We start from the raw sequence: 57,671 nt of genomic DNA, 5'->3' as shown, positions 1-57,671 counted from the left end.
ACTAAGAAAATGTGACTCTAATGATGATAAGCAGCGCCGCTTAATATGGGCTTATGATGAAGCCCAAAGTTTGGATACCTTAAAAGCACCTAAAGCCAAAGATTTTTTTGGTGATAGCTCTATGCTAATAGGTAGCTACAAAGGTGGTATTAAAAAAAGCCATATTATGAGGCGCTGCTTCCGCACGCCTAAATCAGTTTTAATGCTCGCTCAAGGTTTAAGTATGGGAGTTATGAGACAGAATGGAATGCTTTATGGGATAACAAAAAAAGAGGATTGGGAAGATATTGGTTATGAGGTCGCGGGCGATTTTAGAAAAAAAGATACTGACATTGCTCTAAGAAGACCAGATAAAAACTCCCCTAATCCTATTCATCGTCTTTATGGAAAAGATTGTATTCAATTTAAGCACTACCCTTCTCGTCAAGAAGAACTCAGGCACTTAGCGGAAAATATAAAATATAATTTAGGAGTCGAAAATATCCCACCAGAACGTGGAATTTTAGTGGTTATTCTTGGAGATAGCTATGAAGCTATAAAGCTTGAAGAATATGTTGCCTGTTTTCTGATATCATCGGGAATTGATATTTTTGTAGCCAGCAGCACTCGCTTGAATCAACCAAACCCTAAATATCCAGATAATGATCCAGATGCTTTTTGGCATAAGGGTGGTGTCACTATCTCAAGAGTTGTGCGTGCAAAAGGTAATGAAGCTGATATTGTGTATGTTGTCGGCATGGATATGGTTGCTGAAAAAGAAAGCGAAACACTCATGAGAAATCAACTACTGGTCGCCGTCACTCGATCTCGTGGTTGGGTCATGATGAGTGGGGTCGAACATGAAAATTGCTATCCCTTCTATGATGAAGTGAACGAAGCGCTTAAAAGTGCCAATAAGGGAGAATTTCGCTTCAAGTATAAAAAAGATAGAGCGATTAGTGATACGGAAGTAGATGCTGCTGATACCATACAAGAAACAGCAATAGTTTAAGGATCAAGGAAGACTCAGTTCACCTGATTAAAACAATACACCTAATCAGACTAGCTTTGAAAAAGAAGGCCAGAATCGAAATCCAGCCTTCTTTTAAAAAAACTACCACTTTATGCTTAATAGCGCACTAAAGCCGAACCCCAAGTAAAGCCACCACCAAACGCTTCCAGCAACAGCATATCACCACGCTGAATTCGCCCATCACGTATTGCTGCATCCAATGCTAAAGGAATAGAAGCTGAAGAGGTATTACCATGCTCGCCGACCGTCACCACCACACGCTCCATCGGCATATTCAGCTTTTTTGCAGTCGCTTGAATAATGCGGATATTCGCTTGATGGGGTACGAGCCAATCAATATCAGCCTTAGTCAGTTGATTGGCCTCAAGGGTTTCATCCACAATCCGGCCTAAAGTATTGACTGCCATTTTGAAGACTTCATTGCCTTTCATTTGTAAGAAAGCACCCGTTTCGCGGAGTAGGTGATGATTACGCGAGATGCCTGCAGACACATTGAGCAGATGCTCATATTTGCCATCGGAATGTAAATGGGTGGAGAGAATACCAGGTTCATCGGAAGCCTCTAGGACAAGAGCACCTGCACCATCACCAAATAGGACACAAGTGGTGCGGTCATTCCAGTCGAGAATGCGCGTCATTACTTCGCTACCGACCACTAAAGCACATTTGCTAGTGCCTGCCTTCATGAAATTATGCGCCACGCCTAGTGCATAAATAAAGCCCGAACAGGCTGCATTCACATCAAAAGCTGCACCTGTCGAAATCCCTAAGCGCCCTTGCAATAAACAAGCTGTACTTGGAAAAACCAAATCAGGGGTGGAAGTACCCATCACAATCAGATCAATATCTTCAGGACGCTTACCGGCCATTTCTAAAGCGCGTTGCGCCGCCACTTCAGCTAAATCGCAAGCTGTCTCAGTCTCCGCAACATGTCGTTGGCGTATACCAGTACGTTCAACAATCCACTCATCATTAGTATCAACGGTTGACTCCAACTCACGGTTAGTGACTACCCTTGGCGGTAAATAGCTACCGGTACCAATAATGCGTGCATAACTCATACTGTTTGTCCTTCTAGCAAGGCCGCGATTTGCTTATTAATCCGCTGCGGCACTTGCTTAATAATTTCTGTGCGAGCAATGCTAATGGCATTGGCAAACGCTAAACTGTCTGCCCCACCATGACTTTTCACAGCAATACCCTGCAAACCTAATAAACTGGCCCCATTATAACGTCGTGGGTCAATTTCTTGTCGAAAATTATTCAATACAGGCATGGAGATTAAGCCAGCCATTTTACTCAGCCAATTTCGGGTGAAACTGCCTTTGAGCTTGGAAGAAATAAGCTTAGCTAAACCTTCACTGGTTTTTAGCGCTACATTTCCTACGAAACCATCGCAGACAATCACGTCCACTTCGCCCAAATAAATATCATCACCTTCTACATAGCCAATGTAGTTCAAGGATGAATCTTCTAATAAAGAATTCGCTGCCTTAACTTGCTCATTGCCTTTAATAGCTTCTTGACCGATATTTAGCAATCCCACTCGTGGGCTAGGGATTTCATCAATCGCTTTACTCAACTCTGAACCCATTAAGGCAAATTGGTAGAGGTGCTCAGCCGAGGAATCAACATTCGCGCCTAAATCCAGCATATGTGTATGCCCATTTAAGGAAGGCATCACCGTACAAATGGCAGGGCGATCAATGCCGGGGAGCATTTTTAAGACAAAGCGCGCGGTAGCCATCAAGGCTCCGGTATTACCCGCACTCACCACCGCATCCGCCTGTTCTTCTTTTACTAGATTAATCGCAATCCGCATAGAGGAATCTTTTTTGCTTTTTAAGGCTAAGGCGGGCAAATCGTCCATCGTCACCACTTGAGATGCATGTTTAACCTGTAACCGATCTCCTTCCGTGAGAGCATGCGAACCTAAACTCGCACGGATCTGTTGCTCATCGCCCACTAAAATCAGAGCAATATCTTCGTGATTTGCTAATGCTTTTTTGGCAGCAGGAATCACGACACTAAGCCCGTGATCGCCACCCATCGCGTCTAAAGCAATGCGGTACCAAGTACCCATGCTGCTCTCTCCTACAAAAAAATCGCGGGTCAAAGCCCGCGATTTTTATTCAACAACCTTCTGATCAGGCCAAGCCTTCATCATCACGCTTGATCTTGCTCTTCGTCGTCTACTTCAACAGCAGTTTTAATGATTTGACGACCACGATAAAAACCACCAGCAGTCATATGATGACGCAGATGAGTTTCACCTGAAGTTTGGTCTACTGAAGTGGTACGAGCGGTCAATGCATCATGTGCACGACGCATGTCACGCTTAGCACGTGATTTACGAGTTTGTTGGACTGCCATAGCAATTTTACTCCGATTTCTTCCAGTCTTTTAAAGCAGCAAAAGGATTTGCTTTTTCTTCTGCAGCCGAATCTTCCAAGTCAGCGGGCGAGCCTTCAAATAGCGGCTTTACCGGTTGACAATGCTCATGCCGAGGTACTACGGGCAAGGCTAAAAGAATTTCATCTTCTATAAAATCCCGCACGAAAATACGCTCGTCGTCGACGATATACAGCTCGTAACCCTCTTCTTCAGGCTCACGATCTACTTGGGATGTGGTCAACACAACATTGATTTGCGTATCAACCTTCACTCCTACAGGTTCTAAACAACGCTGGCAGCTTAAAACTAGCTCGCCTTTTACTGATCCTGTAATCAGCGGTAAACCGCTCGCAGAATGAGTAAAAATCATTTCCACTACAAATTCACTATCCGTTGATTCTGCTGCTAACTCACGTACACGTGGTAACTGCTGCAATGGCAAACCGCCCAATAAACTACGGCGCTGCTCAATCATACGGAAAGGATTAACTTCAATAGGTAACCTGTTCGACATAAGCGCGCGATTATATGAATCCTATGGCTATAGTGTAAAGAAAAATCACAGTTTATTCCTGCAAAAGCTATTTGAGAATGGCTACTTAGCGTAAGATGCGCGATCTTTTTAGATGCTTTAGTTTATATGAGGAGCTTTCATGCAAAAACCATTGGTTCTAGCCTCAACCTCAATTTATCGTCGTGAATTATTGCAGAGACTTCAGATTCCCTTTACTACAGCAGCTCCAGATATTGAGGAAACACGCCTCGACCAAGAAGAAGCTCACATGATGGTGGCACGCTTAGCACAACAAAAAGCTGAAGCTATTGCAGCCTATCACCCGACTGCTTTAATTATTGGCTCTGATCAATGTGCTGTTTTAGGTGAACAGATTCTAGGCAAACCTCACAGCCATGAGAATGCAACACAACAATTACAAGCATCATCAGGCAGAACTGTTAAGTTTCTAACTGGACTCTGCTTATACGATAGCCAAGAGCAGAGTTTCCAATTAGAAGTTATTGCCTATGCCGTTGAATTTCGCACCTTGCAAGCTGTAGAGATTGAAAATTATCTACAACGTGAACAGCCATATAATTGTGTGGGGAGCTTTAAATCTGAAGGGCTAGGGATTAGTTTATTTAAAAAAATGCGAGGAGATGACCCAACAGCCTTGATTGGCCTTCCCCTGATTGCTTTGTGTAGTATGCTAAGAGCAAAAGGCTACGAATTACCAACTGCAATTTAAATGGGTCTAAGTGCAGCAAATACAGGTGCTGTATCTGGACGAATACCCCGCCATAACTGAAAAGCTTCGGCAGCTTGTTCAATGAGCATACCTAGACCATCAAACACTTGCCCTGCTCGCTGCTCATAAGCCCAGCGCATAAACGGTGTCGGCTCCTTGGCATACATCATATCATAGCAGACAGCCCCTTCGACTATGCAAGAAGAGGGCAAGTCAGGCATTGCCCCTTGTAAACTCGCTGCAGTCCCGTTAATGACAAGATCAAATGAACCAGAAATCGAATCAAAACCGCCTCCGTTGATTTCACCAAATGACTTAAAATCCTGCACTAACTCACTGGCAGTCAATGCCGTTCGATTCGCTAACTGAACTAGCGCCGGTTGCGCTTCGAGTAAAGGTTGAATAATGCCACGCACGGCTCCACCGGCGCCCAAAACCAAAACCTTTTTGCCTTGAATAGTGACTCGCTTATTAACTAAGAGATCACGCATCATGCCTAAGCCGTCCGTGTTATGCCCATAAATACTTTGATCGGGGCACAACATTAAAGTATTTAACGCCCCAGCAATTTGCGCATAAGAACTGCGCTCATGCGCAATAGCCCAAGCATTTTGCTTAAATGGAATGGTGACATTACACCCACGTAGACCCTGTGCAAATAACTCACCCACTCTTGACTCAAACTCACCTAGTGGCACGAGTACTGCCTGATAGTCGAGGTACTGTTGCGTTTGCTCAGCAAATAAACGGTGAATCAAGGGGGACTTACTATGTGCAATAGGGTTCCCAATGACCGCATAGCGATCAGCTTTCAAAGGCATACACATTCCTTCTCATCAGTTAATCCATCGACAATACCACTTCGGTATTACTCTTAGATTTTAACTGAAAAGCACGGCTGCGTTCTTTATTGTTTAGCACCGCGACGGCTTTATAAGCGCCGGGGCGTAAGTTTAAAGTAGCCGTATGCCGCGCAATAGTCTCTACAGGATGCCGCATATCATCGATGCGATAAACTTTCCACAAGACGTTCGTGAAGGCCGGATTGTTCTGCAAAGTTGCCACTAACTTTACGATACCATCCTCCTCCAAAACTGCAGGATCAGCCGCTACAGATAGTGTTTGCCAAGTTAATACAGCACCCACCAGTAATGTTCTACAATACATGCCCTTTTTTTCGCCTCTCATAACTCACACTCCATGACAGGTCAACAGCGCTATTTTTTCTTATTGTCTTCCTAGTCTTATGCTTAAACAGAGTCCTTTCTGCTGGGGTTTAAGACTATTTTCTAACCAAGCTAACCATAATGATAGTCAAAACGCTGAATATTTAAGCGTTTTTTTCACATACGGTAGCCACCTTAGGCACACAGACTATCGGAAAAGCCTGTGGACTTCTTTTGATCCCCTTATACTTTAGGCAAAGATTGCCATTTTAACAGAGTAAATTCATAGCAATGCAAGCGCCAACGAATTACAATACCCTTAAACAACGACACTTATTATTTGGTAGCCGTGAATTTATCATCAAAGCCCCTGAGTCTTTGCTAGTTCGGGAGCGTTCTATCGGACGCTTACACGAAACACAGATCCCCCTCAGTGTCCTTGACCCCTCACCCACTTATTCAGCATCCTTCTCAATCAAGTGGTTATTTCATAGTTTATTCATTGGTGCCTTAGCAGGGTTTGTATTTTATTGGGCAGTTCTCAAAGACATGCTAGCTCTATATATTTTGGCTGGAATTTTAGCAGCCACCACACTCGTACTAGGCTATCGCTTCTTTTTATACACTACCCGTTTAGTAATTTTTCGGCATCTTCATACACGTGAAAATTTTTTATATATTTGGCAAAACCGTCCGCAGCGCAAAAAAGTTCAAGATTTTGTGCAAACCCTCAGCTTGTTGATCCAAGAACAACAACAAGCCAAACCACATTTACCTACTCTGTTAACTGCTAATACTCCAGCATCAACTACAAACCCATCGCCCGTTTTGCCAGTTGATATTTGAGTCGTGATAAGTGATTAACAGTAGTTAAGCCTTGATTCCTTAATAGTTGCCAAGGCGCAAGTGTATTCCCAAACAATAGACTAAAACCTTCCATCGCTTTTTGCGTCAAAAGATTGTCACCACGCCGGGCACGCTCATAGCGGCGTAATAACTTCAAAGAGCCATAATCAATACTTTCGTTAGCTACAATCAGCTCGGCTAAAGCCTGAGCATCTTTAAAACCTAAATTAACACCCTGCCCTGCTAGCGGATGAATGGTATGCGCCGCATCACCTAACAAAGCAACTCGTTCACAAACATAGCTTTGCACATGTAAACCCCGTAAGGGAAAGGCAGCACGCTCGCCAATGCTGATAATCTCACCTAAGCGAAAATCTAAAGCCTGACCCAGTTCACGTTGAAAGCGTACCTCATCCCACAGCAAAGCGGCATCCGCTTGATCAGCGGGTAAAGTCCAAACAATAGAGCAAGCATATGGATCGGGTAAGGGCAAAAAGGCCACTGGCCCAGTCGTTTGGAAACGCTGCCAAGCCGTTTCTAGATGGGGCAAAGCGGTATAAACCGTACAGACCACTGCTTTTTGTGCATAGTCTGACACCTCATAAGGTAACTCGGCTAAACTCCGCACCACTGACTGAGCACCATCCGCACCGACTAAAAGTTGAGCGCTTAAACAAGACCCATCGGTTAAGTGTACTTGAATCTGCTGTTGACTCAGTTCAAAACCACTTAAACGCGCTGGACACAAAACCTCGACACTAGGGTATCTTTTTAAAGTCGTTAATAAAGCTAATTGCAACACGCGATTCTCAACAATATGCCCTAAATCGGGTTCACCAATTTCTGCTGCTTCAAAGCGAATCATTCCAGAACCCGTCGCATCCCAGACCTGCATAGCTTCATAAGGGCTTGCACGCATTTTTAAGACGTTGTCCCAAGCACCCGCTTGCTCCAGTAGACGTTGTGAAGCACGGCTCAAAGCTGACACCCGATTATCGAAAGGATCATCCACGGAGAATGCTGGTGGAACCGCTGCTTCTAACACCGCGACTTGTTTCCCTACTTGACCCAGCAAACAAGCTAAAGCCGCACCGACCATGCCACCGCCCGCGATAATAATTTCGTAATCCATGTCTGATCTCTTCTAAGTCTTAGGAGCAATATAGCAGGATTAGGCGTGAAGATTAATTTTCTAAGGCTGACAAACTCGCTATACTTGCGGCCATTTCAGCTTGACCTAGGACAGTTTCGCTATGGCACATGATGCTCACGATACCGCAAAAATTCTCGTCGAGGCCTTGCCTTATATTCAGCGCTATGCGGGTAAAACCATTGTGGTGAAATACGGCGGTAATGCGATGACTGAAGAGAAACTTCAGCTTGGCTTTGCGCGTGACATTGTGCTGTTAAAGCAAATTGGCATTAATCCGGTTGTGGTACACGGTGGCGGCCCTCAAATTGGCGAAATGCTGAATCGCTTAGGTAAAGAAAGCCGCTTCATCGAAGGCATGCGCGTCACCGATGCTGAAACTATGGATGTAGTGGAGATGGTACTTGGTGGCTTAGTCAACAAGCAGATCGTCAATATGATTAATCAAGCCGGTGGGCGAGCTGTAGGTTTAACGGGCAAAGACGGGCACACCATCATCGCGGAAAAAATGGCGATGAAAACCAAAAATGTCCAAGGCGAACTGGAAGAGGTCGATTTAGGTCATGTCGGTGAAGTCACAAAAATCAATTCACGCTTCTTGCGTCTCCTAGATGAAGATCGCTTTATTCCTGTGGTCGCACCGATTGGGGTTGGTTTAGATGGAACAACTTATAATATCAATGCTGATTTAGTTGCGGGTAAAATTGCTGAAGTTTTAGGAGCTGAACGTTTACTGCTCCTCACGAATATCCCCGGTGTATTGGATAAACAAGGTAAATTGCTCACGTCTCTATCGCAAGAAGATATTCGGCGCTTAATGGATGACGGCACGATTCACGGTGGGATGTTACCCAAACTCAACTGTGCGATTGATGCGATTCGCGGTGGGGCAAATAATGCTTGTATTATTGATGGTCGAGTTGAGCACGCATTGTTATTAGAGTTGCTGACCGATCAAGGCATGGGCACGATTATTACTCGTTAATCTAACTCCTCAAGCAAGCTGCTTGCTGCTTTGCAGAGTGAGCAGCACACTGGATCTATTATGACGGCTTACCCCAAAAGTACTCAAACCTTGCTCGATAAAGCTACAGCACTGAGCGGTGCAGGTTTCGATATTGTTTACGATTATAATTTACCTATCTCTTCCAGCGTCAAAATCGCGGGACGTGAAGGCCGTGAGCAACATGAAATTGTGCTGCGCCTACCGAGCGATGAAAATAATTATTTAATTGCGTGGCAAGCGGCTTTTGTCCTGCATCAATTTCAAATGCCAGAAACGGAACGCGCTAATCTCAAACCTGAACCTGCCGCTTTAGCCCCTGTCAAAAAAGAACTGCTGGATCTACATCCACAAATTCCCATTAACCAGCGTGAAAACTTTAGTGAGCATGTGATGGGTGGCGTATTGACTCAATTACGCTCCATGCCCGTGGGGATGCTGATTGATATTGCCTTGTATCGTGACTATGAAGAACTACACGCGACTCAGCGGCAATCCCTGATTAATCAAGTCGTTGAGCATATTGGCTGCTTACAAATGACACCGGATATGTTCCCGCGTACTTTGCTGCGTGCTAATCAGGTAATGAATGCGGCGCAAGCTTTAATGGTCGCTACTCTATTTGAAATCCCTGATATTTTCGCCCCCTATCAAACCGTGGGTATGGAAGCAGCCGCGACTTTATTGCTCGATGCCTGCATGAATCAGATTTTTGATGAGACTTTAGATCGTGAGCTGATTGATAGTTGGGGTCGAGCTTTAGGCATTGATGATTGGTATCGTTGGGCTTGAGTTAAGGCTACGGTGACTACCCTAGATAGTCACCGATTAGCTACTTTGTCTGCATACTCAAAGCCACCGCCTCGGCCACCCGAATCCCATCCACGCCAGCGGATAAAATCCCCCCCGCATACCCTGCCCCCTCACCGGCTGGATATAAGCCTTTGACATTTAAGCTTTGGAAATCGTGCCCACGGGTAATCCGTAGCGGCGAGGAAGTGCGGGTTTCCACACCGGTCAATACGGCATCATACATCGAAAAACCTTTGATCTGTTTATCAAAAGCAGGCAAGGCCTCGCGCACAGCCTCAATCGCATAAGAAGGCAAACTGGTCGCTAAATCCGTTAAATGCACACCGGGTTGATAAGAGGGTTCGACCTTGCCTAATTGTTTAGAAGGAAGACCTTTAATGAAATCACCGACTAATTGTGCGGGCGCTTGATAAGACTCGCCACCTAATTCAAAAGCGCGCGACTCCCATTTCCGCTGAAAATCTAAACCCGCCAACACGTTACCCGGGTAATCCTCAGGCACAATGCCTACCACAATTCCGGCATTGGCATTGCGCTCTGCCCGTGAATATTGGCTCATACCATTCGTGACAACACGTTTTTCCTCTGAAGTCGCAGCGACGACTTGCCCCCCCGGACACATACAAAAGCTATATACCGAACGCCCGTTTTTGGCATGATGCACCAGCTTATAATCCGCCGCGCCTAACAACTCATTACCCGCCTGTTTACCAAAACGGGCTTGGTCGATTAAGCTTTGTGGATGCTCAATGCGAAAGCCTATGGAGAAAGGTTTTGCCTCCATAAAAACTTCCTGCTCAAACAGCATTTTGAAAGTATCACGAGCACTATGTCCTAAGGCTAAAATCACATGATCACTACGTAACTCCTCACCATTTGCGAGGATCACGCCATGCATCTGCCCGTTTTCAATCAATACATCGGTCACCTGCTGCTGAAAGCGAATCTCTCCACCTAAAGCTTCGATTTGCGCACGAATATGCTCGACCATTTTCACTAAGCGGAAGGTACCAATATGCGGCTTGCTCACATATAAAATCTCCTCTGGAGCACCCGCCTTCACGAACTCTGTTAAAACTTTGCGCCCATAATGCTTCGGGTCTTTGATTTGGCTATACAGCTTACCATCGGAAAAAGTCCCTGCTCCCCCTTCGCCAAATTGCACATTCGACTCTGGATTAAGCACACCTTTACGCCATAAACCCCAAGTATCTTTAGTACGCTCCCGAACCTTTTTACCGCGCTCTAAAATAATCGGTTGGAAACCCATTTGGGCGAGTACTAGTCCAGCCATCATTCCACAGGGGCCAAAACCCACAATCAGCGGTCGATGTGGGAGTGTTTTAGGTGCTTGAGCCACAAAGTGATAACTCGTATCCGGACTGACTGAAACATGTGGGTCTTTTGCAAAACGCATTAATACCTCAGCTTCATTAACCAGCTCTATATCCAAGGTGTAAACTAAAATAATGGCATCCCGTTTGCGCGCATCGTAGCCCCGTTTGAAGATGGTGAAGCTCACTAAATCGACTGCTGAAAGCGCAAGTTTTTCTAAGATCGCAGCAGGTAAAGCTTCAGGGCTATGTTCTAAAGGTAAGCGCAGTTCAGTGATGCGTAACATGAATCAGACTTGGGTCAGAAATTAAGGTGCTTATTGTAAGCCATTTAGGAAAAAATATCCGTAGCACCCAAGTTAAGACATCGCAATACCTTAACTAAGTGATGGGTATACTTAGAACTTCAAAGACTTGTAGCCAATTTGCGGAATGGGCAGTCCTGTATAGCTAGCTTAAACTACATGTGTTAAAGAAACTTCAAAGTCGCTGTTGGTAAAAGCTGAAATAAGACCAGTTAGAATGGGCTATCTAACTGGCTCTTTTATATTTTTTAGCCTAAACCTGCAACTCCGCCAAATCCCGATACAACTCCAAAGCCTCCGGATTCGCCAAGGCATGAGTATTTTTCACGGGGCGATTATGCACCACTTCACGTACTGCTAATTCGACAATCTTGCCGGATTTAGTGCGCGGTATGGCAGTCACTTGCATAATTTTTGCCGGTACATGGCGAGGAGTGCATTGAGTACGAATCGTGTCACGGATTTTCTTTTTCAAAGCCTCGTCTAAGCTATAGCCTTCACGCAACACGACAAACAAGACTACCCGCACATCATTATCCCAATCTTGCCCAATCGCGATACTTTCGAGTACTTCTTCCAATTGTTCAACATGGCGATAAATTTCCGCCGTACCAATGCGCACGCCACCCGGATTTAAAGTCGCATCTGAGCGCCCAAAAATAATCACCCCACCGTGTTCGGTAAGCTCTACATAATCACCGTGATGCCAGACATTGGGGAAACGAGCAAAATAAGCATCATGATATTTTTGCCCGCTCTCATCCCCCCAAAAAAAGGCCGGCTGGCTAGGAAAAGTCTTCGTACAAACTAATTCGCCCTTCTCACCCACTACTGACTGGCCTTCATCATTGAAAACATCAACCGCCATCCCTAAACCACGGCACTGCGTCTCGCCACGATACACCGGCAGAATGGGGCAACCTAAGACAAAACAAGAAACAATATCCGTCCCACCTGAAATCGAAGACAAGCACACATCCTGCTTGATTGAGCGGTAGACGTAATCAAAGCTTTCAGGTGCGAGTACTGAGCCTGTGGAACATAAGGTGCGTACTGTAGATAAGTTGTGGGTTTTAATCGGTTCAAGCCCCGCTTTGTTAAGTGCTTCCAAATATTTAGCGGAAGTACCAAACAAAGTAACACCGACTTCTTGTGCATAATCCCACAACACATTGCCATTCGGATAAAAAGGTGAGCCATCGTACAGTATAACGGTGGCCTGTGAAGCCAAAGCACTTGCAAGCCAGTTCCACATCATCCAACCACAAGTGGTGAAATAGAAAACTTTATCACCCGGGCGCACATCGCTTTGGAGTTGATGCTCTTTGAGATGCTGGAGCAGCACACCACCGATTTTATGCGTAATGCATTTTGGTTTGCCGGTTGTGCCTGATGAATACAATACATACAGCGGATCATTAAAGCCGCAGCGGACAAAATTGATTTCTTCCGAAGACTTCGTTTCTAGCACGCTGTCCCAAGCCAAACCCGGTAACTCCGTGCTCGAGCCTAATAAGGGAATCACCACGGTTTGCACTAGGCTGGATAACGCTCGCTTAACCGCTTCGACTTTAGCGCGAATATCAATCCGCTTGCCATTATAGAAATAGCCATCCGTTGCAAATAGTATCTTCGGTGTAGTTTGTCCAAAGCGTTCAATCACACTATCCTCACCAAAATCGGGTGAAGTTGAAGTCCAAATTGCGCCTAAACTAGTGGCCGCGAGCATGGCAACTATTGTTTCTGGCATATTCGGCAAATAGCCTGCGACTCGATCCCCTTTCACGACCTCCTGTGAGCTTAACCAATTGGCAACCCGTGAAACTTGATCATAAAGCTGCCCATAAGTCAGACTGGAGCGTACTTGGTCTTCTGCTTTAAATTCAATGACAATGGTATCTTTACCCGTCACAGGCTCACGCAGCAGGTTTTCTGCAAAATTCAATTGGGCATCAGGAAACCATTGCGCACGCTCAATATCCTCACCATCGACTAAAATACGCGAACCTTTGTCACCAACGAGCTTGGAAAAATCCCAAACAGCCGACCAGAATATTGCGCTGTTATCAATCGACCATTGATAGAGTTCTGGATAGTTTTTTAAATGGTGTCCGCTGCGATCTTGCACGAACTGAATGAAATCTTCGATTAAAGCAGCATCCATGCGCTCAGGGCTAGGTGACCATAAAGGTGTAGTTGGCTCCATCGTATCCTCCTCCAAATTTTTATTTAGCTTGCTGGGCTGGTTGTGCAAGCACGCGGTAGCACTTGTAGGCGTAAGTTCGGATCAATCGCCTCACTCCAGAGCTTGACGGGTGTATTGCTCCCAAACGGCTCGTCATAATCCAACCATTGTACTTCACGGGGTGTTTTCTGTTCGGTGTAACGCGCATCGTAGCCTAAATAGCGGATGTATTCAGTGTGCCGCTTAGCTTTATTCAAATCTTCAAAAAAACCTAAAGAAATTGCATGTTCATAAGGCCCCGCATCAATGACTAAAGGTTCTTTTACCTCAAAGCGCTGCATATCCGCTACTACCGCTTCCGCTTCAGCACGTGTGGGCAACGGTGGGATATAGACTAAATAATTTAGAACTTCCGTAGTTTGCAAAGAGCGTAAAGCCACTGATAAGCCATAATTACGCACTTTATTCAGCACTTCACCCGCGACCCTTTGGCTTAAATAGGGGCCAATGGTGTAGCAACTACTAGGGGAATGTCCGGTAGCACTACTATACACCGCTGGCGCTGCATCTTTAACGAGCTTCAGACTTGGAATATTCGTTTCAGTCAACGGAATCGGTTCAGGTACATCCTCTGGCCCCCAGATAGTTAGTGCCAAAACCCCCAGATTCAGCAGCACCAACATCACTAGCAACGCTTGCATGCATCTTGCTCCGCCACATACTGTAAGCCCTCCATTAAAGCATCAGGACAGGCTTGATGTGCTAGGCGTAACTGTGGGCTTAAACGTGTAGTATCGCCCCCGCAGAGTAATACTTGTGCAGGCTCTGACATTTGCTCCTGCATGCGCATACAAATCCCTTCCAGCGCACCGACTAAGCTCAATAAGCAGCCACTCCCCATTCCTTGCAAGGTATTGTCATTGAAGACTTTAGGATGATCAAAAGGAGTTGCGGACATATGCGCAGCTTGCGTGCGGCGAATTAGAGCATCACTTAGCAGTTGTAAACCGGGCAGAATGACACCGCCTAAATGTTTACCATCTGCTTGTATGGCATCAATGGTGACAGCTGTACCGGCATCAATCATAATCGCTGCCTGTGCGCCTAAGAGCTTACGGGCTGCTAATAAACCCACAAACCGATCAGCTCCAAAATTTGTCGGATTGGGATAAGCCACTTCAATCCCATAAGCACCCGCACGGGATTGGACGATGGTTAAAGGCATCGCTAATTGCATGCATAAAGCCTCCAAAGCTTGCGTAAAAGCACTGCCTAGCACATGCACCAACACGATCTTTTCAGCAGCCTCTTGAGCCATAAGCGTTTGTAAATGCAGCAAAGCACCCGATGGTGGCGTGTGCTCGCCATAGGCCAAAGCCCGTTGAGAGCTACGTTGACCTTGCGAGAAGCTAGCCCATTTCAGGCGGGAATTGCCTGCATCGATCAGAAGGGTTGTCACGAAACTTGTCTCACCGAAACATCTGCTGAAGAAAAAGCTCGGCGGCTTCCATCCGCCAGTGCTACCTGCAATTGCCCTTGTTCATCTAATCCGCAAGCTCTCCCTTGCAGGATTTCTTTACCCGTATCAATGCGCACTGCTTGATCAGTAAGCCAATCCCAGCGCTGCCATTGCTGCTGAAAATCAGCCATGTTGAAGCGTGGAAAGGCTTGTAAGGCTGGAATTAGTTGCTTGAGTATAGCGGCGATCAGGCGGTTACGGTCAATGTTCTGCTCTAAGATTTCCGACAAATCGCACCAAGCTTGATCGATAGTAGTCACGGTTGCGCGTTGCATGCCGGTATTTAAACCAATCCCAATCACCACTTGCTGCAAAGGTTGTGTGGTTTGTAGCAAAATTCCCCCCAGCTTCTGCCCTTGATAATAAATATCATTCGGCCATTTGAGCATTTGCCCTTGTAACCCATAAGCCGCTAAAGCTTCAGCGACTACGACACCGACGACTAAACTCAAACAGCCATAATTGGCGGGCACTACTTGAAAACACCAACGCAAAGAAAAATAAATATTTCCGCTATTCGGTGATTGCCAAGTGCGCCCACGCCGCCCTCGTCCTGCCGTTTGCTCTTCCGCTAAACAGACACTAAAGCAAGTATTCGGCTGCTCTAAGAGCCAAGTATTCGTCGAAGCGAGGCTTGGAAAAATGTAAATCTGCTGCAAAACGGCTTGCAGTTCTGGGGCAAGCTCAGTCAGGATTTGATCTTGGCTTAAGGGAATCACAGCAGGCATAACAAACTTGAGCAAGTAAAAACTCGACCTTAACTTAAATAGGCGCATAGGTATAGTTAATCGCACAAACTACCCTCACCATTGGCCTATTCATTGCTTACGGTTAAGTACAGAGCTATACATCTGCTGATTGGCAAACGCACCAAAACAGCGCACTATCTACTCACCCAACACAGTTAAAAGGATAAGACACTATGGCGAATCTCCCCCAAGTCATCCGCATCGAAAATGGAGAGCGTGTTCAAAACACCTTCTCAAAAGCCGAATTCCAGCATCGTCAAACTAAACTCCGTGCTTTGATGGCTGAACTTCAAGTCGATGCCATCTTGTTTACCTCGATTCATAATATTAATTATTACTCAGATTTCCTCTACTGCTCGTTTGGGCGACCTTATGGCTTGGTAGTGACCCAAGATAAAGTGGTGAGCATTTCCGCAAATATTGATGGCGGCCAACCGTGGCGACGCACAGCGGGTGATTACAATTTGGTCTACACCGATTGGCAGCGGGATAACTATTTCCGTGCCGTGCAACAAGAAATCAAGGACGGTCAGCGGGTCGGTGTCGAGCATGATCACATCACCTTAGAACGCTTAAATAAACTGCAAGCTGCTCTGCCCTCCTCGCAAATTGTCGATATTGCTGCCGCTGCGATGCGCTTACGAATGATCAAATCGGTGGAAGAAATCGCGCATATCAAACAAGGTGCTCAAGTCTGTGATATTGGTGGAGCTGCTTTAGTCGCTGCGGTGCATGAAGGGGTAGCGGAACATGAAGTAGCCTTAGCCTCTACGCAAGCAATGGTACGTGAAATCGCTAAGCGCTATCCGCATGGCGAATTAATGGATACTTGGACTTGGTTCCAATCCGGCATCAACACCGATGGCGCACATAATCCCGTCACCAGCCGTAAAGTGCAGCATGGGGATATTCTCTCGCTGAACTGTTTCTCAATGATTGCAGGCTATTATACCGCTTTAGAGCGCACTTTATTCTATGGCGATTGCGATGAAGCCTCTTTGAAACTCTGGGAAGCGAATGTGCATGTGCATGAAGAAGGCATCAAATTAATTAAGCCGGGTGTACGCTGCTGCGATATTGCTTTAGAGCTGAATAAAATTTTTGCTGATTATGGCTTATTGCAATACCGCACTTTCGGTTATGGGCATAGCTTCGGGGTGCTCAGCCATTATTACGGACGTGAAGCCGGCTTGGAATTACGCGAAGATATTAAAACTGTCTTAGAACCCAATATGGTGATCTCAATGGAACCGATGATTATGCTTCCTGAAGGCATGCCGGGCGCGGGAGGCTATCGTGAGCATGATATTTTAGTCCTCACTGAGAATGGCGCGGAGAATATTACGGGCTTCCCGTATGGGCCAACGCATAATATTATTCCGGCGCGTTGAGAGCGAAGAGGTGGGTAGCGGTCACTCAAGCTTCCCACCCACCCCTTTAAATTTCTCTACAAAAGCGGCGATTTTTTGGAACACGCTTTGCTTCTTGCTGAGGTACTGCGGATTAAGCGGACTCATTTTGGGTAAAAGGGCATTGAGTTCTGTACCATTCTCACTAGCATATTCGCGCTTGAGTGAAGTGGTGATATAACGGCGGGCGGGTTCTGCATTGAGTTTTTCAGACCTAATCAGTTCTTCAGCCTCGCGCTGTTGCTCGGCTTGAGCAAAGCCAAAAAAAGCTTCAATCAGGCTGGCCTTGTCGCCCATCTGATCAAGGTCGGTTTGATTAATAAAATCTACCAATAAGCTTTCTTTAGCACGATTACCTAGGCTAGCGCGAATCATGCGGCGCATTTCGTCTACCAAGTCTGCTTTATTTTTAGTTTTCTTATGGTGCTCGAAAATCAGCTCCAGAATATAGTCCAAATTGATTTCTTGGGATTTCAGCAAATCCACCTCAAACACCACATCATCCCAATCAAGACTGGACTGTTCTTTTTCCTTGCCTGCTTTTTCCCAACGTAGCCAATCACGAATGTCATTGTAAGTAGAACGATAATCTTGAATCTTACGTTCTGCGGGAAGTTGTATGGCTTGTAACTCAGCCAGTTTGGGATCATCCAAATAATGTTCAGCTTTAAATACAGCAATTGCATCAGAATCGTTCATGTCAAGGTCTTGCAGGGCTTTCAGGCTGGCAAATTCGTCGTAGTTTTGCAGCACATTTTCTACCCGTAAGTACTCACCAAATAATTTTACAAAGGCTTTCTTGTCAGCCTCCTTTTCAATGGCAGTAGGGTCAGGAAAACGCTGCTCCAACTCAGTCACCACATCGACAAAACCGCGTCTGGCCTCACCTGTACTCACATCACTAAAGCCCTGCATGTACTCAGCATAGCTTTTTTCCAATACCACGTTTTTGGTGTTTTTATCGCCGAACAAAGTAATCGCATCAACGGTGGCTTGTTCAAGGTCGCGGAAAGTGACGATATTGCCAAAGGTTTTGGTGGCATCATAAATGCGGTTGGTGCGTGAATAGGCCTGCATTAAGCCGTGATAACGCAGGTTTTTATCCACAAACAAAGTGTTGAGTGTGGGCGCATCAAAACCTGTCAAAAACATTCCCACCACAATTAATAAATCGATGTCTTTGGCTTTGACCCGTTTGGCTAAATCGCGGTAGTAGTTTTGAAAACCATTGCTATCGACACTAAAGTTGGTTTGGAACAAGGCGTTGTAGTCGTTAATCGCTGCGCTCAAAAACTCTTTAGCACTGCTATTTAATGCCGACACATCAAAGCTCTCGTCCTGAATATCGCCCACTGCATCTTGTGCTTCATTGGCGGCAAACGAGAAAATCGTGGCGATTTTGAGCGGCTTAGGGCTGTCCTTTTGGAGCTGATTCAAGGCTTCATAGTAAAGTTTTGCCGCCTCCACGCTACTGACCGCAAACAGGGCATTAAAGCCCTTGGCATTGGCTTGTAGACGATGGGTTTTTTGGCGGAAATTCTTCAAAATATACTGAGCAATTTCTCGAATGCGTTCAGGGTGTAATAGTGCTTGCTTATTTTCTGCCGTAGTGAGCTTTTTCTCATCTTGCTCGCTTTCCAGTGCCTTAAACTGTGGGCGCACATCGTTATAGTCGACCTTAAATTTGAGCACTTTCTCATCGCGGATCGCATCCGTAATCACATAAGCATGCAGCTCACGCCCAAACACGCTAGCCGTGGTTTCCGCCCCCAATGCGTTTTGTGGAAAGATCGGCGTACCCGTAAAACCGAACTGATAGAATTTTTTAAACTTTTTCTTTAGGTTTTTCTGCGCTTCCCCAAACTGGCTACGATGGCATTCATCAAAAATAAACACCACTTGTTGCTTATAAATCGGCAACTCAGTTTCCGTTTTCATCAGGTTATTGAGCTTCTGAATGGTGGTCACAATAATCTTATTATCATCTTTTTCCAGATTGCGCTTTAAGCCTGCGGTACTATCCGAGCCATTCACACTATCCGGTGAAAAGCGTTGGTATTCCTTCATGGTTTGGTAGTCGAGATCTTTGCGGTCGACCACGAAAAACACCTTGTCAATAAACTCCAACTCCGTCGCTAAACGCGCCGCTTTAAAACTGGTTAAGGTCTTGCCTGACCCTGTGGTATGCCAGATAAAACCACCACTTTCCGGTTTGCTCCCGTTTTTAGCCAGATAGGAGCTATTGATCTTCCACAAAATACGCTCGGTCGCGGCAATCTGATAGGGGCGCATCACCAGCAAGGTATCGCTGACATCAAACACTGAGTAATGCAGCAACACATTCAGCAAGGTATTTTTTTGGAAGAAGGTAGCAGTAAAATCTTTTAAGTCTTTAATCAGGCTATTATCTGCTTTTGCCCAATTCATGGAGAAGTCAAAACTATTTTTATTGCGCTGCGTGGTATTGGCAAAATAACGACTGTCTGTGCCATTAGAAATCACAAATAATTGCAAGTACTTATACAGAGAATGCTCACTATTAAAGCTTTCTTTGCTGTAGCGATGCACTTGATTAAAGGCTTCCCGAATGGCTACCCCGCGTTTCTTTAACTCCACTTGCACCAAGGGCAAACCATTGACCAGAATAGTGACATCATACCGATTAGCATGGCTGCCTGTTTGCTCAAACTGTTTGATCACCTGTAGTTTATTGCGAGCAATGTTCTTTTTGTCCAGCAGGTAGATGTTCTGGATGTGCCCATCATCAAATACAAAATCGTGAATATAATCATCGTGCAGCTTGCGGGTTTTATCGACGATGCCTTCATTGGGCTTATCTAAGTAACTCTCTACAAAACGCAGCCATTCGCTATCCGCAAACTGCACATGGTTTAGGGTTTGCAACTGTTCGCGCACATTGGCTAACAGCGCTTCGGGCTTATTGAGGCGTGGCAAGTATTCATAACCCTGATCTTGTAAATCTTGAATAAACTCGCGCTCTAAGTCGTATTCGCTTTGGTAGCTGTCCGCCACTTTATAATTTTTGGTGTATTGATCAAGGACGATAAAGCTTTTCGATTCGGCGATGGTGGTGTAGTCGGTCATTGGCTAGTCTCCTCTATCCTGATGGCATTCGTCTTTGAGTAGAACGAAATGCTCAATTAAACGGATCATTAACTCTTTTTGAGCGGGCAAACTCTCAGCCACCAGTAACGCTAGCGCCACTAGCGTATTGTCGTTAATGAGCTGCTCCACCGGTTTGGCTAATAAAGGCTGGTTTAAACGCAAATACCACAAAAATAAAAATGAGCCGCTGCGCTTATTACCATCAGCTAGTGGATGGTTTTTGATGACAAAATAGAGCAAATGCGCGGCACGACTGGCGACATTGGGGTAAAACAGTTCTTCACCAAAGCCTTGCTCAATAGTGGCTAGTGCTGATGCCAGCCCATCGCCGCGTAATTGCCCAAATAAATCAGTGGCTTCACCTTTGGCCATTAATATCGTTTTCAACTCTGCAATCGCTGCTAATACTTCAGTCAGATCGAGAGCTTGCATGCCGCTTTGTTTATTGGCTAGGGCGCAGAGGCTTTGTTCATCGTAGCCTTGCAATAAACTCCAACTGCGGGCGTAATCGCTGATGACCGATAGCACCACTGTACCCGTGTTATTCACTAATTGTTGATTAACCAGTGTACGGGATAACAGCATAACCGCCTGTTCAAATTCAATACCGCGCTCTTTTAAACGACGTTGGTTTAGGGTATAGCCATCGACTAGATGTTGCTTCAGGGTACGGGTCGCCCAGATACGAAATTGTGTGGCACGGGATGAATTAACACGATAGCCCACCGAGATAATGGCATCAAGATTGTAGTGTTTTGTTTTATAGGTCTGACCATGCTCAGCCATATGTTCCAAAATGGAACAGGTGCTTTCTTCCGACAACTCACCGAATTTGAAGATATTACTCAGATGCTTAGTGATAGCAGGCCGTTTGGTTTCAAATAACTCAGCCATTTGAGCTTGAGAAAGCCAAATAGTTTCGTTATCAAGTGCTACTTTCAGCTCAAGTTGACCGTCGGTGGTGTGATAGATTTCGATGCTATTGGTCATTTGGTTGGCCTGCTCCTATTAATCTACGACCTCATCAGGCTTGGGGAAACTCAGCAACAAATCGCGGTAGTATTCGTATTGTTGTTGGCGTAGCTTGATTTCGCGGGGTAAGCCTTCGGTGATGGAATTAGTGAGCGCGTCGAATTTGTCGAGGATTAACGCAATTTTCTTCTGCTTATTAAGATCAGGAATAGGTATAGATAGCGTCTTAATAATGTCTGCATTCAAATTACTAACAGAGCCACTGTTAATCTTTCCTGTCCAATACCTATGTACAGTATTAGATGAAAGGTAATGATAAAGATAATCTGAATTTAGCTTTTCCCCAAAGCCACTAATAGAAGCCCATCCATCATGAATAGCTCCTTTTATACCAAGTATATAAGGCCGTCCAAAACTCATAGAGTTGGACATAATAAAATCGCCTTCATTTAGAATACGTGACTTTTTTGCGCCCTCTAGTGTAATTTTTTGTGCTGTTCTATTTACATATTTTGAACCAAGCGAGGTATCACCTATCTTAATCCAAGGAATACCCTCTTTATCTTCAGTTATGTATCTTACTATTGGTCTAGGCGATGCCCCACGCTGAATATTAGCAACCTCCCCTAATGTCCTCCACTCCACTTCCCCCTCTTCAAAACTCAATAAATAATCACGATAGTAGTTGTATTGTTTTTTTCGCATGCTAAGCTCAGCGGTCAGCTCAGCGGTCAGCTCAGCGGTCAGCTCAGCGGTCAGCTCAGCGGTCAGCGCCGTAAATACGTCCAAAATACGCACAATTTCGGCTTGAATGTGTAGCGATTTTTCAGGGTTTTCTGGGCAGGGGATGGGAATTTCAAGCTTATTTAAAAGAGCTTGTGTCAAACTAGGTCTTCCAGAACCAGTATCAAGTGCCATTAAATCAATAGTTTTAATAAAATGGTAAAGATACTTTGGGGCAATCTTAGATGTGTCGATTTCCGTGTAGTAAATAGTATCAACATTCCAAAATGGCTTATCAACAAAGAAAATATTTGAAATTGAGCCTTTACGAGGAATTAGAACAGTAGGTTTGTCATAAGAATATGTATCAACATACCCCATGATTCCACCCGAACCGTAAACTGGAATATCACCAGCATTTAAACCTTTCCAATCTTTGCCATGCCTTATTTTTGCTATCTGTTCTAAAGCCCTCCACTCCACCGTCACTCCATCCAACAGCCTAGTCATAAAATTTAATTCACTCATGGCTAAACCCCTCTAACTCACGCTCTATCTGTTCAATACTAGGCAATTTGCTTTGCAAATCAGTCGGCAGGGATTCCACTAGCTTGTATTCGGCAATACCCATCGGCTGCGTTTTATCACCTAATGCATATTCAGCCACCACTTTGTTTTTGCTTTTGCACAATAACAAGCCAATCGTAGGCTGATCTTGTGGTTCTTTCAGTTGGCGATCCACCGCAGTGAGGTAAAAGCCGAGCTGCCCCAAATGTTCTGGTTTAAAATCACCCGCTTTCAGCTCAATCACCACATAACAATGCAACTTCAGATGATAAAACAAGAGATCAATAAAAAAATCCTCTCCACCAACCATCAAATGCACCTGTCGCCCTACAAAAGCAAAGCCTGCACCTAACTCCAACAGAAACGCTGTTACATGCTGAACTAAGGCACGCTCAATCTCGCGTTCCTGCGCTTCATGACCCAAGCCCAAAAAATCAAAACGATAAGGATCTTTCAGCGACTCACGTGCAAGGTCAGATTGAGGCTTAGGCAAACGCTGCTCAAAATTAGTGACTGCCATGCCTTGCCGTTCTATCAATTTTGTTTCTATCTGCATAACCAATACATTGCGTGACCAATGATGCTCAAGCGTTTTTTGGGCATAGGCTAGCCGTTCCTCTGGTTTTTTTAACTTGGTCAGTAGAACCAAATTATGTCCCCACGGCAATTGTCCAACAACCTGTTGGACAATTTGCTCATCTGTCCACGCTTCAGCAAAAGAGCGCATATAAAGCAAATTGGTACGAGAGAATCCTTTCATCTCAGGAAAGGCATTACGCAAATCGTGTGCTAACCGTTCGATCACCTTTGCACCCCAACCCTGAGTAGCTTGGCGGGTTAATATGTCCTGCCCTATTTGCCAATACAGCAATACCAATTCACGATTGACGCTAAGGCTTGCACGCTGTTGAGCCGTATGAATTCTACTTTTTAGCTCTGCCAGCCACTCACCATAACCCTCTGGCGGTTGAGTCAAAGCGCTAGGCTTATCATTCATGTTTAGCGCCCTCAATCTCCGCCACAATCGCATCAATCTCCGCCCGCAGTTGAGTGATTTTAGTGACCGTGGTTTTAAGATCGGCATTAAGCTTAGTAATATCCACTACCTCCCGCTGATCTTCCGCCTCTACATAACTACTCACCGACAAGTTGTAATCATTAGCGGCGACTTGCTCAACCGACACCGACATCGCCAAATAATCCACATTGGCTTTACTATCAAACACCTGCATGATTCGCTCAATATGCTCATCGGTGAGAATATTGTTATTCGTCTCTTTCTTAAACAAACCACTAGCATCAATAAATTGCGTATCGGTATTTACCTTATGCTTAGACAGCACCAGAATATTCACTGCGATAGTCGTGCCATAAAACAGATTCGGTGCGAGTGAAATAACCGTTTCCACATAATTATTATCCACCAAGTACTGCCGGATTTTCTGCTCAGCTCCGCCCCGATAAAAAATCCCAGGGAAGCACACAATCGCCGCCCGTCCTTTACTCGATAGATAACTCAAAGCATGAAGCACAAAAGCAAAATCCGCTTTGGACTTGGGCGCGAGTACTCCAGCAGCGGTCGTCATTGATCAAAGTAGGGTCATCTGAGCCTATCCATTTCACGGAATACGGTGGATTAGACACAATCGCATCAAACGGTTTGTCATCGCCAAAATGCGGGTCGATGAGCGTATTACCGAGTTGGATATTGAATTTGTCGTAGTTGATGTTATGCAAAAACATATTCATCCGCGCCAAATTGTAAGTAGTGTGATTAATCTCCTGCCCGAAAAACCCATCCTCAATAATATGCGCATCAAAATGCTTTTTAGCTTGTAACAATAACGAGCCAGAACCACACGCAGGGTCATAAATTTTATTCACACTGGTCTGTTGATGCATCGCCAATTGCGCAATCAACTTAGACACATGTTGCGGCGTGAAAAACTCCCCGCCCGACTTACCTGCATTGGCGGCATAGTTGGAGATCAAAAACTCATAAGCATCACCGAAAAGGTCGATATGGCTCTCATCAAAGTCACCAAAATCTAAGCCTGCCACACCTTTCAAGACCGCCGCCAAACGGGTGTTTTTATCTTTGACTGTATTGCCTAGACGATTGCTGGTGGTATCAAAATCAGCAAATAAACCTTTAATATCGCCCTCAGACGGATAGCCACTAGCAGAGGCTTCAATATCAGTAAAGATAGAGGCAAGGTCGGTATTCAGACTTTCATTGGTATTGGCATTTTTGACGATATTAACGAACAACTGACTGGGATAAATAAAGTAGCCTTTGGTTTTAATTGCATCGTCTTTGATGGCGGGCGTGATTACGTCATTGGGCAAGTCTGCGTAAACAATATTTTCATCATCCGCTTCTATGTAACTGGCAAAGTTTTCACTGATAAAGCGATAAAATAATGTACCCAGTACATATTGCTTAAAATCCCAACCATCCACCGCACCACGCACTTCATTGGCAATAGCCCAAATTTGGCGTTGCAGAGCGGCTCGCTGTTGACTACTGGTCATGCTGTTGATCCTGTTTAAATAGGGTTGGTTAAATTAAGTACTTTCTTCGGATACTTACAGTTTATATGGCACTCGAACCCAAGGTTCATCTTCAGGAAAATCTTTAGTATTTCGCGAAACTAACAAAGCATGCTCAAGTTCCGCACTAGCACGAATAATCGCATCAGGAAGACGTATTTTAGTAGCTCGCCTAATGTCTACTGCACGTTCAGCGATATTAGTATTCAGTGGAATTAATGCAAACCGAGCTAAAAACCGTCTAATGGCAGCCTCTTCTTCTGACTTAGCACCTACCATTACTTCCATCCAAGTGATTACGCTAATAGCAATATGCGGATAGCGCTTAATTTCCTCTTTAGCAGCTTCAATGCCATTCAGGTAATCAATTAAAATATTCGTGTCAAATAAGGCTTTCACTAGTCCCATTCTCCACGCAAACGCTCTTGATAGGCCAAGCCATCCTCTGCTTTTGACGCCCATAAGCCGAAAGCAGCATTGTCTTCCTTGGGGGTGGTGTAGCGTTGGAGGTAATCTGCCACCGCACGACGGATCAGCTCTGCACGTGAGATATTAGACTCAGCAGCAAAACGAGCGAGCTGTTCTAACTGGAAATCAGGAATTTCTATAATAGTGCGCATAATAATAACGTCATCAGATGAATGATAACGTTATTATAGATCAAACAAGCATCAGCCGGGAGAAAACTCCACACTGACAGGCGCAAGCCTTTCCACCTGCCCCTTCATTACATCCACTATCGCATATACCCCCACATGCCGATTGGGGCTTAAATTCTCGGCCAGTTGCAGGCGATCGAATAAATCATCCACATCCATCGCTAAGATAACTGCTGGAGTCTTGCCAGAAAATAACCGAACTAACAGCGCGACCACGCCTTTAATAATCGCCGTATCACAATCACCATTAAAAACAATTTTAGTCGGGTCTTGAGCATCCCAATGTGGCTTCACCCACACGCGACTCATGCAAGCTTTAACTCGATTGGCATCAATCTTTTCAGCCTCAGGCATAAGTGGCAGCGCTTCGCCTAATTCAGTTAAATATTGATAGCGCTGCTCCCAATCTTCAAGAAATTCAAAGTCACTGGCGATTTCGTCAATTTCAGTCATGCTATCTGCTTTTATACGTTAAAGGATTCGCCGCAGCCGCAGGCATCTTTCACATTCGGATTCCTAAATTCCAAACCCTGATTTAAAGCATTGCTGCGCACATAATCAATTTCAGTGCCCTCTAAATAAGGCAAGCTTTCACTATCAACTACCACTTTAACACCGTACTGGTCATAAACTCGATCATTCGCACCTAACTGATCAACATAATCCACCACATACATAAAGCCGGTACAACCACTTTTGCGCACCCCTAAACGCATGCCGACAGCATTACCCCGTTTGTCTAGTTGCTGACGAATATGTTGCGCCGCTTTTTCAGTAACACTAATCATTATTCACTCCTAATACATATCCAAGGCTAATAAAGCCTCTTCACTCATACGCTCTTTGCCCCAAGGTGGATCCCAGACCAAATTCACATTTACATCATTCACTTCGACTTTAGAACGAGCGGCCGTTTCTACCAAGCCCGGCAAACTACCCGCCACTGGACAGGCCGGGCTAGTTAGAGTCATATCAATATCGACATTATTATTCTCGTCAATATCAAGTCGATAAATTAAACCAAGGTCATACACATTGACCGGAATTTCAGGATCGTAAACTTGGCGAATCGCAGCGATGATTTCATCTTTCAGCCATGCTCGACGGGCAATATTTTCATCATCAAACTGCTCAGCCTTCTCGGCCTTCATTAAGCGCGATAATTTAAACATACATCCCTCCTAAAGATTCGCCGCAACAGGTGCTAAGCGCTCTTGCAAAATACTTAAAGCCTTAGTTTCCAAAGCAGGATATTCATAATGCGCTATCAATTCCGCCGCAAAGCCTTGGCAAATCATACTAGTCGCTGCTGCTTTAGGAATGCCACGCGCACGCAGATAAAACAACATTTCTGGATCAATTTGCCCGACTGTCGTGCCATGGCTACATTGCACATCATCCGCATAAATTTCTAAGCGCGGTTTAGTATCAATTTCAGCGTCCCGCGACAGCAGCAAATTATCATTACTCAAACGCGCATCAGTTTTTTGGGCATCCTTTTTCACGAGGATATTGCCATCAAACACTGCCTTACCTTGCCCGTAAAGAATGCCTTTAAAGCTTTCACGACTGCTGCAATCTGGCACGGAATGCAAAACATCCAAATGCATCGACTGCATCTGTTGCTCACCCGCTAAATAAAAACCATTTAACTCACAATGGGCATGTCCACCGCTGAAATCAAGATGAAACTCCGTCCGCGACCATGCACTGCCTAAGGCTAAACTGGTATTTTTATATACACTGGAAGCCGCTTGCTGCACATACAAACTGCTCAAATGGCGCGTGCGCAAACTATCATTCTGTAAGCGTGGGTGAAGCAACTCAGCGCCCTCACTTAAGAAGATTTCAGTCACGCCATTATGCATTCCCAATACATCGGCAAACGGGGCATGCTGCTCAATCAGCGTTAAGCTCGCTTGTGCCTCCACTTGTACTAACACCCGTGGATTGCTCAAAACCTCACTATCAAAGCTGTAATTGATATGAATTAACTCAAGGGGTTGCACTAGTTTCTCAGTGACCCGCAAATAAACACCCGCTCCCGTTAAAGCAGCATTCACCGCCCCAAACAGATGTAAACATTCACCGCTCAAGCGACCTAAGCGCTCAATGCCTGTAGCCGAAGTTTGCAGCGCTTGCTCTAAATCCAACACTTCCAAACCCGTTTGAGCAGGTAAACTTGAAAGCTCGGGCATAAAAAAGCCATTGAGCAAGACAATGCACACATGATCAGCGGGCGTGACGCGTAAAGCAGCGACATCCTCAGGTTCTAATAAACCGTCTTCACGGCTAGCAGCGGCGAATTGATAATCCAGCACGGGCGCAAGCGGTGTGTAGCGCCAAGCCTCTTGCTTACGATTCGGTAGCTCTACCAAGCTCAAACGCCGCTGACCCACTGCTTGATAAGCATGCGCTTTGGGTGCTGTTGCCGCTAAAGTCTGATAATGATCTAACAAAGCAGCACTCATGCTGCGGCCTCCTCTTGCAACCAGCCATAACCCTTTTCTTCCAGCTCTAAAGCCAAAGATTTATCGCCCGAACGAATAATCCGCCCACCACTCAAGACATGCACATAATCCGGCTGGATATAATCGAGTAAGCGCTGATAGTGAGTAATGACTAACATAGAACGCTCAGGGCTACGCAAACTATTCACCCCCATTGACACCATCTTTAAGGCATCAATGTCTAATCCGGAATCCGTTTCATCCAAGATCGCTAAAGAAGGCTCGAGCAGAATCATCTGTAGAATTTCATTGCGCTTCATTTCCCCGCCGGAAAAACCGGTATTCACTGAGCGCTTTAATAAAGCTTCATTCATTTCCAGCGCCTTTAATTTAGTTCGCACCAGCTTCATGAAATTTAAGGAATTTAACTCTGGCTCACCACGGGCTTTACGAATCGCATTTAAGGAAGCTTGCATAAAATAAGTATTATTCACCCCCGGCAATTCCACCGGATATTGGAAAGCCATGAAAATACCCTGATGTGCACGCTCTTCGGGTGACATATCTAATAGATTTTCACCTTTATAAGTGACTGTGCCGCTCGTAACTTCGTATTCTTCACGCCCCGCTAGGACTTTGGAGAGTGTGCTTTTACCTGAGCCATTGGGTCCCATAATCGCATGCACTTCACCAGCGCCCATCTCGAGGCTTAAGCCTTTGAGAATTTCTTTGCCGTTAATGCTGGCGTGTAAATCTTTAATTGAGAGCATATTTCTTCCTTTATTAACCTACTGCGCCTTCTAAACTAATCGCGAGCAATTTACGCGCTTCAACAGCGAACTCCATCGGCAGCTCATTGAAGACTTCTTTACAAAATCCATTCACAATCATCGACACCGCATCCTCTTCGGATAAGCCACGCTGACGACAATAGAACAATTGATCCTCACCAATTTTGGAAGTGGTCGCTTCATGCTCGACTTTAGCAGTCGGATTCGCGACCTCAATATAGGGGAAAGTGTGCGCCCCACATTTATCGCCAATCAACAGGGAATCACATTGGGTATGATTACGCGCGTTTTCGGCGCCCTTATTCATGCGCACTAAACCGCGATACGCATTCTGCCCACGATCCGCAGAGATTCCCTTAGAAACAATCGTGCTAGTGGTGTTTTTACCGATATGGAACATCTTAGTTCCCGTATCGGCTTGCTGCGCACCACGGGTCACTGCCACTGAATAAAACTCACCAATCGAGTCATCACCCTTCAGCACGCAACTGGGGTATTTCCAAGTGATAGAGGAACCCGTTTCCACTTGCGTCCACGAAATCCGCGAACGATCACCCGCACAGACCCCGCGCTTGGTGACAAAGTTATAAATCCCACCCTTGCCATTTTCGTCACCCGGATACCAATTCTGTACGGTCGAATATTTGATATAAGCATCTTCCAAAGCAATCAACTCGACCACAGCCGCATGCAACTGATTTTCATCCCGTTGCGGCGCGGTGCAGCCTTCGAGATAGCTTACATAACTGCCTTTATCGGCAATAATCAAAGTACGCTCAAACTGCCCCGTATTACGCTCATTAATCCGGAAATAGGTAGAAAGCTCCATCGGGCAGCGGGTATTTTCTGGGATATACACAAAAGTCCCATCCGTGAAAACCGCAGCATTTAAAGCAGCAAAATAGTTATCGGTTTGCGGAACCACCGTACCCAAATACTTTTTAATCAGCTCTGGATGTTCGCGCATCGCTTCTGAAATTGAGCAGAAAATCACCCCAGCTTCTGCCAATTGCTTACGAAAGGTCGTCGCCACCGACACGCTATCAAACACGGCATCCACCGCAACACCCGCCAGCATTTTTTGCTCTTCTAGCGGAATACCCAACTTTTCATACACACGCAGCAATTCAGGATCGACTTCATCCAAACTTTTCGGTGCATCAGCTGCCGATTTAGGTGCAGAGAAATAGGAAATCGCCTGATAATCAATCTTGGTATACTTCAAGTGTGCCCAGTCTGGCTCTTCCATCTGCAGCCACTTCTGGTATGCTCCTAGCCGCCACTCCAACATGAATTCCGGTTCGCTCTTACGCGCAGAAATATAGCGAATGACAGACTCATCTAAGCCCGGTGGTACTGTTTCTGACTCAATATTGGAAACGAAACCCGCCTCGTAGCCTGTTTTAGCTAACTCAGCCAGTTGTTGCTCTACAGCATCCATGACCCTCACCTTTGCAATAACCTAGCAATTTAGTCGGGAATATACGCGAAATACTGCTGATTTGCCAATAGGCTTGTGATTGCTCGGGAATCTTTTAACCGGTTTCTTGATAATTGCTCGATAAACTGCGTTTTCTCTCCAACAATCTCTTACAATCTGGCCATGCCAGTTTTCAGTGAGTAAATGAGTCTACCATGCGTATTTTTTCTGCCGACGAAACTGCTGCTGCCCTCCCCTACCCTCCGTTAATCGCTAAAATCAGCGAGCTGTTTGCGGCAGGGTTAAAAGCACCTTTACGCCATCACCACACCTTAGCTAATCCGCAAGGTCAGAATGCTACTTTACTTTTAATGCCCGCTTGGCAAAGTCAGCAAGGTTTTGGTGGCGTGAAAATAGCAAATATTCATCCTGATAATGCTAAACGTGGCTTGCCTGCGGTCATTGCAAGCTACCTACTATTTCGTGAAGATACCGGTGAGCATTTAGCTTTACTGAATGGCTCAGTCCTAACCGCACGGCGCACCGCTGCAGCCTCTGCTTTAGGTGCACGTTATTTGGCTAATCCGCAAGCCCAGACACTTTTGATTTTGGGTGCTGGACGTGTTGCCCGTGAGCTACCTGAAGCTTTCTCCAGCCTGTTTCCGTTAAAGCGTATCTTGATTTGGAATCGTAGCCCTGCACGTGCACACAGCTTAGTGAAAGAGTTACAAGCATTGCAACGTTGGAAAGTTGAATTAGTCAGCGATTTAAAAGCTGCGGTTGCACAAGCTGAGATCATCAGTTGTGCAACCTTAGCGCAACAAGCCGTGTTATTCGGCGCTTGGCTGCAAGCGGGTCAACATGTGGATCTCATTGGTTCTTTCACTCCACAGATGCGCGAAGTCGATGATGAAGCGATGCAAAAAGCCCAAGTTTATATTGATACTGAAGCTGCTTTGCATGAATCGGGCGATTTATTGTTCCCCTTGCAAACGGGCGCATTAGACCCTAACGCTATTCGTGGCAGCTTTTATGATTTATGTAAGCTTGAGCATAGCCAGCACCAGCCTCAAGCAATGACAGTTTTCAAGGGCGTGGGGCATGCTGTAGAAGATTTAGCCGCTGCCATTGTGGCATACCAAGCTCAAGATAATTTAAAAAAATAAATTTATTTTGCCCCTTGCATCGCTTGGCAATTTGGTACTATATTGGATCTTATCCTATGCGAGGGATATAATTTAATTAGTTCATTTAAACAAATCGAGCTTCGACTTATTAAGCCCTTTCTGTTTTAAGAATTGATAGTTTAGTTTTGCTGATTTTACTTGCTTAAGGTCTGAGTTCCTTAAGTAGTTTCTTTACAGTTCCCTCTGCTAGGCTGATTAGGCTTTATTTTAGATAAATCCGACATTCAGTGAAAAGACTCCTTAAGTAATAAACCCAATAGCTCCCCAGCTATGTTTTCCTCACCTGACCTAGCGTAAACTCCTAATTCACCCTTAGGGCGCTAGGTTCAGGTTTTTCTAATAGGAAATCCACAAAAGCTTGATTAGCCCGCGACAAATAGCCATCGCGCCGCCAAGCAATACACAAATCCAACCAGACCGGCTCGGTAAACGGTAAATCAACCAACTCAGGATCGTTTTCTAAAGCCATCGCCAGCAAAGTCGAAATCCCAAACCCTTGCTTAATAATTGATTTAATCAACGGAATCAGATTAGTTTCAAAGCCAATCACTGGTTCAATACCCACCGTAGCCGCTAAGCGGTCAACAATTTTGCGGTGAAAATACCCATTACGAAATAGCACGAGCTCTTCCTTGAAAAAATCCTCAATGCTAACAGCCGCTTGTTGAGCTAACGGATGCTCGCGCCCGACCACGACGCGCATTTCCTCGCGCACAATGACCCGTGCCTCTAAGGTTGCTGGCAAAAAATCTTGCACAATCACTGCTAAATCAAGCTGAGCTGTTTCCAGCATTTGCTGCAATTGCCAAGTACCGCCTTCAATGACCTGCAAACTAATATGCGGATAACGATGCCGAAAAGCCATCAGCACGGGCGGAAAATAATAAGAGCCCATCATCCCCGGAATTCCTACTCGCACTTCGCCTTTGCTTAGACCTTTCAGCTCTTGCATTTCCAGATGCGCATCGTCGACGGCTTGTAGTATCCGTTGTGTATGTAGCCATAAACGCTCTCCTTCCGCCGTCAAACTGACCTTGCGGTCATGCCGTTGAAAAAGTTGTAGTTCTAATTCTGCTTCAAGTTTGCGAATAGCTACGCTAATCGCAGGCTGAGCAACATGCAAAATTTCAGCCGCCTTGGTAAAACTGCCTAAACGCACAATTTCGTGAAAATAACGGAGCTGCTTTAAATCCATTGTCTTGTCTTATCGGTAAAAAAAAATTATCGAAGCCATGCTTATTATATATTTTATTAATTTCTGCACTGCGTTTATTGTGAGCTGAGTTAAAACACGGATAACCCAACATGATTACCACCGGTACCCGAGAGTTCTGGTTTGCCACTTTAGCATTGGCTCTAGGCTCTTTTATGATCTTTGCTAATGTGCATATGACGCAGCCGCTCTTACCGCAATTAGCCCAGACTTTTCATTTAACCCCGCTACAAGCGAGTTGGAGTCTGACTGTCACTATTTCTATGCTGGGTTTGTCGCTACTAATTTATGGCTCTTTATCAGATGCGTTCGGGCGTAAACCTATTATGGTGCTTACTTTACTCGGTGCTGTAGCCACTACTTTAGCCATTTCCCAAGTCGAAACTTATAGCAGCTTATTAATCCTGCGTGGCTTACAAGGTTTTTTCCTTGGTGGTTTACCGGCGATTGCGATTGCTTATTTAGGTGATGAATTTGAACGCAAGGCGGTATTGGTTGCGGTAGGTTTCTATATCAGTGCAAATAGTTTAGGTGGTGTGACTGGACGTTTAGTCAGCGGTTTTGTGGGCGAGCATTATGACTGGCAGACAGTTTTTCTTGTTTTAGGCTTTAGTAGTTTATTCCTAGTCCTCTTGTTTATTTGGCTCCTACCAGCCTCTAAACATTTTCAAGCTAAAGCCTTCCATCCACGTTCAGTACTGGCTGATATGCGTAGTCATTTGCAAAGCCCGCTGCTTTTGACTGCTTATTTGATTGGCGGCTTGAATATGATGATTTTTTTAAGCCTGTATAGTTACATTACTTTCGTGCTTGCTGACGCGCCCTATCATTTGTCTACTCACGCTTTGGGGATGCTATTTCTAACTTACTTAACCGGTAGTTTTGCTTCCGCGTGGTCAGGCCGTGCTGCTTTATGGTTGAGTCAGCCAATCTGTATGATTTTAGGTATCTTATTGTTAATGCTAGGCACACTGCTCACTTTATTAGCAAGCTTGCCACTGATTGTAAGCGGCTTCCTAATGAATAGTTTTGGCTTTTTCTTAACGCACTCCACTTTAAGTAGTTGGGTTAGCCAACATGCCTTGCAAGCACGAGCGAGTGCCTCGTCTTTGTATTTAGTATTTTATTATTTGGGTGCTAGCGTAGGTAGCTTCTATCTGGAACCCTTTTGGCAATGGGCAGGTTGGAGCGGTGTGGTGGGTGCATCCTTGGGGATTTTTGCTGTGACTTTAAGTGCAGCCTTATGGTTGCATTTTAGACACAAACCTAGCACTCAAGTTTTTTCTTCAACCTGTGTTTAAAAGTGCTAGCTTTAGGAACTAAACGTAAAGATTTATACTTACTACATTCTTTACCCGCAGGTTTTGGATGATGCAGCACGCCCTAGACTACGAATACTTAAGCTTTGAAGATTACCTTACTAGCGAACAAGAGGTTGCTATACGGCATGAATATTTAGATGGGCAAATTTATGCTATGGCCGGTGCAAGTGAATGCCATAATACAATTACTCAAACCTTAGGTTCAGCGATTGATAATGCCTTACGCGATGGCTGTAGAGTTTGGCAATCCGATATGAAAGTAGTTGGTAAAAATGAGCATAAACCTTTTGCTTATTATCCTGACATTATGGCGGCTTGCGGGGAAAACACTAGCGACCAATATACGAGAACCAACCCTGTTTTAATCATTGAAGTTTTATCACCTAACACAGCACGTACTGATCGTTCAGAGAAATTTGCTAACTACACTCAAATTGATAGTTTACTTGAGTATGTTTTGGTTGCTCAGGATAAACCCTATTTGTGTATTTTTCGGCGACGTAATGCTTGGCGTATGGAGCCTTTTTATGCGGAAGATGTGTTTACCCTCGAATCCGTAGGTTTGACCTTGCCGGTGGTACAAGTTTACCGGCGGGTACGCAAGGAAGTAGGATTAGATATTGATTGAAAAGCTAACGCTTCCAACTCGGATCACGTTTTTCCAAAAACGCATTCACACCTTCAATAGTGTCATCCAAGTAGAAATTACAAGTGATCGCTTCATTAGCTAAATCATAAGCAGCCGCTAAAGGCTGATTGAGTTGTTTATAAAAAAGCGCCTTACCCATTTTTACGGCTTCAGGTGGTTTAGCGGCAATTTTAGCAGCCATGGTAGCAACTGCTTGATCCAGTTCTTCAGCAGCAACGACTTGATTAACCAAACCATACGTTTTAGCGGTAGCCGCATCGATAAAGTCCCCCGTCAACAGCATTTCTAGCGCTTGCTTGCGGCCAAGATTGCGACTTAATGCCACGGCGGGTGTGGAGCAAAATAAGCCTAAATTAATGCCTGAGACTGCAAATTTAGCTTTTTCACTGGCTACCGCTAAATCACAGGCGGCTACTAACTGACATCCAGCAGCGGTGGCTACAGCATGCACGCTGGCAATAATCGGTTGTGGCATAGTTTCTAGCCGCTGCATCATCGCGCCACATTGGCTAAATAATTGTTTAGTAAGCTTCGGGTCATTTGCTTCACGCATTTCTTTTAAATCGTGGCCGACGCAAAACGCACGCCCATTGGCTTTAATCACCACGACACGTACACTGCTATCCGCACTGACTGTATCTAATTGTGTAGTTAAAGCTTCGATCATGCCTGCTGAAAGTGCATTAAATTTATCAGGGCGGTTTAAGGTTAACGTACAAATTCCCGCTTGATCATCGCGTAAGACCAAACCATCTGCTGTTGATTGCATCATTATCTCCTCCAAGTAAGCTAAGATTTTTTCGATTATAGCGGGATACGACCCTAATTTTCTCAGGTGTGTTCAACTTTATAAGCTTGAATTTGATATGCTGCTGTCAGTAACTACTATGGTTGCCAGCATCCGCTAGCCTGCTTACAATGCTTGCTTTGTGAAAAAATGACCCCGCCTCAGTCGCGTGGGTACATTTAAATTAGTTTTTAGGAGTTTCATATGCCCTGGAATGAGCCGGGTGGTAACAATCAAGACCCTTGGACAGGGAAGAACAAAACAACTAATAAATCGACCGACACCGATGAGTTAGTTAGAAAACTCAATCAAAAGTTATCAGGACTTTTTGGTAAAAAGCCGAACAGTAGTAGTGAGCCTGATGGCCCCCCTAACTATAAAGGTATCTTTATTATTTTGGGTGTGCTTGTTGCCGGTTGGCTATTTTCCGGCTTCTACATGGTTGATGCGCGCGAACAAGCTTTAGTCCTCCGCTTCGGTGCTTATCAATCCACTAGTGGTCCAGGTTTGCATTGGCATTTACCTACGCCAATTGAGACCATTGAATACGTGGATGTGGCTCAGAACCGTAGTGCACAAGACACTAGCAATATGCTCACACAGGATGAAAATATTGTTGAGATCGCGGTCACCGCCCAATATCAAGTCAGCGATGCTGAAGACTATACTTTCAACGTGTTCCGCGCCGATGATTTAGCCAATCAAGCTCAAGGTACTTTGTATCAAGCTATGCGCAGTGCAACTCGGGAAGTCATAGGTCGCAGCAAAATGGACTATATCTTGGGTGAAGGTCGTGAGCAGATTGCGGTTGAAACACAAAAGCTTATGCAAACTATTTTGGATAATTACAAAGTGGGTTTACGGGTGATTAAAGTCAACTTAACTTACGCCGAAGCGCCCGATGCAGTTAAAGATGCTTTTGACGATGCAAACCGCGCGCGTGAAGACGCAAACCGCTTCCAAAATGAGGCGGAAACGTACTCGAATAAAGTCGTACCTGATGCCCGTGGCGAAGCCTCACGCCTAAGTGAAGAAGCGATTGCTTATCGTGATCAAGCCATTGCCCGCGCCGAAGGTGATGCTGCGCGCTTTACACAGTTAGTGACTGAATATAAGAAAGCACCGGATGTAACGCGTGAACGTTTGTATCTCGAAGCGATGGAAAGTGTGATGACCGGTTCACGTAAAGTGCTAGTCACCAGTGAGAATAGCAATAATATGCTGTATATCCCAATTGACCCTAAAGCGACTACTATGCCAACTGAATTGTCGCCTGCAGCCCTTGCGAGTGCAGCCTCTGCAACAATTAATGGCAATGAGTCTAGTAATAGCTCTAATGGTGTACCTAGCACGGAGACACGTCAGCAACGTCCCTTATCACCGGGTCAAACACGGGAGAGCCGCCAATGATTGAAACTAAACAGCTTGTACTTGGTGGTTTAGTTGTCTTAGCGGTTGGGATTTATGCGACTGCTTATACGGTAGATCAACGCGAGCGCGCGATTAAATTTGCTTTCCGAGAAATTGTCGACTCTGATATTCAGCCGGGTCTGCATTTCAAGATTCCATTTATGAACACGGTGCGCAAATTCCCTGCTCAGGTACTGACTTATGAATCGAAAGCAGAGCGCTTTTTAACCGGTGAGAAGAAATACGTCTTAGTCGATTTCTTTGTGAAATGGCAAATTGAAGATGTTTCCACTTTCTATCGCGCTACCAATGGTGGACGCATGATCGATGCGTCTAATCGTTTAGGCGACATTATGAAAGATGGTCTGCGTAACGAATTCAGCCGTCGCACGATTGAACAGGCGCTCACTGAGCAACGCGACCAAATTATGCAAGGTTTAGAGCTGAAATCGAATGAAGCCGCTAAACAATTGGGGATTAAGATCGTCGATGTGCGCGTGAGTAAGATCGACTTCCCTGATGAGGTTAGTGAATCCGTATTTAAACGGATGCGCTCTGAGCGTCAGCGCGTCGCCCAAGATTTCCGTTCACGTGGGCAAGCCGAAGCTGAAAAGATTCGTGCAACCGCTGACCGTACTGCGACTGTTATCAAAGCTGAAGCCTATCGCGATGCGGAAAAAGTACGTGGTGAAGGGGATGCAAAAGCAGCGGAAATTTATAGCAAAGCTTATCAAGGTGATGCAGAGTTCTATTCCTTTTATCGTAGCTTAGACATCTACAAGAAAACCATTGGGAATAATGTGGGAACGACTATGGTGTTAGAGCCTAATTCGGATTTTTTCCGTTACTTTAATAGCTCGACCGGTGGAGCTAGCTCTGTTCCGGCTCCAGCTCCCTCAGCTAACTCAACGGCTACTGCACCCGCACAGTGAATATTGACTGGTCAGACTTAATAAATGCCCTCGCCCTCTTGTTAATCCTTGAGGGCCTGTTGCCCTTTATCAGCCCCAGCCAACTCAAAAAAGCGTATGCACAAATTCTTAGCTATCCTGAAAAAACCCTAAGGATGTTTGGGCTAATTTGTGTGATAGCTGGTATTCTGTTGCTCTTTCTAACTGACTAATCAACCATGCCAACGACTGACCAATACTGGGCGCTACCAGACGGGATTAGCGAAGCATTGCCTGAAGAATCATGGCGCTTAGAAAACTTACGGCGTAGCCTATTAGACGTTTACGCTACTTGGGGCTACCAAATGGTGATACCCCCTCTAGTGGAGTATATGCAGTCGCTGAATACCGGCATCGGCTCAAACCTAGATCTACAAACGTTCAAAGTCACGGATCAGCTCACTGGGCGCACCATGGGTATTCGGGCGGACATGACACCGCAAATTTCGCGCATTGATGCACATAAATTAAAAACTGAGCATCCCAATCGTTTGTGCTATATCGGTAGTGTCTTACGTACCCGTGCTTTCAACGAAGATGGTTCACGTTCTCCCTTGCAAGTAGGAGCAGAACTATTCGGGCATGCCGGTGAGGATAGTGATTTTGAAATCATTGCCTTATTACTCACTACCCTTAAACACTGCCAAGTGCCTGCTATTACCCTCGATATTGGGCATGTCAATATTTTCCGCAGCCTTGCAGCTCAAGCGGGTTTAAGTACATCGCAAGAAAAAGTCTTTTTTGACATGCTCGAGCGTAAATCTTTACCGGATATTGAAGCTTGGCTCGCGGCTGCGAATTTACCAGCTTCTGAAACTGAAATGCTGAGACAGTTGCCACGCTTGTATGGTAAAGCAGATATTTTAGACTACGCTGCAGAAGTGTTAAGCGCCGCAAATCAGCAAGTTAAAGAGGCTATCCAGTATCTCAACTCTCTTGTCAAGCGCATTCAACATGAGTTTCCTGACTGTCATATTCATGTCGACTTGACGGAACTATCAGGTTACGACTATCACACAGGCATAGTGTATGCGGTCTATGCTGAAGGGAGTGGCCGGGAAATTGCTCGCGGTGGGCGTTATGATGGCATTGGCAAACTATTTGGCCGTGCGCGCCCTGCTACCGGATTCAGTACCGATTTACGGATTCTAACCCGCTATTGGCAAGCCCCACCACAGCAACCAAGCAAAATTTTTGCACCGGCCGATACTGATCCTAGTTTAAACAGCACCATCCAACAATTACGTTCTCAAGGGCAGTGGGTAGTACGTCAACTGCAAGGTGATACCGTGAAAACCCCGCAGGATGCAGGCTGCGGACAACAATTAATTAAACACGGCAACGAATGGATTATTACGGAAGTTTAAAGCGAGAAAGTCATGGGTAAAATCGTTGTTGTTCTAGGCACCCAATGGGGTGACGAAGGCAAAGGTAAAATAGTCGACTTACTAACCGAAAATGCAGCCGCAGTGGTGCGTTTTCAAGGTGGTCACAATGCAGGGCATACTTTAGTCATTAATGGTGAAAAAACTGTCTTACATCTGATTCCATCAGGCATCCTGCGTGACAATGTGGAATGTATGATTGGCAATGGTGTAGTGCTTTCTCCAGAAGCGCTAATGAAAGAAGTGAACACTTTGGAAGCTAAAGGTATTGCAGTACGCGACCATTTACGCATTTCTGAAGCCTGCCAATTGATTCTCCCCTATCATATCGCCTCAGATTTAGCGCGTGAACGTGCACGTGGTAATCAAGCCATTGGTACAACTGGGCGTGGCATTGGTCCTGCTTATGAGGATAAGATTTCTCGCCGTGGCTTGCGGGTTGGTGATCTATTCCAACCTACCGAATTTGAAGCCAAACTGCGCTTTATTCTCGACTTCCATAATTTCACTCTGAAAAACTATTACCATGCCGATGAAGTCGACTTCCAGCAGACTTTAGATAATGCTTTAGCCATGACTGAAATCTTGCGGCCAATGATTACCGATGTTCCGCATCGTATTGCAGAACTGCGTAAAGCGGGCAAAGATATTATGTTAGAAGGTGCGCAAGGGACTTTATTAGATATTGATCATGGTACGTATCCTTATGTCACCTCTTCAAACACCACTGCGGGCGGTGCGTGTACAGGTGCTGGGATTGGCCCACGAAATATCGATTATATTCTGGGTATTACCAAGGCTTACACCACACGAGTGGGTTCAGGCCCTTTCCCGACTGAGCTTTTTGATGAGGTAGGCAAATATTTAGGCCAAAAGGGCAATGAATTTGGTGCGACTACTGGTCGCCCACGTCGTTGTGGTTGGTTTGATGCGGTAGTTTTACGGCGGGCTATGGAAATTAATAGCATTAGTGGTTTGTGCATCACTAAACTGGATGTATTAGACGGTTTAGAAACTGTCAAACTCTGCACTGGCTATAGCTTGGATGGTAAAACCTATGAGGTTCCTCCTGTCATCACTGAAGAATTTGCGCGTTGCCAACCAATTTATGAAGAAATGCCGGGTTGGAGCGAATCAACTTTTGGTTTAACCCGTTATGAGCAATTGCCAGCCAACGCCAAAGCTTATTTGAAACGCTTAGAAGAAGTCGTTCAAACCCCAGTGGACATTATTTCTACAGGGCCTGATCGTGAACAAACTATTGTTTTAAGACATCCTTACGCCGCTTAAATAAAAAAATAACCCCACCGCTTATTAAGAGGTGGGGCTTGAAGCCACATGAGGCGTGTGGCGTGGTCTGCACCGTTCTGACATTCTATTCTGAGCATTACTTTGCAGCTCTTATGCCAACTTCATAACCCCCTATTTATAAAGTACTTTTTACCAAGCTACTTAATTATCAATAAAACTTATCTAGGCGAATTAAGACAAGTTTGCCAATAATCTGTCAGTTTGAGACACTAGGCTAAACCCTATGTCAGTTAGGCATAGAAAACTTAAGGCCATTTATCACCAACGGTTTAAATTGCCTTGAACGCGTGCGTATACTATTGCGACAAATCAAAATCATGGCAGATTCTATGCAAGAAACTTTTTTAAATGATCTGGCAAAAAGCCAAGCCCCTGTCTTTTGTTTCCTCGTCAATGGGATCAAATTGGAAGGGTTTATTATTGCTTACGATCAATTCTCAGTGATGTTGGCCTCTAACCGTGATGCGGCGAGTTCTCAGCTAATTATGAAAAGTGCTATTTCCACGATAGTACCGAAAGGTGCGGGTTCAGTAGCGCCGAAAACCCATTAATTTTTTAAGAAAGGATCAATCCCAATGGATGCAATTAAGATTCTCGGCAGTTTGTTAAGCAGTGGCGCATTATCAGGCGGTTCTGCTGGTAATGTACTGGGTAACATTCTCGGTTCGGCACTCGGTGGCTCCAGTAACCGACAAGGTGGCGGGATGGCGGATGTCCTTGGGAGTCTCTTAGGTGGTGCACAAAACAATCCTAATCAAGGTGGCTTAGGTAATGTTTTAGGCAGTCTCTTAGGTGGTCAACAAGCTAATCAAAATCAGGGTGGCTTGGGTAATGTTCTAGGTAGCTTACTCGGTGGACAACAAACTAACCAAAATCAAGGTGGTTTAGGTAATGTTTTAGGTAGCTTACTCGGTGGTGCACAACAGACTTCTGCAGCAGGTGCGGGTGGTTTGGGTGGTCTGTTAGGTGGCTTAATGGGCAACCAACAAGCAGGTCAAGGAGGGGGTTTAGGTGATTTGTTAACAGGTGCTGTTAGTAAGTATATGCAAAGTCAAAACCCAAATGTGCCTGACTTAAGTAGCCAATTACTACCCAACCAGCAAGCGGCTGAACAACAAGCGACCTTAATCATCCGCGCCATGATTAACTCTGCAAAAGCAGATGGCACTATTGATCAACAAGAGCAAGAGCGCATCATTGGTAAACTCGGTAGTATTAGCGATTCTGAAGCGAACTTTATCCGTAAAGAATTTGAAGCACCTTTGGATGTGGCAGGCTTTGTACGCAGTGTGCCACAAGGCATGGCGCAGCAAATTTACGCGATTTCTTTAGCAGCGATTGATTTAGATACCCGCACAGAAGCACAATATCTTAGCCAATTAGCGCAAGGCTTGAACTTATCGCCTGAAGTTTGCAATGCCCTACATGAGCAAGTCGGTGCACCTAAACTTTATTCTTAAGCAGTAATTAGCTTAAAGTTGCTAAGGGTCTATAGTGATATAGATCCTTTTGCTTTTTAGTAAGCAGCAAGTTTTAGAGAGAAATTAGTCCCTGCAATCAAGACCTGTTAGAATCCGCCTCCTAATTATTATCTAAACAAGACTAGCTTGAGCGGGTAGATGTAAGGCTTAGAGCTTACTTAATTATTAAGAATGAGAGAACCCTATTTAAGATGCATGCTGCTAAAGACATGAAAACCTTGGCGCGCGCGGTCATTGCTGCCGAAATTAGCGCTCTTCAATCTCTTCCTGAACGCATTGATGATCAGTTTGTCGGGGCTTGTGAGGCTATTCTTAAATGCCGAGGTCGGGTCATTGTCACTGGCATGGGTAAATCAGGACATATCGGTAGTAAGATCGCAGCTACTCTTGCTAGTACCGGCACGCCTGCCTTTTTTGTGCATCCGGGCGAAGCCAGTCATGGTGATCTAGGCATGATCGTTGATGGTGATATCATCATTGCTCTCTCTAATTCAGGTACTAGCGAAGAAGTCTTGGCGATTATGCCAGTAGTGCGCCGCTTAAAAATCAACCTAATCGCTATGACTGGTAATCCAGAGTCTGAATTAGCACAATTAGCTGATTTTCACATTTATACAGGCGTCGATCATGAAGCTTGTCCCTTAGGCTTAGCCCCAACTTCGAGTACAACTGCTACCTTAGTGATGGGTGATGCGCTGGCGATTGCTTTATTAGAGGTGCGGGGTTTCACGGCTGAGGACTTTGCCCGCTCACATCCGGGTGGGCGTTTAGGCAAGCGTTTGTTAGTACATGTGCATGATTTAATGCATATTCAAGGTGAGATTCCACGCGTGCTGCCGACAGCTGATATTCGTGAAACCATTCTGGAGATGACACGACATGGCTTTGGCATGAGCGCGATTGTTGATGAAAGCGATTACCTGTTAGGCGTGTTTACGGATGGTGACCTGCGCCGCTCCTTTGAAAATGGTCGCGAGTTACAAGGTCGTCCTATTGCCGAGTTAATGACCATTAGCTCACATACCATTCTGCCAGACGAACTAGCAGTGACCGCTTTGAATATGATGCAAGAGCACAGCATTACTGCTTTACCTGTAGTGCAGGCTGGACAAATAGTCGGTATTATTCATATGCATGATTTATTGCGTGCAGGGATTGTTTGATGAAGGTCAATAAAGAACTAGCTAGCCAGATTGAACTACTGATTCTCGATGTGGATGGTGTGCTCACAGATGGCAGCCTGTTTTACGATAATAACGGTCAAGAATATAAAGCTTTCAACTCACGTGATGGACATGGCTTGCGCATGTTACAAGATGCAGGCATGAAAGTCGCCATTCTGACAGGGCGTCAATCTGAGTTGGTGCAACATCGCGCTAAAAATCTCAATATTCCTGCTGAATTAGTCTTTCAAGGCTTTCGAGACAAACGCCCTGCTTTTGCTGCGTTACTAGAACATACGGGTTTGCCTGCAGAGAAAATCGCTTATATTGGTGATGATGTGATTGATCTACCCGTTATGAAACAAGTAGGTTTAGCCATTGCAGTTGCTGACGCGCATCCTTTCGTTAAAGAGCATGCACACTGGATTACTACTCGTTCTGGCGGACGCGGTGCAGTGCGTGAAACTTGTGAAATGCTGTTAGATGCGCGTGGTCAACTGCAAGCAATCCTAGAAGGCTATCTACGATGAAGTTTTTTTTAGTCTTAGTATCAGTACTGCTAGCCGTAATCCTTTTGCATAATTTAGAGGACTATCTAAACCGTCCTGAAGCAGAGCAACCGAAACAAGACTATGTAGCAGTGGATTATTATTTAACCGATTTCAGCCTAGCTGCGATCACGGCTACCGGCAGTGTTAGTCATACCATGGATGGTCTTTACTTGGCTTATTCCCAAGATACTAAAACCAGCAATATAGTTAACCCACGAATCACCAGCAAAGATACTCAATCCACCGAACTAGTCGATGTCGCCACGTTAACGGCTGATGAAGCTGTAATGCGGCATGATACTCAAGAAGCTGACCTAAACGGGCATGTGCGCTTGCATATGGCCGGCCAAGCTAATTCGTCCGTTGATCTGCAGACTGCTTTTTTACATTATCGCTTGGCTGATCAACAGCTTAGTACTGACCAACCGGTCACCATTACTAGTCCACAATTGGTTTTACAGGGTACAGGCTTGGAAGCTAAACTGGATGAGGCTTATTTGAGATTAAATGCTAATGTTAAATCAACCTATCAACCCGCTCCTGCAACTATTCACTAGCTTATGCCTGCTGGCTAGCACCACGGCCTACGCCATCAGTAGTGATGCTGAAAAACCGGTGATGATCGAATCGGACTCCGTAGTGTTTAACAAAGAAGCCGGAACTGCCGTCTATGCAGGTAATGTAGAAATTAAACAAGGTACACTTAGCATTCGTGCTAGCCGAATTGAAATTTCTGCACCGGATAATGAAATTCAAACCATAAAGGCTACTGGCTCCCCAGTTAATTTCCAACAAACCATGGATAGCGGTAAGCAAGCCTTAGGCCGTGCTAAAAACGTCCAGTATTTTGTGATTCAAAAGAAATTAGTCTTAGAAGGTGATGCTAGTTTAAGCCAAGATCGTGACAATTTTGCAAGTAATCGCATTGAGTATTCGACCGCAAATGGCGAATTAAAAGCTGGTGGACAAGCGACTACCCCAGGTGAAAAATCAGGGCGTGTGCGGGCTATTTTCTATCCGACCAACAAAGCACAATAAGAATTTTATGGCTATTCTGCGCGCAGAACATTTACAGAAAAGCTATAAGAAACGCCAAATTCTCAAGGATGTTAATTTAGCGGTGCACAGTGCTGAAGTTGTGGGTTTGCTTGGCCCGAACGGCGCAGGGAAAACCACATGCTTTTATATGATTGTTGGTTTGGTCGGTGCGGATGCTGGCAAGATTTTCATTAATGATGTGGATATTACTCAAGCCCCTATGCATGAGCGCGCCCGCGCAGGATTAGGTTATCTAGCTCAAGAAGCAAGTGTGTTTCGTAAGCTCACCGTCACCGACAATATTCTCGCTGTATTGGAGCTGCGCAAGGATCTAAACCGTATGCAGCGCCAAGCCAAACTGGAACAACTCCTAGAAGAATTTCAGATTACACATTTACGCGATAGTTTAGGGATTAGCTTATCGGGGGGTGAGCGGCGACGCTTAGAAATTGCCCGTGCCCTCGCTACTGAACCAGAATTTATTTTATTGGATGAACCCTTTGCGGGGGTTGACCCGATTTCAGTCTTGGAAATTCAAAAAATCATTCGTCATCTGGTCGCACGCGAGATTGGTGTACTGATTACGGATCATAATGTGCGCGAAACGCTTGGCATTTGTCACAGAGCCTATATCCTTAGTGAAGGACGCATTCTCACTGAAGGTTCGCCAGATGAGATTTTGAACAATGAACAAGCACGTAAAGTTTATTTAGGCGATAACTTTCAACTTTAACCCCTGTGCTTCACCGAGGATTCACCAGCTATGCGGCATTTTTGCAGTTGTTTTCAATTGGGACTACCATGTGAATACGGGTGCGCCCCAACTGTTCAATCTGGAAAAAAGAATAACTAATGCTCAGACAAGGACTCGATATTCGAATTGGACAAACCCTGTCCATGACTCCTCAATTGCAACAGGCTATTCGTCTGTTACAACTCTCATCCATCGAATTACAGGAAGAAATTCAGCAAGCCCTTGAAGAGAATCCGCTGTTACAACTCGCTGAAGACTCTGGCTTAACTAATGATGAGCCTCTGACTGAACGTTCACCTAATGCTGAACATTCAACCGATTCTACAGAGTCCTTAGGGGACAATGACTTAAGTGAGCTAGGTGAAGTTGACACTCCTAGCAACATGGATAGCGATATTCCTGAAGATTTAAATTTGGATGCAACCTGGGATGATGTCTATGACACTAGCATCGGTAGCAATCATGATGGCGATAGCGACAACCAAGCCTTCCTAGAAAACCAAGGGAGTTCTTCTGAAGACCTGCAAGAACACCTGCTATGGCAAATTACCCTGAGCCAGCTTTCTGAAATTGATAAGCGCATAGCCGTGACCATTGTGCAGTCATTGGATGAAGCCGGTTATTTGTGCGAGTCTGTAGAGGATATTTTAGAGAGCTTAATCGACGAATTACCGATTGAGTTAGATGATGTGGAGATGGTTTTAAAATACATCCAGCATCTTGACCCTTTAGGGGTAGGCGCACGGGATTTACGTGAGTGTATGCTCATTCAGCTCTATAAACAGCCTACCAACGAGTTACAAAAACTAGCGGTTATTTTGGTCGAAAAGCATCTAGACTTATTAGAGAAACGCGACTATAAAGAAATACAGAAGCGATTAAAAATCAATCAAGATACTTTCGAGGCAATGATTACCTTGCTAAGAACTTTGCAACCAAAACCGGGCAATGCCTTTTCTGCCAATACCACCGATTACATTACACCGGATGTGTTTGTACATAAAATCCGCAATGCTTGGGTTGTATCCTTGAACCAACGGGTGACGCCGGAACTGCAAATTAATCAAATGTATGCGGATATGATTGGGCAAGTCAAAAATAGCACTGACTCACATTATCTGAAAAACAATTTGCAACAAGCGCGTTGGCTGATTCGCAGCCTTGAAAGCCGCAACAGTACGATTCTGAATGTGGCTAAAGCGATAGTTGAACGCCAATCTGCTTTCATGCAATATGGTGAGCAAGCAATGAAACCGCTGATCCTCCGCGATATCGCCGAAGAATTGGAAATGCACGAATCCACTATTTCTCGCGTGACCACGAACAAATATATGTATACCCCGCGTGGTATCTTTGAGTTTAAATATTTCTTTTCTAGTCAATTAGATACCGATACGGGTTCTAGCTGCTCATCCACCGCTATCCGCGCCATGCTCAAACAGTTAATCGCAAAAGAAGATGCCCGTTCCCCCTTGAGTGATAGCAGTCTTACTCAATTGCTCAAAGACCAAGGCATTAATGTCGCACGCCGCACGGTTACAAAGTATCGTGAAGCCATGTCAATTCCGTCCTCTCATGAACGGAAAGGCTTGGTGACGACTTGAGTCAACCACTAGGAGGTTGGCTATTTTTATAGACCTTGTTTTAAGGAGTCTGTACATGCAATTAGAAATTACTGGTCATCACATTGAAGTAACTCCTGCTCTTAACAGCTACATCAAAGAAAAATTGGAGCGTATCAAACGCCACTTTGATCAAGTTTTGAATGTGCATGTTATTCTGGAAGTAGAAAATAAGACCCTACATAGTGCTGAGGCAACTATTCATGTCAGTGGTAACCAAATCTATGCAAATGCTAAAGAAGATAATATGTATGCCTCCATTGATGCACTCTGCGACAAGCTAGATCGCCAAGTGCTTAAACATAAAGACAAGCTCAAAAATCACCACCGTGATGAAAATCTACGGACTATCCAACTGCAAGCGGCAGATTAAACGAGACTCAATATGGATATTGTTACCCTATTATCGATGGAGCGAGTGGCCTGTGTTAATGAATTATCAAGTAAAAAGCGTGCTTTTGAAAAGCTCGCTGAATTGCTAAGCCACAAAGGTAGCGAACTCGGCTTTGAGGATGAAGTCGTATTTAATGCCTTAATCGCTCGTGAAAAATTGGGTAGCACTGCTATGGGGAATGGCATCGTCCTTCCCCATGCATCCTTGAATGTGCCTGAAGCAAGAGCTGCTTTACTACTTTTAGAGGAAGGGATCGAGATGGATACCCCCGATAAAAAACCTGTCCATGTCTTGCTTGCACTCATTGTGCCCAATGGGCAAGCAGAGGCTTATCAGCCCTTATTAAGTGATTTGGCTATGATATTAAATCGTAAAACTTTAGCCAAAACCTTGTTAGAACTACGCGAGCCTGCACTACTTTTAGATTATTTATCCTCGCTATTTGTGCAGAAAATCGCAGCATAAACTGAGTTTGCATGCAGATTGTCATTATTAGTGGTATGTCAGGTGCAGGTAAGAGCTATGCACTGCAAACTTTGGAAGATACTGGATATTACTGCATTGATAATCTTCCATCACAATTGATTGAAGCCTTGATTCAAACACCGCAAATCGCCAATTTAGAGCGCTTAGCGATAGGCATTGATATACGCGGTGGTAAAGCCAGCCTTAAAGAAATCCCTGAAACTCTAGCACGCATCCGCCAACTTTATCCTAAAACTCACCTGATTTATCTCTATGCACAGCAGGATGTTATTCAGAAGCGCTATAACGAAACACGCCGTAGTCATCCACTGATTCATGAAGAAAAAGAATTAACTAAGGCTATTGAGCTAGAAGAAAAGCTCCTAGGTTTTTTAGCACAACAAGCCGATTGGCGCGTTGATACTTCACAAACCAATGTGTATGAGTTAGGTCTATTACTACGTGCACGCTTAGGTGAAACACCACTGCCTAACTTTTCATTGATGTTTCAATCGTTTGGGTATAAGCACGAAGCGCCGTCTGATTCTGATTTTGTCTTTGATGTACGCTGTTTACCTAATCCTTACTGGATACCTGAATTACGCGCTCTCACAGGGCGTGATAGCGCAATTATCGATTGGCTACAACAGCATCCACGCGTCCAGCAGTTATACCAAGGTATGCGCGATTTTTTAGAGCTTTGGATGGCTGACCCCGAAGCGTGTCAGCGAACTTATTTGACCGTTTCCATTGGTTGTACTGGCGGACGCCACCGTTCAGTTTATATCGCTGAAACCCTCTATCAACACTTCCGCCAGAAGCTAGGGGCTTGTGTTTTACTCCGTCATCGCGAGCTTAACTACTTTACTCCTTATCAATAAGTACTTGATTTTTTGTTGTTTATCATCTTAAAACCTACTATTAAAATTTCTGGTTTTTTATAGAAAATAATGAAGTGCTTAGATCTTCATCACAAAGCTTAATGCAAGCTTAACAATATTGATTTGCATCTTAAGCAATTGATTATTAAAAAGATAGAATACATTCACTTATTTGATGAATTTACACATGAATGTTGACTCTATTTTTTCAGCAGAGAGAACTTATGGAAAAGTTAAACCCTTATACCGCCAGCTTTGTACTAGCCTCGACCTTTTTGTTTACTCAAACCTTCCAACCGGTAGAAGCCGCAGGATGTCAAATACTGAACAAAGAAACCCTAGAAAGAAAGGCTGATCCTTATGATCAATCCATCCGTTCGGCGGCTCAAAAATATGGTGTAAAGGAAGGTCTTGTTAAAGCAGTGATTACGGTAGAAAGCTGTTTTAAGCAAAGTGCGCGCGGTAGCTCAGGGGAGAAAGGCTTAATGCAACTGATGCCGTCTACAGCCCGCCGCTTTAATTTCAAAAGCAGTTATAGCCCTTGGCACAACATTCATGCAGGGACTCGTTATCTGAGTTATCTACTACAGCGCTATGATGGTGATTTGAACCGCACTGTTGCGGCGTATAATGCAGGCGAAGGTAATGTGCGTCCCGGTGGAAAAATTCGTAATCACCACTATGTTAGTAAAGTCATTAGGGCTTATAGCAAATTTTCAGGCAGATCAAAATTTCTCAGTAAAGCCAAAAATCAACTTGACGGGCCAAGCATCAATCAATCTAAGAAGAAACACGGCACACGCCTGAAAGCAACCCGTGCAAATACTAGTGTCTTACCTTGGGCAGAAAAATCTAAAAATCGACTAGCTGATGCCTCAAAAGTAAGTACTCGTGCTTTCAACGTAAAGTCTGGACATACAGTTTATGAGGTCATGCGCCAAACTGGAGTACCAGTTAAACGTTTGATTAATTTAAATAACTTAGCCTCACCTTATCACTTACAGGCCGGTCAAACCTTGCGTTTAAAATAAGCTAATCAAAAACTGTTTGTTAGCCAGCCTAACTGCTAATAGGCTGGCTAAATTAATTACCACTCACTCTAAAAGAGACCTTCAATTTCCCCTTGAGTATTAATCCCAATACTGTTAGCTGCAGGAATACGGGGTAATCCGGGCATGGTCATAATATCCCCACAAACCACCACTACAAACTCCGCTCCTGCTGCCAAACGTACTTCGCGAATCCCGACCATATGCCCACTAGGAGCACCCCGTAATTGTGGATCCGTTGAAAAACTGTATTGGGTTTTAGCAATACAAACAGGTAAATGCCCAAAACCTTCTTCTTCAAAGCGATTAAATTCAGCACGTACTTTCTTGTCGGCGAGAATATCATCAGCTCCATATAGTTGAGTGGCAATCGTGCGCACTTTTTGCCAGAGTGACAAGCTGTCATCGTATAAAGGCGCGAATTGGCTAGCCCCACTTTCTGCCAAAGCAACTATTTTCTGCGCTAATTGTGCTGCACCTTTCCCACCATCAGACCAGTGCGTACAAACCACAGCTTCAACGCCATAGGTAGCAGCAGCTTCCCGTACAGCTTGCAGTTCAGCTTCCGTATCTAAAGTAAAACGATTAATCCCTACCACCACAGGTACGCCAAAGCTTTTCACATTACGAATATGCCGCGCTAAATTAGCACAGCCTTTTTTCACCGCCTCAACATTCTCTTGCCCTAAATCCGCAAAGGCAACACCACCATTCATTTTTAAAGCACGTACCGTAGCTACAATCACGGCAGCCGACGGCGCCAATTTAGCTTTGCGGCATTTAATATCGAAGAATTTTTCTGCACCCAAGTCCGCACCAAAGCCTGCCTCTGTAACCACATAATCCGCGAGTTTCAGTGCCGTTTTGGTTGCCATCACCGAGTTACAGCCATGCGCAATATTCGCGAAAGGTCCGCCATGAATGAAGGCCGGATTATTCTCCAAAGTTTGAACGAGATTAGGTTGCAAAGCATCTTTTAGGAGGGCTGCCATCGCACCATCTGCTTGCAAGTCACGGGCACGTACAGGCTGCTTTTGCTGATTTACACCAATAATAATATTACCTAAGCGCTTACGTAGATCGTCTAGGCTAGTGGATAAACACAGAATAGCCATCACTTCAGAAGCCACGGTAATGTCAAAACCATCTTCGCGTGGATAGCCATTCGCTGCACCCCCTAAAGAACTGACGATATTTCTTAAAGCGCGATCATTCATATCCATCACGCGCTTCCATGTAACACGACGCGCATCAATCTGAAGTGCATTCCCCCAGTGGATGTGATTATCAATCAAGGCTGCCAACAAATTGTGTGCTGCAGTAATGGCATGAAAATCACCTGTAAAATGCAGGTTAATATCTTCCATCGGAATAACTTGTGCATAGCCGCCGCCCGCCGCCCCACCTTTCATTCCAAAACAAGGCCCTAAACTAGGCTCACGTAGACAGATGGCTGCTTTTTTACCGATGTAGTTAAGCGCATCCCCTAAACCTACCGTCGTCGTCGTTTTACCTTCGCCTGCAGGTGTAGGGCTAATCGCTGTGACTAAAATGAGTTTGCCGTTGGGCTGATCTTGTAGAGAATTAATGAAATCGAGATCAATTTTAGCTTTAGTATGTCCGAAGGGGCTGAGCGCGCCCCAAGGAATACCCAATTTGTCACCAATATCTTTAATTTCTAGAGGTTTTGCCGCACGGGCAATTTCAATATCGCTGTTGGCCATCTAAGTCCATCCTGTGGTGATACGGATGAAGCTCACTATACACCTAAAATTTTATTGATTGAACAGTCAGTCAACCATAAATCTACTCTTTACCTTCAGCACGTCTTGCCGCGATTTCATAGGGATTATCTAGATAAAAACGTTTACCTTTAGATAAAGCCCATAAACCTGCCCCTACATAGACTAAAGGAAAAAACAACCCCCAGCGCTCAAATTGACGCACATGCTCGCGCTCATGAGCACGTGTGCGCTCAAGGTAGTAAGGAGAAATACCGAGCACAATATGTCCTAAAGTAATCGCTGCTGCTGAACCAAATAGCGGTAAACCTTTATTTAAGCGTTGTCCTAACTTGCCACCGCTAATTTCAATCACACCGGAATGAATAGCAAAACGTCCGTCCGTCCAATACGCAAGCAGAATCAAAGGTAAGAATAAGAGGGTAATAGGCGCAACCCAAAGATATTTAAGGAGCTTTAGGGCAGAGTCTTTTGAGACGCGCATTAAACTAGTTTCCTAAATTAAGCACTATGTTAGCGTTAAGCCGCTGCGTCTATACTAGCAGCTTGCAAATTCAAGATTGGCTCTAGGTTGTTCCGTTTATTAATTGGCTCAGTGCATAAACCCACTTTAGCGGTTAGCAATACTTCTTCTAAATACTCTGGTAAGGGACGCTCAATTTTACCTTCCAGACGCAATTGAATCATCCGGATCGCCCCACCAAACATACCTGAAGCCGCCACCCAAGTATCCATCTGGCGGAACTCACCTAAGTCCATCCCACATTGTACAATCCCTCGCATTTTTGTGAACGCCGATGAATCCGAAGGTTGTGGCTCTTCGGGTAGAAACTCGGCGTGCTTCGGATGGAAAGCAAAGGCAATAATATTCCGATGGGTTTCCGTGTAATTAAACAAATCAGCAATCACTCGCTGACATTGATCTGCAGGCGACCCCCCCTCTGCAATCACGTCATCAACGACTTGATCGAGCTCATTGAGAATATGTTGATATAACGCGCGTGCAACTCCTTCCTTACCACCAAAATAGTTATAAATCGAGCCAATACTGACTTGGGCTTGCTTTTGAATCTCATGAATCGAAATATTGTGATAGCCATGCTGAACAAATAAATCCAAGGCAGCAGTCAAGATTCTGCAATCAATTGGCTCAGGATGAGGAATAAGCTTTTTAAGGTATGGCATACGATAGTAGGGTTTTGGTTGTTGAGATCTTATTAGCTTGTCGCCGCCGAAACATCCATCTGAACACCAGAAGACTCAATTTTTTGTTGATGGGTAAAGGTTTGACCATCGGTGTCAGTGATGATCGCAGATAGTATACCTGATTTACCAGAGCTGAGATAAAACTGGAAATCAGGATTTTCACTAATAGAAATATCAGTTTCTGCACTAAATACCAGCTGATTATCGAGTTTAACTTCAATAGCTTTGATATAGCGCGGTGGAATCGGCAAAGTGCTTACTTGGTCACGCTGTAAACCTGATAAATTTGGATGCACAATCGACAACCGAGTAGCTTGTGTGCTCTGGCTCGCTGCTACTTTAGTACTAAAACGCATATCACCGATACGTTTTTCATCAATTTTAGTAGGCGGTGGAGCAGAACAGCCACCACTCGCTTTGACATAGCGCCCAGTCATATACAGCTTACCGTCATTAGTTTCCGCAATCACGCGCACTGGTGAATAAGCATCTACGCGAATTAACAAATCTAAATTCGCCTGTGCTAGCAATGGGGTCAATCTGAACTTGCCAGCCAATGGGTTCGGATTGTTATCTATAATAATAGATAGGCTTTGAACATAGCGCTCAGTGGTTTGAGGAAAACCGGCTTGAATACGGATAGGTACGAGTGCTCCGTCTTCAGCACGCAATGGGGCTTGCAAACTAATGACTGATTCATCCCAACTAATATCTTTATCTGGAAAGTAGAAGTTTTTAAGGCGGCTAAGCCAAGCCTGCTCTTGTTCAGCGGTTAAAGACAGGTTGGCTGTGAGCTTAGCTGCTAAATCAGCCTGAGCCGAATTAACGCTCAGTATGCACCAACATAAGACTATTAAATGATAGATAAATTTCATAGTGCTTCACTCCAGATGAATCAAAAAACGAAGATGACGGCATCAAGACAAGGACTATTGACAAGAATGAACATTCATTCTAATCTGGTTTAGGCTTAAAAACCAATGAAATAAGTAGGTGCTCCCACAACGGTTAACTAAGGTGGTTTTTGTCAGAAAAATACGTCAGTTGTTTGGTTTTTATTAAGTTTGAACCGAACAATTTTGGATTATCTGAAAAAATGACTTGCTGTGGCAGCCTCTGCTAACGCGTTGGGTCATTTACCTTGGAGGAGTAAACTATGAAGCACTTAGTAAAGCGCTTGACTTTGGCTATGTTAGTGGCTGGAATTCCAACCAGTGTTGCCTTAGCTAATGATTCAGTGTTACAGGCGACTGCAGATCCCAATAACTGGGCTATCTGGGGAGGTAACTATGGTGGCAATCGCTATAGCAGCTTAGATCAAATTAATGCCAGCAATGTTTCCAATCTTAGACCTGAATGGACTTTTTCAACGGGTGTACTTAGAGGACATGAAGGCGGCCCTCTAGTCATCGGCGAAACAATGTATGTTCATACCCCTTTCCCAAATAAAGTCTTCGCCATCAATCTCAACGATCAAACAGTCATCTGGCAATACGAACCTAAGCAAGATACTAGTGTCATTCCCACCATGTGTTGCGACACGGTCAATCGTGGTTTGGCGTATGCGGATGGCAAAGTCTTTCTGCAACAAGCCGATACCACTTTAGTAGCGCTGGATGCTAAAAGTGGTGCAGTGGTTTGGAGTGTGAAAAATGGCGATCCTAAGCGCGGTGAAACCAACACCAATGCTCCGATTGTCATCAAAGACAAAATCTACACCGGTATTAGTGGTGGCGAGTATGGAGTACGCGGCTTTATGGCTGCCTACAATATCAAAGATGGCTCGCCTGCATGGAAATGCTACAGCACTGGCCCCGACCAAGAAATGTGCATGGACCCTGAAAAGACTACTACTTGGGGTGGCACTGACAAGGGTATCGTGCCCGTTGGTAAAGACTCTAGCCTAAGTACTTGGCAAGGTGATCAATGGAAGATCGGTGGTGGGACTACTTGGGGCTGGTATTCCTATGATCCTGATCTCAACCTGATTTATTATGGAACTGGCAACCCAAGTACTTGGAACCCAGTCGTTCGCCCCGGCGATAATAAATGGTCGATGACCATTATGGCACGGGACGCTGATACAGGAATGGCGAAGTGGGTCTATCAAATGACTCCCCATGATGAATGGGACTATGACGGTGTTAATGAAATTCAGCTCGTTAAAACTAAGTTGGGTGGCAAAGACATTAAAGCTTTAGTTCACTTTGATCGTAATGGTTTCTCTTACACCATGAATGCTGAAAATGGTGAAGTGTTACTGGCACAGAAATATGATCCGGCTGTTAACTGGGCTAGCCATGTGGATATGAAAACAGGTCGCCCTGTGGTAGTCGATCAGTATAGTACGCACAAAAACGGCGCAGACGTTAATACCAAAGGGGTTTGCCCTGCTGCATTAGGCTCGAAGGATCAACAACCTTCTGCATTCTCCCCTAAAACTGGCTTATTCTATGTACCTACTAACCATGTGTGCATGGACTATGAGCCATTCCAAGTCGACTATGTCGCAGGTCAGCCTTATGTGGGTGCGACTTTAAGTATGTATCCAGCCGGTAAAGTAACGAATAACGGCACCAGCAATCTGGGGAACTTCATTGCATGGGATGCCACCACGGGTACCATCAAATGGTCAATTCCTGAACCCTTCTCGGTGTGGAGTGGTGCTTTAGCGACTGCAGGCGATATTGTGTTCTATGGAACTTTAGAAGGCTATTTGAAAGCGATTGATGCTAAGACTGGTAAAGAGCTGTATCGCTTTAAAACCCCATCCGGCATCATCGGTAACGTCAATACCTGGAGCTTTAAAGGCAAACAATACATTGGCGTCTTGTCAGGGATTGGTGGTTGGGCAGGTATTGGTATGGCTGCAGGTCTCCAAGGTGATACGGATGGTCTAGGTGCAGTCGGCGCTTATAAGAGCTTAAGTGCCTATACCCAATTGGGTGGTGTCCTAACCGTATTTGCTTTACCTGATGCTCCCAAAGCCGCTACTGTTCCAACTGCTGAAGTGAAAAAAGTTGCTGAATTAACTCAAACTCAGTAACTCAATAGCACTTGATTTGAAAGCTGCGTTCAGAAGTACCCATTGAGTTGGGTACTTCCCCTTTAGACCGGAAGGAAAGGATGACAGATGAGTGTTTTCAAACCTGTTGCTTTGTGTTGCCTCGTTTTATCGATGTGTTTGAGTTTTACCCCTAGTCTTTATGCGGATGATATGCCACCCGCTCGTAATGCTTTAAAAGTTTGTGCTGATCCGCAATACATGCCTTTTTCTAGTCAAGAGGGTAAAGGCTATGAAAACCGCTTAGCCCAATTAGTTGCTGCTGAGCTGAAATTACCACTGGAATATACTTGGTTTCCCCAACGCCTTGGCTTTATCCGCAATACTCTAAAAAAAGAAAAGCCGGATGGCGAAGGTTATCTCTGTGATTTAGTCATGGGTTTGCCGACTGGCTATGAATTAGCCGCGACCACTGAACCCTATATGCAATCGACTTATGCTTTAGTGCTGCGCTCTGATGGTAAGTTGGCGCAACTAAAACAATCTACTGAACTACTCACTCAAGCACCAGATAATCCCGATGAGATTAAAATCGGTATTACGGAAAGTGGCCCCGGCGCTGAATGGCTCGCTAAATACCAGTTACATCAATATATGGCGCCCTACCCTGCACAAACGGGTGATCCGGCTGATTTTCCGGGTAAACATTTACTCACTGATTTATTAGCTGGCACTTTAGATGCAGCAATTGTCTGGGGGCCAACTGCCGCTTACTTCGCGAGCCACCGACAAGATGGACGTAGTTTAAGCTTTTTGCCACTCAAATCTGAGGCTGGGATCAGATTCAACTTTCCTATTTCTGCAGGCGTACGCTTCGGTGAAAAAGCGTGGAAAGACCAAGTGAATGCCATCCTAAAGAGTAAGAAAACTGAAATTCAACAAATTTTGCAAGCTGAGTATCAAATTCCGCTAGTGGATGATACCGGCGAATTACTAGCCGCTGTCAGCAAATAGGAGAACTTAAAATGCAATTGACTAAAACGCTATCCTTAGCAGTTGGCTTAAGTTTAGGCTGCGTATTGCCTGCTTGGGCAACTGATGTACAGCGCCTACACACCGAGCAAAGCGTACAGTTAAATGTAACCGCTGATCAGGCTTGGGCAGTGGTGGGTAAATTTGAGGGTTTACATGAATGGCATCCTGCCGTTAAATCCACCATTATGCGTAATCCTATGACACGCATCTTAGATTTAGGCTCAGGTTTATTTCTGACTGAGGAGTTAGAGACGAAAAGTGATAGCCAAATGTCTTTGAGTTATCGCATAAGCAATATGACGACGGTAGGTACGCTACAAATCAACGGGAAACCTATTGAAAAGAAAGTGCTACCCATTAATACCTATTCAAGCACCTTGAGTGTTAAACCTGCGGGCGCAGGTAGCCAAGTAGTTTGGACGGGTGATTTTCATCCTGCATGGTTAGAAGCTACCCCCGCACCTGCGGGTATGGGTAAGCAAGATGCACTTGACGCAATTAACGGCGTGTTTCAAGGTGGCTTGACGAATCTAGCTAAAAAGCTGAATGCTAATGCAAGTGTTTCTGCAACTACACCCACTGCTGCCCCGCAAACACAGTCTAACGGACTTTCGTCTATGACGATCACTGCACCTGCACCTGCACCTGCACCTGCACCTGCACCTGCACCTGCACCTGCACC

59 protein-coding genes and 1 pseudogene (1 of these 60 running past the window's edge) are annotated in these 57,671 nt (G+C 44.9%); 29 read left to right on the top strand and 31 right to left on the bottom strand.

The features are described from left to right. A protein-coding gene (locus Q0307_RS08660) for a nuclease-related domain-containing DEAD/DEAH box helicase (protein ID WP_298659507.1) crosses the window boundary here: on the top strand, positions 1-991 show its end. Its footprint begins 1,280 nt before the window's first position; 991 of the gene's 2,271 nt are visible here — the last part of the coding sequence; its start codon lies off the left edge, out of view; its stop codon occupies positions 989-991. Positions 992-1,107: 116 nt separating this feature from the next. Here Q0307_RS08660 and Q0307_RS08655 read toward each other — a convergent pair whose 3' ends face one another. The 4 genes from Q0307_RS08655 to Q0307_RS08640 all read right to left on the bottom strand — a co-directional run bounded on the left by Q0307_RS08655 (position 1,108) and on the right by Q0307_RS08640 (position 3,920). Then, on the bottom strand, positions 1,108-2,073 hold the full coding sequence (locus Q0307_RS08655; RefSeq protein WP_298659505.1) for a beta-ketoacyl-ACP synthase III: 966 nt from the start codon (positions 2,071-2,073) through the stop codon (positions 1,108-1,110). After that, positions 2,070-3,095 (bottom strand): phosphate acyltransferase PlsX, encoded by a 1,026-nt coding sequence (plsX, locus tag Q0307_RS08650; RefSeq protein WP_298659503.1) that lies wholly within the window; start codon positions 3,093-3,095, stop codon positions 2,070-2,072. Before plsX ends, Q0307_RS08655 begins: the two co-directional genes overlap by 4 nt. Positions 3,096-3,178: 83 nt before the next feature. Continuing rightward, entirely contained in the window at positions 3,179-3,385 is a 207-nt protein-coding gene (rpmF, locus tag Q0307_RS08645) for a 50S ribosomal protein L32 (protein ID WP_298659501.1), read from the bottom strand. A gap of 7 nt (positions 3,386-3,392) precedes the next feature. Beyond that, positions 3,393-3,920 carry a YceD family protein gene (locus tag Q0307_RS08640; RefSeq protein ID WP_298659498.1) on the bottom strand — a complete coding sequence of 176 codons (528 nt, stop codon included), beginning with the start codon at positions 3,918-3,920 and terminating at the stop codon, positions 3,393-3,395. Positions 3,921-4,059: 139 nt separating this feature from the next. Here Q0307_RS08640 and Q0307_RS08635 point away from each other — a divergent pair, with 139 nt between their 5' ends. Beyond that, a complete protein-coding gene (locus Q0307_RS08635; protein ID WP_298659496.1) occupies positions 4,060-4,650 on the top strand; it encodes a Maf family nucleotide pyrophosphatase in 591 nt (196 codons plus the stop codon). Here the strand turns inward: Q0307_RS08635 and aroE are convergent. Both aroE and Q0307_RS08625 read right to left on the bottom strand, forming a co-directional pair. Then, on the bottom strand, positions 4,647-5,471 hold the full coding sequence (gene aroE, locus Q0307_RS08630; RefSeq protein WP_298659494.1) for a shikimate dehydrogenase: 825 nt from the start codon (positions 5,469-5,471) through the stop codon (positions 4,647-4,649). The genes Q0307_RS08635 and aroE overlap by 4 nt on opposite strands. 19 nt (positions 5,472-5,490) lie before the next feature. Further along, the gene (locus tag Q0307_RS08625; protein ID WP_298659492.1) at positions 5,491-5,817 is read right to left on the bottom strand and encodes a hypothetical protein; all 327 of its coding nucleotides are present in this window, start codon (positions 5,815-5,817) and stop codon (positions 5,491-5,493) included. Between the two features lie 290 nt (positions 5,818-6,107). Between Q0307_RS08625 and Q0307_RS08620 the strand changes: the two genes are divergently transcribed. After that, positions 6,108-6,662, top strand: a complete 555-nt coding sequence (locus Q0307_RS08620; RefSeq protein ID WP_298659490.1) for a hypothetical protein — start codon at positions 6,108-6,110, stop codon at positions 6,660-6,662. Here the strand turns inward: Q0307_RS08620 and Q0307_RS08615 are convergent. After that, positions 6,625-7,794 carry a UbiH/UbiF/VisC/COQ6 family ubiquinone biosynthesis hydroxylase gene (locus Q0307_RS08615; RefSeq protein ID WP_298659488.1) on the bottom strand — a complete coding sequence of 390 codons (1,170 nt, stop codon included), beginning with the start codon at positions 7,792-7,794 and terminating at the stop codon, positions 6,625-6,627. The genes Q0307_RS08620 and Q0307_RS08615 overlap by 38 nt on opposite strands. 121 nt (positions 7,795-7,915) lie before the next feature. On the opposite strand from Q0307_RS08615, the gene argB reads away from it, so the two are divergent. Both argB and Q0307_RS08605 read left to right on the top strand, forming a co-directional pair. After that, entirely contained in the window at positions 7,916-8,797 is an 882-nt protein-coding gene (argB, locus tag Q0307_RS08610) for an acetylglutamate kinase (RefSeq protein WP_298659485.1), read from the top strand. Positions 8,798-8,857: 60 nt separating this feature from the next. After that, positions 8,858-9,607, top strand: coding sequence for a hypothetical protein (locus tag Q0307_RS08605; RefSeq protein ID WP_298659483.1), 750 nt, complete (start codon positions 8,858-8,860; stop codon positions 9,605-9,607). 40 nt (positions 9,608-9,647) lie between these two features. Here the strand turns inward: Q0307_RS08605 and Q0307_RS08600 are convergent, their stop codons facing one another. The 5 genes from Q0307_RS08600 to Q0307_RS08580 all read right to left on the bottom strand — a co-directional run bounded on the left by Q0307_RS08600 (position 9,648) and on the right by Q0307_RS08580 (position 15,714). Further along, entirely contained in the window at positions 9,648-11,249 is a 1,602-nt protein-coding gene (locus tag Q0307_RS08600) for an NAD(P)/FAD-dependent oxidoreductase (protein WP_298659481.1), read from the bottom strand. 271 nt (positions 11,250-11,520) lie between these two features. Beyond that, on the bottom strand, positions 11,521-13,473 hold the full coding sequence (locus Q0307_RS08595; RefSeq protein ID WP_298659478.1) for an acetoacetate--CoA ligase: 1,953 nt from the start codon (positions 13,471-13,473) through the stop codon (positions 11,521-11,523). A 23-nt stretch (positions 13,474-13,496) separates the two neighbouring features. Beyond that, positions 13,497-14,153: an SPOR domain-containing protein gene (locus Q0307_RS08590; protein ID WP_298659476.1), complete on the bottom strand. Its 657-nt coding sequence runs from the start codon at positions 14,151-14,153 to the stop codon at positions 13,497-13,499. After that, positions 14,138-14,911, bottom strand: coding sequence for a type III pantothenate kinase (locus tag Q0307_RS08585; RefSeq protein ID WP_298659475.1), 774 nt, complete (start codon positions 14,909-14,911; stop codon positions 14,138-14,140). Before Q0307_RS08585 ends, Q0307_RS08590 begins: the two co-directional genes overlap by 16 nt. Further along, the gene (locus tag Q0307_RS08580) at positions 14,908-15,714 is read right to left on the bottom strand and encodes a biotin--[acetyl-CoA-carboxylase] ligase (RefSeq protein ID WP_298659474.1); all 807 of its coding nucleotides are present in this window, start codon (positions 15,712-15,714) and stop codon (positions 14,908-14,910) included. Before Q0307_RS08580 ends, Q0307_RS08585 begins: the two co-directional genes overlap by 4 nt. 179 nt (positions 15,715-15,893) lie before the next feature. Between Q0307_RS08580 and Q0307_RS08575 the strand changes: the two genes are divergently transcribed. After that, a complete protein-coding gene (locus Q0307_RS08575; protein ID WP_298659472.1) occupies positions 15,894-17,111 on the top strand; it encodes a M24 family metallopeptidase in 1,218 nt (405 codons plus the stop codon). A 21-nt stretch (positions 17,112-17,132) separates the two neighbouring features. Here the strand turns inward: Q0307_RS08575 and Q0307_RS08570 are convergent, their stop codons facing one another. The 13 genes and pseudogenes from Q0307_RS08570 to sufB form a co-directional block, all read right to left on the bottom strand. Then, positions 17,133-20,234, bottom strand: a complete 3,102-nt coding sequence (locus tag Q0307_RS08570) for an HsdR family type I site-specific deoxyribonuclease (RefSeq protein WP_298659470.1) — start codon at positions 20,232-20,234, stop codon at positions 17,133-17,135. Between the two features lie 3 nt (positions 20,235-20,237). Next, positions 20,238-21,245 carry a virulence protein RhuM/Fic/DOC family protein gene (locus Q0307_RS08565; protein WP_298659468.1) on the bottom strand — a complete coding sequence of 336 codons (1,008 nt, stop codon included), beginning with the start codon at positions 21,243-21,245 and terminating at the stop codon, positions 20,238-20,240. Positions 21,246-21,263: 18 nt separating this feature from the next. Then, positions 21,264-22,478: a restriction endonuclease subunit S gene (locus tag Q0307_RS08560; protein WP_298659466.1), complete on the bottom strand. Its 1,215-nt coding sequence runs from the start codon at positions 22,476-22,478 to the stop codon at positions 21,264-21,266. Next, positions 22,471-23,514, bottom strand: coding sequence for a PDDEXK nuclease domain-containing protein (locus tag Q0307_RS08555; RefSeq protein WP_298659464.1), 1,044 nt, complete (start codon positions 23,512-23,514; stop codon positions 22,471-22,473). Before Q0307_RS08555 ends, Q0307_RS08560 begins: the two co-directional genes overlap by 8 nt. Further along, positions 23,507-25,052, bottom strand: a pseudogene (locus Q0307_RS08545) (type I restriction-modification system subunit M). The gene Q0307_RS08555 and the pseudogene Q0307_RS08545 overlap by 8 nt, the downstream one beginning before the upstream one ends. 54 nt (positions 25,053-25,106) lie before the next feature. Next, complete coding sequence (locus Q0307_RS08540) at positions 25,107-25,469, bottom strand: type II toxin-antitoxin system VapC family toxin (RefSeq protein WP_298659457.1); 363 nt, start codon at positions 25,467-25,469, stop codon at positions 25,107-25,109. After that, the gene (locus Q0307_RS08535; protein WP_298659454.1) at positions 25,469-25,690 is read right to left on the bottom strand and encodes a CopG family transcriptional regulator; all 222 of its coding nucleotides are present in this window, start codon (positions 25,688-25,690) and stop codon (positions 25,469-25,471) included. Before Q0307_RS08535 ends, Q0307_RS08540 begins: the two co-directional genes overlap by 1 nt. Positions 25,691-25,741: 51 nt before the next feature. Continuing rightward, positions 25,742-26,182, bottom strand: coding sequence for a SufE family protein (locus Q0307_RS08530; protein WP_298659451.1), 441 nt, complete (start codon positions 26,180-26,182; stop codon positions 25,742-25,744). An 11-nt stretch (positions 26,183-26,193) separates the two neighbouring features. Next, positions 26,194-26,520, bottom strand: a complete 327-nt coding sequence (locus tag Q0307_RS08525) for an iron-sulfur cluster assembly accessory protein (protein WP_298659518.1) — start codon at positions 26,518-26,520, stop codon at positions 26,194-26,196. Positions 26,521-26,526: 6 nt separating this feature from the next. Next, positions 26,527-26,901 (bottom strand): DUF59 domain-containing protein, encoded by a 375-nt coding sequence (locus Q0307_RS08520; protein WP_298659447.1) that lies wholly within the window; start codon positions 26,899-26,901, stop codon positions 26,527-26,529. A gap of 9 nt (positions 26,902-26,910) precedes the next feature. Further along, positions 26,911-28,200: a Fe-S cluster assembly protein SufD gene (sufD, locus tag Q0307_RS08515; protein WP_298659444.1), complete on the bottom strand. Its 1,290-nt coding sequence runs from the start codon at positions 28,198-28,200 to the stop codon at positions 26,911-26,913. Further along, on the bottom strand, positions 28,197-28,949 hold the full coding sequence (sufC, locus tag Q0307_RS08510) for a Fe-S cluster assembly ATPase SufC (RefSeq protein ID WP_298659441.1): 753 nt from the start codon (positions 28,947-28,949) through the stop codon (positions 28,197-28,199). Before sufC ends, sufD begins: the two co-directional genes overlap by 4 nt. Before the next feature lie 13 nt (positions 28,950-28,962). Continuing rightward, positions 28,963-30,411 carry a Fe-S cluster assembly protein SufB gene (gene sufB / locus Q0307_RS08505; protein WP_298659438.1) on the bottom strand — a complete coding sequence of 483 codons (1,449 nt, stop codon included), beginning with the start codon at positions 30,409-30,411 and terminating at the stop codon, positions 28,963-28,965. Between the two features lie 194 nt (positions 30,412-30,605). Between sufB and Q0307_RS08500 the strand changes: the two genes are divergently transcribed. Further along, on the top strand, positions 30,606-31,556 hold the full coding sequence (locus Q0307_RS08500) for an ornithine cyclodeaminase family protein (RefSeq protein WP_298659434.1): 951 nt from the start codon (positions 30,606-30,608) through the stop codon (positions 31,554-31,556). A 322-nt stretch (positions 31,557-31,878) separates the two neighbouring features. Here Q0307_RS08500 and Q0307_RS08495 read toward each other — a convergent pair whose 3' ends face one another. Further along, complete coding sequence (locus tag Q0307_RS08495; RefSeq protein WP_298659431.1) at positions 31,879-32,772, bottom strand: LysR family transcriptional regulator; 894 nt, start codon at positions 32,770-32,772, stop codon at positions 31,879-31,881. Between the two features lie 110 nt (positions 32,773-32,882). Here Q0307_RS08495 and Q0307_RS08490 point away from each other — a divergent pair, with 110 nt between their 5' ends. Next, complete coding sequence (locus Q0307_RS08490; RefSeq protein ID WP_298659427.1) at positions 32,883-34,091, top strand: MFS transporter; 1,209 nt, start codon at positions 32,883-32,885, stop codon at positions 34,089-34,091. 67 nt (positions 34,092-34,158) lie between these two features. Further along, positions 34,159-34,740: a Uma2 family endonuclease gene (locus Q0307_RS08485; protein ID WP_298659424.1), complete on the top strand. Its 582-nt coding sequence runs from the start codon at positions 34,159-34,161 to the stop codon at positions 34,738-34,740. A 4-nt stretch (positions 34,741-34,744) separates the two neighbouring features. Here the strand turns inward: Q0307_RS08485 and Q0307_RS08480 are convergent, their stop codons facing one another. Continuing rightward, positions 34,745-35,533 carry an enoyl-CoA hydratase gene (locus Q0307_RS08480; protein ID WP_298659421.1) on the bottom strand — a complete coding sequence of 263 codons (789 nt, stop codon included), beginning with the start codon at positions 35,531-35,533 and terminating at the stop codon, positions 34,745-34,747. 219 nt (positions 35,534-35,752) lie between these two features. Between Q0307_RS08480 and hflK the strand changes: the two genes are divergently transcribed. The 17 genes from hflK (at position 35,753) to Q0307_RS08395 (ending at position 49,984) form a co-directional block, all read left to right on the top strand. Then, complete coding sequence (hflK, locus tag Q0307_RS08475; RefSeq protein ID WP_298659419.1) at positions 35,753-36,958, top strand: FtsH protease activity modulator HflK; 1,206 nt, start codon at positions 35,753-35,755, stop codon at positions 36,956-36,958. After that, entirely contained in the window at positions 36,955-37,890 is a 936-nt protein-coding gene (gene hflC / locus Q0307_RS08470) for a protease modulator HflC (RefSeq protein WP_298659418.1), read from the top strand. Before hflK ends, hflC begins: the two co-directional genes overlap by 4 nt. Continuing rightward, positions 37,887-38,081: a DUF2065 domain-containing protein gene (locus Q0307_RS08465; RefSeq protein ID WP_298659417.1), complete on the top strand. Its 195-nt coding sequence runs from the start codon at positions 37,887-37,889 to the stop codon at positions 38,079-38,081. The genes hflC and Q0307_RS08465 overlap by 4 nt, the downstream gene beginning before the upstream one ends. A 6-nt stretch (positions 38,082-38,087) precedes the next feature. Further along, positions 38,088-39,275, top strand: a complete 1,188-nt coding sequence (locus Q0307_RS08460) for an ATP phosphoribosyltransferase regulatory subunit (RefSeq protein WP_298659415.1) — start codon at positions 38,088-38,090, stop codon at positions 39,273-39,275. Between the two features lie 12 nt (positions 39,276-39,287). After that, the gene (locus tag Q0307_RS08455) at positions 39,288-40,583 is read left to right on the top strand and encodes an adenylosuccinate synthase (protein ID WP_298659413.1); all 1,296 of its coding nucleotides are present in this window, start codon (positions 39,288-39,290) and stop codon (positions 40,581-40,583) included. A gap of 350 nt (positions 40,584-40,933) precedes the next feature. Then, positions 40,934-41,155, top strand: a complete 222-nt coding sequence (gene hfq, locus Q0307_RS08450; RefSeq protein ID WP_298659411.1) for an RNA chaperone Hfq — start codon at positions 40,934-40,936, stop codon at positions 41,153-41,155. Positions 41,156-41,179: 24 nt separating this feature from the next. Beyond that, a complete protein-coding gene (locus Q0307_RS08445; RefSeq protein ID WP_298659409.1) occupies positions 41,180-42,064 on the top strand; it encodes a DUF533 domain-containing protein in 885 nt (294 codons plus the stop codon). A 230-nt stretch (positions 42,065-42,294) separates the two neighbouring features. Next, a complete protein-coding gene (locus Q0307_RS08440; RefSeq protein ID WP_366936770.1) occupies positions 42,295-43,248 on the top strand; it encodes a KpsF/GutQ family sugar-phosphate isomerase in 954 nt (317 codons plus the stop codon). Next, positions 43,248-43,778 carry a 3-deoxy-manno-octulosonate-8-phosphatase KdsC gene (gene kdsC, locus Q0307_RS08435; RefSeq protein ID WP_298659403.1) on the top strand — a complete coding sequence of 177 codons (531 nt, stop codon included), beginning with the start codon at positions 43,248-43,250 and terminating at the stop codon, positions 43,776-43,778. The genes Q0307_RS08440 and kdsC overlap by 1 nt, the downstream gene beginning before the upstream one ends. Next, complete coding sequence (gene lptC, locus Q0307_RS08430; protein ID WP_298659400.1) at positions 43,775-44,356, top strand: LPS export ABC transporter periplasmic protein LptC; 582 nt, start codon at positions 43,775-43,777, stop codon at positions 44,354-44,356. Before kdsC ends, lptC begins: the two co-directional genes overlap by 4 nt. Then, a complete protein-coding gene (lptA, locus tag Q0307_RS08425) occupies positions 44,313-44,837 on the top strand; it encodes a lipopolysaccharide transport periplasmic protein LptA (protein WP_298659398.1) in 525 nt (174 codons plus the stop codon). Before lptC ends, lptA begins: the two co-directional genes overlap by 44 nt. A gap of 7 nt (positions 44,838-44,844) precedes the next feature. Then, a complete protein-coding gene (gene lptB / locus Q0307_RS08420) occupies positions 44,845-45,570 on the top strand; it encodes an LPS export ABC transporter ATP-binding protein (protein WP_298659395.1) in 726 nt (241 codons plus the stop codon). 119 nt (positions 45,571-45,689) lie between these two features. After that, the gene (locus Q0307_RS08415) at positions 45,690-47,195 is read left to right on the top strand and encodes an RNA polymerase factor sigma-54 (protein ID WP_298659392.1); all 1,506 of its coding nucleotides are present in this window, start codon (positions 45,690-45,692) and stop codon (positions 47,193-47,195) included. A 55-nt stretch (positions 47,196-47,250) separates the two neighbouring features. Beyond that, a complete protein-coding gene (raiA, locus tag Q0307_RS08410; protein WP_298659389.1) occupies positions 47,251-47,586 on the top strand; it encodes a ribosome-associated translation inhibitor RaiA in 336 nt (111 codons plus the stop codon). 12 nt (positions 47,587-47,598) lie between these two features. Next, positions 47,599-48,072: a PTS sugar transporter subunit IIA gene (locus Q0307_RS08405; RefSeq protein WP_298659386.1), complete on the top strand. Its 474-nt coding sequence runs from the start codon at positions 47,599-47,601 to the stop codon at positions 48,070-48,072. An 11-nt stretch (positions 48,073-48,083) separates the two neighbouring features. Further along, the gene (gene rapZ / locus Q0307_RS08400) at positions 48,084-48,953 is read left to right on the top strand and encodes an RNase adapter RapZ (protein ID WP_298659384.1); all 870 of its coding nucleotides are present in this window, start codon (positions 48,084-48,086) and stop codon (positions 48,951-48,953) included. 224 nt (positions 48,954-49,177) lie between these two features. Next, positions 49,178-49,984 carry a transglycosylase SLT domain-containing protein gene (locus Q0307_RS08395; RefSeq protein ID WP_298659381.1) on the top strand — a complete coding sequence of 269 codons (807 nt, stop codon included), beginning with the start codon at positions 49,178-49,180 and terminating at the stop codon, positions 49,982-49,984. Positions 49,985-50,052: 68 nt separating this feature from the next. On the opposite strand, the gene Q0307_RS08390 is transcribed toward Q0307_RS08395, so the two are convergent. From Q0307_RS08390 to Q0307_RS08375, 4 genes are all read right to left on the bottom strand, one after another. Next, positions 50,053-51,726 (bottom strand): formate--tetrahydrofolate ligase, encoded by a 1,674-nt coding sequence (locus Q0307_RS08390; protein ID WP_298659378.1) that lies wholly within the window; start codon positions 51,724-51,726, stop codon positions 50,053-50,055. 82 nt (positions 51,727-51,808) lie between these two features. Next, positions 51,809-52,228 carry a hypothetical protein gene (locus tag Q0307_RS08385; RefSeq protein ID WP_298659375.1) on the bottom strand — a complete coding sequence of 140 codons (420 nt, stop codon included), beginning with the start codon at positions 52,226-52,228 and terminating at the stop codon, positions 51,809-51,811. Positions 52,229-52,263: 35 nt separating this feature from the next. Further along, positions 52,264-52,875, bottom strand: coding sequence for a TetR/AcrR family transcriptional regulator (locus tag Q0307_RS08380; RefSeq protein ID WP_298659373.1), 612 nt, complete (start codon positions 52,873-52,875; stop codon positions 52,264-52,266). An 86-nt stretch (positions 52,876-52,961) separates the two neighbouring features. Next, a complete protein-coding gene (locus Q0307_RS08375) occupies positions 52,962-53,825 on the bottom strand; it encodes a quinoprotein dehydrogenase-associated SoxYZ-like carrier (protein ID WP_298659370.1) in 864 nt (287 codons plus the stop codon). Positions 53,826-54,139: 314 nt separating this feature from the next. Here Q0307_RS08375 and Q0307_RS08370 point away from each other — a divergent pair, with 314 nt between their 5' ends. From Q0307_RS08370 to Q0307_RS08360, 3 genes are all read left to right on the top strand, one after another. Further along, the gene (locus Q0307_RS08370) at positions 54,140-55,996 is read left to right on the top strand and encodes a methanol/ethanol family PQQ-dependent dehydrogenase (protein WP_298659516.1); all 1,857 of its coding nucleotides are present in this window, start codon (positions 54,140-54,142) and stop codon (positions 55,994-55,996) included. An 87-nt stretch (positions 55,997-56,083) separates the two neighbouring features. Continuing rightward, on the top strand, positions 56,084-56,968 hold the full coding sequence (locus Q0307_RS08365) for a quinoprotein dehydrogenase-associated putative ABC transporter substrate-binding protein (protein ID WP_298659368.1): 885 nt from the start codon (positions 56,084-56,086) through the stop codon (positions 56,966-56,968). An 11-nt stretch (positions 56,969-56,979) separates the two neighbouring features. Continuing rightward, positions 56,980-57,671 (top strand): SRPBCC family protein (locus Q0307_RS08360; RefSeq protein WP_298659365.1); only part of this gene is annotated, 692 nt, incomplete at its 3' end.

It is taken from the genome of uncultured Thiothrix sp., from assembly GCF_937873765.1.
GTDB lineage: Bacteria > Pseudomonadota > Gammaproteobacteria > Thiotrichales > Thiotrichaceae > Thiolinea.
This window is presented reverse-complemented; position numbering and strand designations above follow the sequence as displayed.

Coding starts and splice junctions, on each gene's coding strand:
- Q0307_RS08655 (WP_298659505.1), bottom strand. CDS start 2,073: ATGAGTTATGCACGCATTATTGGTACCGGTAGCTATTTACCGCCAAGG.
- plsX (WP_298659503.1), bottom strand. CDS start 3,095: ATGGGTACTTGGTACCGCATTGCTTTAGACGCGATGGGTGGCGATCAC.
- rpmF (WP_298659501.1), bottom strand. CDS start 3,385: ATGGCAGTCCAACAAACTCGTAAATCACGTGCTAAGCGTGACATGCGT.
- Q0307_RS08640 (WP_298659498.1), bottom strand. CDS start 3,920: ATGTCGAACAGGTTACCTATTGAAGTTAATCCTTTCCGTATGATTGAG.
- Q0307_RS08635 (WP_298659496.1), top strand. CDS start 4,060: ATGCAAAAACCATTGGTTCTAGCCTCAACCTCAATTTATCGTCGTGAA.
- aroE (WP_298659494.1), bottom strand. CDS start 5,471: ATGCCTTTGAAAGCTGATCGCTATGCGGTCATTGGGAACCCTATTGCA.
- Q0307_RS08625 (WP_298659492.1), bottom strand. CDS start 5,817: ATGTATTGTAGAACATTACTGGTGGGTGCTGTATTAACTTGGCAAACA.
- Q0307_RS08620 (WP_298659490.1), top strand. CDS start 6,108: ATGCAAGCGCCAACGAATTACAATACCCTTAAACAACGACACTTATTA.
- Q0307_RS08615 (WP_298659488.1), bottom strand. CDS start 7,794: ATGGATTACGAAATTATTATCGCGGGCGGTGGCATGGTCGGTGCGGCT.
- argB (WP_298659485.1), top strand. CDS start 7,916: ATGGCACATGATGCTCACGATACCGCAAAAATTCTCGTCGAGGCCTTG.
- Q0307_RS08605 (WP_298659483.1), top strand. CDS start 8,858: ATGACGGCTTACCCCAAAAGTACTCAAACCTTGCTCGATAAAGCTACA.
- Q0307_RS08600 (WP_298659481.1), bottom strand. CDS start 11,249: ATGTTACGCATCACTGAACTGCGCTTACCTTTAGAACATAGCCCTGAA.
- Q0307_RS08595 (WP_298659478.1), bottom strand. CDS start 13,473: ATGGAGCCAACTACACCTTTATGGTCACCTAGCCCTGAGCGCATGGAT.
- Q0307_RS08590 (WP_298659476.1), bottom strand. CDS start 14,153: ATGCAAGCGTTGCTAGTGATGTTGGTGCTGCTGAATCTGGGGGTTTTG.
- Q0307_RS08575 (WP_298659472.1), top strand. CDS start 15,894: ATGGCGAATCTCCCCCAAGTCATCCGCATCGAAAATGGAGAGCGTGTT.
- Q0307_RS08570 (WP_298659470.1), bottom strand. CDS start 20,234: ATGACCGACTACACCACCATCGCCGAATCGAAAAGCTTTATCGTCCTT.
- Q0307_RS08565 (WP_298659468.1), bottom strand. CDS start 21,245: ATGACCAATAGCATCGAAATCTATCACACCACCGACGGTCAACTTGAG.
- Q0307_RS08560 (WP_298659466.1), bottom strand. CDS start 22,478: ATGAGTGAATTAAATTTTATGACTAGGCTGTTGGATGGAGTGACGGTG.
- Q0307_RS08555 (WP_298659464.1), bottom strand. CDS start 23,514: ATGAATGATAAGCCTAGCGCTTTGACTCAACCGCCAGAGGGTTATGGT.
- Q0307_RS08535 (WP_298659454.1), bottom strand. CDS start 25,690: ATGCGCACTATTATAGAAATTCCTGATTTCCAGTTAGAACAGCTCGCT.
- Q0307_RS08530 (WP_298659451.1), bottom strand. CDS start 26,182: ATGACTGAAATTGACGAAATCGCCAGTGACTTTGAATTTCTTGAAGAT.
- Q0307_RS08520 (WP_298659447.1), bottom strand. CDS start 26,901: ATGTTTAAATTATCGCGCTTAATGAAGGCCGAGAAGGCTGAGCAGTTT.
- sufD (WP_298659444.1), bottom strand. CDS start 28,200: ATGAGTGCTGCTTTGTTAGATCATTATCAGACTTTAGCGGCAACAGCA.
- sufC (WP_298659441.1), bottom strand. CDS start 28,949: ATGCTCTCAATTAAAGATTTACACGCCAGCATTAACGGCAAAGAAATT.
- sufB (WP_298659438.1), bottom strand. CDS start 30,411: ATGGATGCTGTAGAGCAACAACTGGCTGAGTTAGCTAAAACAGGCTAC.
- Q0307_RS08500 (WP_298659434.1), top strand. CDS start 30,606: ATGCGTATTTTTTCTGCCGACGAAACTGCTGCTGCCCTCCCCTACCCT.
- Q0307_RS08495 (WP_298659431.1), bottom strand. CDS start 32,772: ATGGATTTAAAGCAGCTCCGTTATTTTCACGAAATTGTGCGTTTAGGC.
- Q0307_RS08490 (WP_298659427.1), top strand. CDS start 32,883: ATGATTACCACCGGTACCCGAGAGTTCTGGTTTGCCACTTTAGCATTG.
- Q0307_RS08485 (WP_298659424.1), top strand. CDS start 34,159: ATGATGCAGCACGCCCTAGACTACGAATACTTAAGCTTTGAAGATTAC.
- Q0307_RS08480 (WP_298659421.1), bottom strand. CDS start 35,533: ATGATGCAATCAACAGCAGATGGTTTGGTCTTACGCGATGATCAAGCG.
- hflK (WP_298659419.1), top strand. CDS start 35,753: ATGCCCTGGAATGAGCCGGGTGGTAACAATCAAGACCCTTGGACAGGG.
- hflC (WP_298659418.1), top strand. CDS start 36,955: ATGATTGAAACTAAACAGCTTGTACTTGGTGGTTTAGTTGTCTTAGCG.
- Q0307_RS08460 (WP_298659415.1), top strand. CDS start 38,088: ATGCCAACGACTGACCAATACTGGGCGCTACCAGACGGGATTAGCGAA.
- Q0307_RS08455 (WP_298659413.1), top strand. CDS start 39,288: ATGGGTAAAATCGTTGTTGTTCTAGGCACCCAATGGGGTGACGAAGGC.
- hfq (WP_298659411.1), top strand. CDS start 40,934: ATGCAAGAAACTTTTTTAAATGATCTGGCAAAAAGCCAAGCCCCTGTC.
- Q0307_RS08445 (WP_298659409.1), top strand. CDS start 41,180: ATGGATGCAATTAAGATTCTCGGCAGTTTGTTAAGCAGTGGCGCATTA.
- Q0307_RS08440 (WP_366936770.1), top strand. CDS start 42,295: ATGAAAACCTTGGCGCGCGCGGTCATTGCTGCCGAAATTAGCGCTCTT.
- kdsC (WP_298659403.1), top strand. CDS start 43,248: ATGAAGGTCAATAAAGAACTAGCTAGCCAGATTGAACTACTGATTCTC.
- lptC (WP_298659400.1), top strand. CDS start 43,775: ATGAAGTTTTTTTTAGTCTTAGTATCAGTACTGCTAGCCGTAATCCTT.
- lptA (WP_298659398.1), top strand. CDS start 44,313: ATGTTAAATCAACCTATCAACCCGCTCCTGCAACTATTCACTAGCTTA.
- lptB (WP_298659395.1), top strand. CDS start 44,845: ATGGCTATTCTGCGCGCAGAACATTTACAGAAAAGCTATAAGAAACGC.
- Q0307_RS08415 (WP_298659392.1), top strand. CDS start 45,690: ATGCTCAGACAAGGACTCGATATTCGAATTGGACAAACCCTGTCCATG.
- raiA (WP_298659389.1), top strand. CDS start 47,251: ATGCAATTAGAAATTACTGGTCATCACATTGAAGTAACTCCTGCTCTT.
- Q0307_RS08405 (WP_298659386.1), top strand. CDS start 47,599: ATGGATATTGTTACCCTATTATCGATGGAGCGAGTGGCCTGTGTTAAT.
- rapZ (WP_298659384.1), top strand. CDS start 48,084: ATGCAGATTGTCATTATTAGTGGTATGTCAGGTGCAGGTAAGAGCTAT.
- Q0307_RS08395 (WP_298659381.1), top strand. CDS start 49,178: ATGGAAAAGTTAAACCCTTATACCGCCAGCTTTGTACTAGCCTCGACC.
- Q0307_RS08390 (WP_298659378.1), bottom strand. CDS start 51,726: ATGGCCAACAGCGATATTGAAATTGCCCGTGCGGCAAAACCTCTAGAA.
- Q0307_RS08385 (WP_298659375.1), bottom strand. CDS start 52,228: ATGCGCGTCTCAAAAGACTCTGCCCTAAAGCTCCTTAAATATCTTTGG.
- Q0307_RS08375 (WP_298659370.1), bottom strand. CDS start 53,825: ATGAAATTTATCTATCATTTAATAGTCTTATGTTGGTGCATACTGAGC.
- Q0307_RS08370 (WP_298659516.1), top strand. CDS start 54,140: ATGTTAGTGGCTGGAATTCCAACCAGTGTTGCCTTAGCTAATGATTCA.
- Q0307_RS08365 (WP_298659368.1), top strand. CDS start 56,084: ATGAGTGTTTTCAAACCTGTTGCTTTGTGTTGCCTCGTTTTATCGATG.